This is a genomic window from Prevotella melaninogenica, from assembly GCF_013267595.1.
Taxonomy (GTDB): Bacteria; Bacteroidota; Bacteroidia; order Bacteroidales; family Bacteroidaceae; genus Prevotella; species Prevotella melaninogenica_D.
In genome coordinates, this window is record NZ_CP054011.1 from 57,672 (window position 1) to 115,342 (window position 57,671).

A 57,671-nucleotide genomic window follows, 5' to 3' on the forward strand; every position below is an offset into this window, starting at 1 on the left:
GGTCTTTCAATGGGGATAGGCTACAAGATAAAATGCAAATTGATACTATATCTATCTGCCGCCTACAAGAAGTTTATGCTCTTATTGACCGATGTTTGTAAACTATTTTTAATCAGACCAAAATCAATATATGCTCTTTTGTGCTCTAAAAGACGGCTAATTGACTTGCAAAAGATGCTCTTTTGAGGGCTAACTAACGCCCTTTTGAAGTCCAATTAAGCACCTTTCACTTTTCTACTTTATAACCTATTGATTTCCTTATGGTTACAAACCTGCTCCGTGTATATGCTTTTGCCGTTATTTACAGATGTATCATTTGAAATTATGTAATAATTTTTCAAATCCTTGTCTACGGATTTTCGAAGTCTTAAAATGAAAAGGTTTTCAGTGTCAGAGGATGATAAAAGAATAGATAGTTGACAGTCTTAGCTATATTTTTGTTTAATAAGTAACTTCGGTTCTTCCGTTAAAGCAATACGAAAAGCATCCGCGCATTTAACGGAAGAACCTAACAAAAGCCGCTATTGAGATAAAACATAATTTTTTCATATTTCCAGATTCTGCTTTAGTTTTCATTCCACCACATAATGAAGATTATACCTGCACAAACTGAGCCAATGAAAAATATAGAAGAAATGACATGCCAAACGGCATTATTCTTATGACTTTCAAATTTATGGAAATAGCCTATATATTCCTCATTTTTTTCGCTCAAGAAGTGGGTAAACAGTAAGGAAAGACAACAAGTGGTTATAAGAAATATATGGAAATGGGAATTCTGAATAGGAAGTATTCTAAATTTCTTGAAAACTGATAGAATAAGCATTTCATAAGGAACAAACATAAAAGCTAATGATCCTTCTGCACGCGCAATACCTACTCCTATATTTATATCATAAAAAACGACTTCCATTGTTTTATACACATTTCTTATATAGTGCTCTAACGTTGGATTATTTTTCTGAATATAGCCAAATGGATTCCAAAAATATAGCCGTTTGCACACACGGTTGATAAAAGGTCCAAGTATTCGTATCGGAATACGATAACTCCATCTTTCTGCACAATATAGAGAATATAATAGTCTTATTACAAATAGTTTCATCTCTAATAAACGTAATCTTATAAACTAAAGTTTCCCACCCCAATAAATATAGATAGAAACATAACAGTTTGTCGAATTTTCTTTGTAAATTAGTAATCGCCAAACAACTGATTTTAAAGACAAAACAGCAAAACTGTTATGGAAGCAAAAATAGAGAAAAGAAGTGAGTTATCCAAACTTTTGAGTGTTAAAACTCGAATGAGTGATGATTTATTTCTTTCTTCTTTTTGGCAAGTTTGGCATCGGTCACCTATTATCTCGTCTTTCATTGGAGAAACAGGACGGTGTTTCGGCTTCGGATTTAATCCTTTCTCTTTGCCTCTTCCGCATTGTGGGCGAGAGCATCCACCGTATATACAAACATTTTTCCTATGTTCCTATGTTCTTTCTTGCTCGAAGAACCTGTCTCTCGGTTATTGTATCTTCCAATTGTTTATTCTGTATAATTTCATCAAAAAGTTCCATTAATTGTAAGTTTCAGGTTAAAAATGTCTAAACTCATTATACAACTCTTTGTTTTACACGTCTTTATAATATCTTTGCAATAGATATGCCGCATTCAGTGAAATGAGGTCAGTTTTTTGTGTCAGTTTACGTTGTCTTCATAAAAGTAGGAATATCACGTTTGGCATAGTTATAAACTGATTTCTTTTAATGTTTGTAGGATGAATCTATTACAAGTAGTATAATAACCAAAATAAAATAGTAAATATGAAAAAGAGTCTTTTTATTGTAGCTTTGGCGTTGGGTACACTTGCATTTAGCAGTTGTGCCAGCAAGAAAGATTTGGAGAATTGTCGTACAGAGAATAATCAGTTGACGGCAGATTATCAGAATGCTAAGGAAACGATTGCTGCCAATAATGCACGTATCAAGAGTTTGGAAGATCAGTTGGCTCAGGCAAGAGAGAGTGCTGCTGCATTGCAGGGTAGTCTTGATAACAGTTTGAGAAATGCCAATTCAAACAATATCAACATTTCTAAACTTGTTGATCAGATTAACGAGAGTAATCAGTATATCCGTCACTTGGTTGAGGTGAAGTCTAAGAGCGATTCTTTGAATATGGTGTTGACAAACAATCTTACCCGTTCTTTGAGCCGTGAGGAGTTGAAGGAGGTTGATGTACAGGTTCTGAAGGGCGTTGTTTATATCTCTTTGGCTGACAATATGCTTTATAAGAGCGGTTCTTATGAGGTGAATGATCGTGCTGAGCAGACATTGAGCAAGATTGCTAAGATTATTACTGATTATAAGGATTATGATGTGCTGATTGAGGGTAACACTGATAATGTGCCTATCAACACTACTACAGACAAGATGAAAAATATCCGTAATAACTGGGATCTCTCTTGTCTCCGTGCAGCTTCTGTTGCACAGTATCTGCAGGATCGCTTCGGTGTAAATCCTAAGCGTTTGACTGCTGGTGGTCGTGGTGAGTATAACCCACTCGCAACTAATGATACTGAGTTGGGTAAGCAGCGTAACCGCCGTACGCAGATTATCATTACTCCAAAGCTTGATCAGTTCATGGATCTCATTGGTGAGGCTCCAGAGGCTAAGGCTACAAAGTAATCTGATTATGAATAATGACGTTCTGTTCTTGATTCTCCAGCGATGTCCACGGAGGTATATGTGGATTTTGGCTGTATTTTCCGTATATATGATTTATTTCTGTGGAGAGTGTCCCGGAGAAGCATTGTGGTATTTACTGCATTGATAGAATAGAAAACGTTGATAAATATAAATCTGCATCTTGTCTATACCATATTGGCAAGGTGCAGATTTTTTCTTTATATATAATATAAGGTTTGTATATGGATGTTGCTTTTATGATTTTAGCTACATTGGTAGCAGTCGAACACATGTATAATGTGTCTTGAAACGATATTTACAAAATCGAGAACAACTGCGCGTGCATTCAATATGGAAGTGGAGGAATTAAGTCGCCCAGCTGTATCTACGTTATTTAAAAATCAAGGTGTCTATAATCTTTTATTGGCAGTGTTGATTTTAATAGCAGTTTGGGTTACGAATGATTTGTTTTGGACACGTTGTTTTTTGTCATATGTAGCATTGGTGGCTATTTATGGCGGTATTACAAGTAGTCCAACTATTATTTTAAAGCAGGGTGCGCCAGCTTTGGTGGCATTAATATATAGTTTTGTTCTATTGTAGGTATTTGTTGTTTTGGCTAAAATTGAAACTTCCCTTGTTTTCGATTTTGCGTTTAAGGGGTTATTTCTTGCTTTGTGGCTTTTTAAAGCGCTATTTTAGTTTTTATAGCTTCCAGGAGTGTGGTAGGGGTGTTTTGGGTGTTGTTTTGGTTGATTTGTGTCAAGGTTTTGGGTGATTTTTAAGTTTTTTGAAAAATATTCTTCAAAACATTTGGAGGTTACACAGAAAGTCTATACCTTTGCATTCGCTTTACAAAACAAGCCACCTGGCAAGTTACTTAAAGCAGTAAAGAAAGAGTTCTTTGAAAAGATTTACATAAACAGAGAAGTAGTACAAGAAGCGTCTGTTTGGTTTTATATCAAATGGATGGGTAAAAGAAATGAACCGATCAATTCGTTGTTCCTACTTTTGAGACATCGTCTCAAAACAATTAAGGAACAAAAGAAAAGGTGCTTTTTACTTGATACTTTTAGGATAAGCGTTCTGAAACAGAGATTACTCGGTGGAGTGCTTGGGGAATATTGGTATCCATTATCATTTATCACCCATCACTTATCACCAACACATATTTTACAATGGAGAGTTTGATCCTGGCTCAGGATGAACGCTAGCTACAGGCTTAACACATGCAAGTCGAGGGGAAACGGCATTGAGTGCTTGCACTCTTTGGACGTCGACCGGCGCACGGGTGAGTAACGCGTATTCAACCTTCCCATTACTGTGGGATAACCTGCCGAAAGGCAGACTAATACCGCATAGTCTTCGATGACGGCATCAGATTTGAAGTAAAGATTTATCGGTAATGGATGGGGATGCGTCTGATTAGCTTGTTGGCGGGGTAACGGCCCACCAAGGCAACGATCAGTAGGGGTTCTGAGAGGAAGGTCCCCCACATTGGAACTGAGACACGGTCCAAACTCCTACGGGAGGCAGCAGTGAGGAATATTGGTCAATGGACGTAAGTCTGAACCAGCCAAGTAGCGTGCAGGATGACGGCCCTATGGGTTGTAAACTGCTTTTGTATGGGGATAAAGTTAGGGACGTGTCCCTATTTGCAGGTACCATACGAATAAGGACCGGCTAATTCCGTGCCAGCAGCCGCGGTAATACGGAAGGTCCAGGCGTTATCCGGATTTATTGGGTTTAAAGGGAGCGTAGGCTGGATATTAAGTGTGTTGTGAAATGTAGACGCTCAACGTCTGACTTGCAGCGCATACTGGTTTCCTTGAGTACGCACAACGTTGGCGGAATTCGTCGTGTAGCGGTGAAATGCTTAGATATGACGAAGAACTCCGATTGCGAAGGCAGCTGACGGGAGCGCAACTGACGCTTAAGCTCGAAGGTGCGGGTATCAAACAGGATTAGATACCCTGGTAGTCCGCACAGTAAACGATGGATGCCCGCTGTTGGTACCTGGTATCAGCGGCTAAGCGAAAGCATTAAGCATCCCACCTGGGGAGTACGCCGGCAACGGTGAAACTCAAAGGAATTGACGGGGGCCCGCACAAGCGGAGGAACATGTGGTTTAATTCGATGATACGCGAGGAACCTTACCCGGGCTTGAATTGCAGAGGAAGGATTTAGAGATAATGACGCCCTTCGGGGTCTCTGTGAAGGTGCTGCATGGTTGTCGTCAGCTCGTGCCGTGAGGTGTCGGCTTAAGTGCCATAACGAGCGCAACCCCTCTCTTCAGTTGCCATCAGGTTATGCTGGGCACTCTGGAGACACTGCCACCGTAAGGTGTGAGGAAGGTGGGGATGACGTCAAATCAGCACGGCCCTTACGTCCGGGGCTACACACGTGTTACAATGGCCGGTACAGAGGGATGGTGTAATGCAAATTGCATCAAATCTTGAAAGCCGGTCCCAGTTCGGACTGGGGTCTGCAACCCGACCCCACGAAGCTGGATTCGCTAGTAATCGCGCATCAGCCATGGCGCGGTGAATACGTTCCCGGGCCTTGTACACACCGCCCGTCAAGCCATGAAAGCCGGGGGTGCCTGAAGTCCGTGACCGCAAGGATCGGCCTAGGGCAAAACTGGTGATTGGGGCTAAGTCGTAACAAGGTAGCCGTACCGGAAGGTGCGGCTGGAACACCTCCTTTCTGGAGAGTTCGCTTATTCGTTGATTTAGTTGATAAGTATTTAAGTATACAAGTCAACAAGTTAACGGTAATCAAGCAAATAAAAGAACCTTTGGTTCATTTTTCTTCTTGTACTCACTGACACTGTTTTAAGAATAAGAGAAAGGAAGTCTGGCATGAGAAGCCGCAGTGCTTTCTTCCAACTCAGTCCTATAGCTCAGTTGGTTAGAGCGCCACACTGATAATGTGGAGGTCGGCAGTTCAAGTCTGCCTGGGACTACACATTGGCGCTAAGCCATGTGTGACAGACTTAAAGTGCTTTGATACTTTCTCTATCCCTTGGGGGGATTAGCTCAGTTGGCTAGAGCACCTGCTTTGCACGCAGGGGGTCAACGGTTCGAATCCGTTATTCTCCACTTCGCTGTTCTATGCTTCTGAGGCATTGCCTCAGAACACACAGAACAACAGCACAAGATCTTTGACATATTGACACAAGCAAGACTGTAATGTAGAACTATTCTTTCTTTAAAAAGGAAGAATTAGTATTCTAATTATTGAAGAAACAACTTCAAATTCTTTAGAATCACACAACAGCTGAAAGTATGAGCTACATTCTCTGTAAGCAATTACATAGAAGGCGAAGAAAGTAAGAAAGGGCGCATGGCGGATGCCTTGGCTCACGGAGGCGATGAAGGACGTGATAAGCTGCGATAAGCCTTGGGTAGGTGCAAATAACCTTTGATCCAAGGATTTCCGAATGGGACAACCCAACAGGTTGAAGACCTGTTATCACTACAGACGTAGTGAGGCGAACGAAGGGAACTGAAACATCTTAGTACCTTTAGGAAGAGAAAATAAATAATGATTCCCCTAGTAGTGGCGAGCGAACGGGGAGGAGCCTAAACCTGCTTTGTGGCAACGCTTAGCAGGGGTTGTAGGACCACGCTGTCGTACTTAGATTGTGAGAAGAATGTTCTGGAAAGAACAATCATAGAGGGTGATAATCCCGTATTCGAAGCATGACGAGACGTAGTGGTATCCTGAGTAACGCGGAACACGTGAAATTCTGCGCGAATCCGCCGGGACCATCCGGTAAGGCTAAATACTCCCGTGAGACCGATAGTGAACGAGTACTGTGAAGGAAAGGTGAAAAGCACTCCGATGAGGAGAGTGAAATAGTTCCTGAAACCATGCGCCTACAAGCGGTCGGAGCCGCGTAAGCGGTGACGGCGTGCCTTTTGCATAATGAACCTACGAGTTACCATGTCTGGCAAGGATAAGCGTCATGAGACGCGCATCCGCAGTGAAAGCGAGCCTGAAAAGGGCGTCGAGTCAGATGGGGTAGACGCGAAACCAAGTGATCTACACTTGCCCAGGTTGAAGTCCGGGTAACACCGGATGGAGGACCGCACGGATAAGCGTTGAAAAGCTTCCCGATGAGGTGAGTGTAGGAGTGAAAGGCCAATCAAACTTGGAGATAGCTCGTACTCCCCGAAAGGCATTTAGGTGCCGCGTGCGACGATCTCCATAAGAGGTAGAGCGACCGATAGGTCAAGAGGGCTTCACCGCCTATCGAGACCTGACGAACTCCGAATGCTTATGGACTGCAGTCGTGCAGTAAGGGGGCGGGTGCTAAGGTCCGTCCCCGAGAGGAGAAGAATCCAGACCGCCGTCTAAGGTCCCGAAATTCTGTCTAAGTTAGTCTAACGAAGTCTGGTCCCCGTGACAGCTAGGATGTTGGCTTGGAAGCAGCCATTCATTCAAAGAGTGCGTAACAGCTCACTAGTCGAGGGTCCGGGCATGGATAATAATCGGGTATAAGTCAGATACCGAAGGCGCGGGATAGTAATGTATATTAAAAGTATCGGTAGGGGAGCATTCCATTGGCGTTGAATGGTGAGGGTAACCGATCCTGGAGTTTATGGAAAAGCAAATGTAGGTATAAGTAACGATAAAAAGGGTGAGATTCCCTTTCGCCGAAAGACCGAGGTTTCCCGGGCGATGCCAATCAGCCCGGGGTTAGTCGGGTCCTAAGTCTCAGCCGAACGGCGAAGGCGATGGCAGATGCGGTTAATATTCCGCAACTCGCATATACAGTGATGTGGAGACGGAGCAGTGACACTGCCGCGCCCTGACGGAATAGGGCGTTTAAGTGCGTAGGCTATGAGGGAGGCAGGCAAATCCACCTTCCGAGTTGAACCATGAAAGTACAGGTAATCCTTCGGGATAACTTGAGTGCAGGTAATCATACTTCCGAGAAAATCCGCTAAACTTAATGTATGTGCGACCCGTACCGCAAACGGACACACGTGGTCGGGTAGAATATACTAAGGCGTTGAGAGATTCATGGTTAAGGAACTAGGCAAATTGACCCCGTAACTTCGGGATAAGGGGTCCTCATAGCAATATGAGGCGCAGAGAATCGGTCCAGGCAACTGTTTAACAAAAACACAGGGCTGTGCAAACTCGAAAGATGAGGTATACAGCCTGACACCTGCCCGGTGCCGGAAGGTTAAGAGGAGATGTCACCAGCAATGGGAAGCATTGAATTGAAGCCCCGGTAAACGGCGGCCGTAACTATAACGGTCCTAAGGTAGCGAAATTCCTTGTCGGGTAAGTTCCGACCTGCACGAATGGTGTAATGATCTGGACGCTGTCTCAACCATGAGCTCAGTGAAATTGTAGTATCGGTGAAGATGCCGATTACCCGCGATGGGACGAAAAGACCCCGTGAACCTTTACTACAGCTTAGCATTGACCTTGGTCATCCGATGTGTAGGATAGGCCGGAGGCTTTGAATCGGGTGCGCCAGCATTCGTGGAGCCATCCTTGAAATACGGCCCTTTGGCTGTCTGAGGTCTAACGCGCCTGAGGTGCGGACACTGCTTGGTGGGTAGTTTGACTGGGGTGGTCGCCTCCAAAAGCGTAACGGAGGCTTCCAAAGGTGCCCTCGGGCCGATTGGTAACCGGCCTTATAGAGTGCAATGGCATAAGGGCGCTTGACTGGGAGGCAGACATGCCGAGCAGGCAGGAAACTGGGGCATAGTGATCCGGCGGACGTGTATGGAAACTCCGTCGCTCAAAGGATAAAAGGTACTCCGGGGATAACAGGCTGATCCCCCCCAAGAGCTCATATCGACGGGGTGGTTTGGCACCTCGATGTCGGCTCGTCACATCCTGGGGCTGGAGAAGGTCCCAAGGGTTGGGCTGTTCGCCCATTAAAGTGGCACGCGAGCTGGGTTCAGAACGTCGTGAGACAGTTCGGTCTCTATCTATCGTGGGCGTTGGAGTTTTGCGTGGTGCTGACACTAGTACGAGAGGACCGTGTTGGACAGACCTCCGGTTTACCAGTTGTGCCGCCAGGTGCACCGCTGGGTATCTGAGTCTGGATTGGATAAGCGCTGAAAGCATCTAAGTGCGAAGCCAGCCGCAAGATGAGAACTCCTCATAAGGGTCGTCATAGACGATGACGTTGATAGGGTGTAGGTGTAAAGACGGTGACGTCAAAGCCGAGCACTACTAATTGCCCGAAACTTTCTTCGGGTCTCCCGCCTCCAAATTTTGGAGTGCGGGGACCAGTGACTCAGACTTTGAGCTGTGTATTCTTCTAACGTAAGAAGAAAAGTTCTATATGTTTTGCTTGTGGAAATACGTCACCTTATACGGCTGACAAGTCAGTAGACGAGTTGATAAGTTAACGAGTTAACAAGTTATTAGTTCTCGTGACATTATTTAATAACGGATTTACTGATAAGAAGACAGAAAGAAGACAGGAATAAAGACGAATATCTAGTCAACTTTTCTACTGTGAATTGGTCATCCGAAAGAAATATCAGGTGGTTATTGCGGCGGGGTCCCACCTCTTCCCATTCCGAACAGAGAAGTTAAGCCCGTTTGCGCCGATGGTACTGCAATGCAATGCGGGAGAGTAGGTGGCCGCCTTCTTTTACGAGAGCCTTGAAGAGAAATCTTCAAGGCTCTTTTTTGTTGTTGGGTAATGGGTGTTGGTTGTTGATGAAGTGTTGGTAGGACAGAAGCTGCAATATTATATTGGGCTAATAAGGCTTATAGGGCTTATATAATGTGACAGTAGATATGTGACAGTTGATTTTTAGTGGGGATAGGCATATATTTTAGCAAGTCTAAAAAGAAAGAAACTTTAATTTACTGAGCCATAAAGTTTATTGGGTTCATGAGGCTAATTGGCATAATAGGGCTAATTAGAGGAATATATTCTTTAATAGTATTTTTTCTGAAGTCTTTTATTTTCTTATTTGGTTTCTTGTCTGTTAAGGAAAGAATTATTTACTGTTGCCTGCTTTCTCGTTGTAGAGGTCGTCAAGATAATCATAGAAGCAGTATTTTTGCCATTTTTTATTTAGTTGTTCATAAGTAGGGTTGTGCTTTGTGCGGAGTGTGGTACCATTTGGCGCAAATGTTTCTTCGAGGAGGTAGATTCCTTTTGTATAGTCTCTTATGAGTTTGGAGTATAAAACAAACTTATTGTTGGTGTATTGATATATCTTCCATTTATAACAGTTTTGGTTATCATCACTTTGTTGTGTGACAAGAAATTTTAAGTCTGAAACAATAATAGGATAGCTATTAATGCTATCAGACTTTGCTTTTATGTATTTACCTTGAGCAGTAGACCATAGATAGATAATTGCTTTAGATTCTTGCTGTGGATAGAAACAGATGTCACGTTGTCCGTCAAAGTTGTAATCCTTTTGTTCAATTGTGTATAATTGTGACTTTGTAAGCTGTACTGATTGGAGGAACTTATGATTGACATAGATGTTGGCAAAGTATTTTTCTTTTACCATTTTTATTTCCCAAGTAACTACTTTCTCTTTATTTTTTCTCCACCATTCCCGTTGCTCTTCAGCAGTAGCTCTCTGATAGTTTTTATTATTTGGAGTCATTACGTTCATATAGGAATCCCATCCAAGATGTTGTTTGGAAGGATTAACCCTAAACTCACTACTTCCAATATCTAATCCATTATCATTTGGAATGCGCCCAATACCAAAATTTGCTTTTTTTATAGCATTATTTTTATACGATTTCCACACTCCTTCATACTGATTATTATAATAACCATCCACTTCACTATTTACTTCATCCATATAGACAGAGTCTTTATATATGAAGAAGTCAGACTCTAACTGACCAGAGAATAACCCTGCACCATATTGTTTAGTATCTTCTTTAAATTCATACTTTGCAAGCATTTTATAGCGTTTGATAGGATAGAATTCGGCATCAAGCTGCTTAAATCTGCTGATATGAATATTACCCGTAAAGAAGCATACGTTATCTTTTACACGACTTTTGCCAATAACATGATAAAGTTCAGCTATCTTCTTATCCTTGTAAATGGTATCAAAGTGTATGTATAGTCGTTGCCCATTACCGATGCAGCCAATAGTATTGTTATTCAGCAACAAACGGCTGTAATCGTATCTCATACAATTGTCATCTTTTGCGTACGTTAATTGGAAAGATGTAACTAATAGTAGGATGAGTATTAGGTTTTTCTTCTGCATTGTTATATTTTTTTGTTTCTGCAAATATAATCTTTATTTCTTTATTGAAGTTACTTTCTCCTATATTTTTTTGTTTGTTGAGACAGGGTATAGTTCTATATGACAGAAGAAAAATACATTTATTAATCAATTTGTATGTTTTGCATGATGATAAGGTAATGGTTTTATGTCTATTTCTTCTCTAATAAGGAAAAAACTATTAACTTTGTCAATTACATCAACTTATCATGGTATATTTCATCAAGCGATTTATAGTTTGGCTAAGACGTGTGCGCTACTCCAGAGGATTCGGCGTACAGTCACCTTGGGCATATCGTTTTATTCGTTATGTGGTGAATGAACATTATCCTTATTATAAATATGACCACCTTGCTGAGCAGGTTTATGGGATTGATAAGACAACTCGTAAACTATGCAAGTTTTACTTCCGTTTAGCGAATTATCAGCAAGGTCACACATTTGTAGATTGTTTTCCAACCTCTTCTTGCTACAAGATTTATGTAGATGCAGGTTGCCAGAAAGCCAACTATCATAGGATAACAGAAGCGACATCAGAAGAGGAACTGATACGTTTATTCTCAAACATTGGTGAGTATAGTATGCTGCGTGTACCTCTTGTTGCAAACTATCGTACCGTTGTTGATAAGGCATTGGACCATTTACCTTCATCAAGTGTGTTGATTATAGAGAATATCAAGCGTGACAAAGAAACTCAGAAATACTGGTCAGAGCTTATATCAGATTCGCGCACAGGTGTTAGCTTTGATTTATATTATTGTGGGGTATTGTTTCTGAATAATGATATGGTAAAGCAATCATATATAGTAAATTTTTGAAAATACAAGGTTAAACTTTAGAAATGTAATACTATTATGAAGATATATACGAAGACAGGTGACAAGGGTATGACCTCCTTATGTGATGGTAGTCGCTTATCGAAAGATGATATGCGTATAGAAGCATATGGAACATTAGACGAATTAAATGCGAATATAGGTTTACTTATCTCGTTACTGCAAGCAGATACCTTAAAAGAAGGATATACTTTTGTCAGCTTAATTGATTTTTTGGTGGAAATTCAAGAAGAACTCTTTGTAATTGGTGGGCAACTCGCCTGTGCAGAGATAAAGGAAGACGACCGTTTTTGCACACAAAAACTTATTAAGGAGATAGAAATAGATATCGATAAACTCTCATCCCAACTCCCTGTACAGCATCATTTTGTTCTACCAGGAGGAACTCTACCAGCTGCTCAAAGTCATGTTTGTCGTACAATCTGTCGCCGTGCAGAGCGTCGAATAGTAACACTATCCCATATCGCAATAGTTTCACCTGAAATCTTTAAGTTTGTCAACAGATTATCAGATTATTTCTTCATTTTGTCACGTTATTTGAATAATGATAGTAGTTTAAGTGAAAAAACATGGAAAAATACTTGCAGATAAGAAAATAAATGTTACTTTTGCACGCACTAAGAATCATGTAAAAAAATAAGAATATGTATTGGACACTTGAATTGGCCTCTAAGCTGGAAGATGCTCCATGGCCTGCAACAAAAGATGAGCTGATTGACTATGCAATGCGATCAGGTGCACCACTTGAGGTTCTTGAGAATCTTCAAGAAATTGAAGACGAAGGAGATGTCTATGATAGTATCGAGGATATTTGGCCTGACTATCCTTCAAAGGACGATTTCTTGTGGAATGAAGACGAATATTAAAGAATAGAAAAGAGGTTGTAACGTAGTGTTACAACCTCTTTTTTATTGTTGTTAGTGGGAAGCAAAAGCCCAAGTAATAACTCATACTAATATGTATATGAGTCTTTTATTGGATATATAGTATCTGTTATTGGTTTAACATTCCATGTATACAGACTCAGATAGAGATAGAACTATCGCTTATGCTATTTGAAATTTTATGACAAAATATTTGTCTTTGTTGTTTGTTTTTGGTTGAAAAACTATGGTTTTCTTAGTTCTTGCAACTATTTTATAGTCAGTTAGTTATAATCTTGGTTTGTAAGATATGCTTAATTGGATTTCAAAAGGGCGTTAGTTAGGTCTCAAAAGGGCATCTTTTGCAAGCTAATTGGGCGTCTTTTCAAAGCTAAAAGAGCATCATTAAAAATCTGACACGTGAAGTTTATTTACAATCATCACTTATGTACACATTCTTTCTTTTGGCAAGGAAGATGTAGAAGGGTAGAGGTGTGGCAGACCTTTCTTATCAGAGGTTTTCCTTTCTATATCCATATGCTCTTTAATATTTATACGTATAGAAAGCAATAATTCAACCAGGCATACGTTATAGAAACGTGTTTAAACGTTTAATACTCATATTTTCACTCACTTGTCTGATAGGGAACTCTGTCAAGGCACAGTACGATCCGTCTTATAGTCACTATTGGGCGATGGAGCCATCGTTCAATCCTGCTACGGTTGGAAAGGACAATAAACTGAATGTTGTGGGTGCATATGCTCTTGACTTTACAGGTTATGAACACAATCCAAACACTTTCTATGTCGGAGCAGACATGCCTATCTATTTCATGAAGCAATATCATGGTGTGGGCATTTCTATTTTGAATGATAAGTTAGGAGCCTTTGTTCATCAGCGTGTAGCGGGACAATACGCTTTTCGTAAGGACCTTTGGGGTGGAATGCTATCTGCAGGTGTTCAGGTGGGTATGCTTTTTGAAAAATTAGATGGCTCTAAGTTAGACCCAGAAGAGTCAAGCGATCCAGCTTTAGCACAAGGAGAAGTCAATGGTCAAGGACTCGATTTGGGAGTTGGAGTTTATTATACGCATAAGAACTGGTATGTTGGTGCATCTGTTCAGCATCTCAATGCGCCCTTAGTAGATTTGGGAGAGACCAATGAATTACAGATAAATCGAACATATTATTTAACGGGTGGATACAATATTAAATTACGAAATCCGTTTCTTACTATACCGACTTCTGTCTTGGCACGGTATGATGGCGTAAACTATCGGGCTGATTTCACCGCTCGATTAGTCTACACACACGAGAAGAAAGTACTTTACGGAGGAGTCTCTTATAGTCCAACAAACTCAGTGACAGCCATGATTGGTGGAACATTCCACGGAATTAACTTGGGTTATAGCTATGAGATGTACACGGGTACAGCAGCTTTCAAGAATGGTAGTCATGGGCTGTTTGTCAGCTATCAAACCGATATAAACCTGCAGAAGAAAGGTAGGAACAAACATAAAAGCGTAAGATTTCTATAGAAAGATATAATGAAAATGAAGAAAAGTATAGTTGCCATTTGTCTTGGTGCACTCGTCTTGGGAACATTGACAGGCTGTTTTGCTGGTAAGTCAACCGCTTCGTCAGGTCGTGGCGGTGAGGTTACTGGCGTTGGTGGAGGTCGTGCCTTCCGCGAACCAGCACCTTACGGCATGACACTTGTCAAGCGTGGCTGGTTAAGAATGGGTTTGGAAAAGCAGGACTCCCTATGGGGTAAGAAGACACCTGTAAAGGACATCTCTGTTGATGGATTCTGGATGGATGAAACAGAGGTGACCAATTCCGAGTACAAGCAGTTTGTAGAGTGGGTTCGTGATTCAATTATCCGTACCCGTTTGGCAGATCCTGCATATGGTGGTGATGAAAGCTATATGATTACAGAAGACAAGAATGGCGATCCCGTCACACCCCACTTGGACTGGAACAAGCGACTTCCTCGTAAGCCTAATGAGGATGAGCAGCGTGCTTTCGAGAGCCTTTATGTAACTAATCCAGTAACAGGTGAGAAGAGCATTGATGGCAGACAGTTGAACTATCGTTATGAGATTTATGATTATACATCAGCTGCCCTTCGTCGTAACCGTTTGAATCCACAGGAGCGTAATTTAAATACGGATATCACAGTCGACCCTAATGAGGTTGTGATGATATCAAAGGATACAGCTTATGTCGATGAAAACGGCGTTATTCATAGCGAGACCATCAATCGTCCGTTGACAGGTCCTTGGGACTTCCTCAATACCTATATCGTTAATATCTATCCAGATACAACTTGTTGGGTGAATGACTTCCGTAATTCTGATAATGAGATTTATCTCCGTAATTACTTCAGTAATCCAACTTATAACAACTACCCTGTAGTAGGTGTAACATGGGAGCAGGCTAATGCTTTCTGTGCTTGGCGTACGGAGTATCTGCTTAAGGGCTTAGGAAAAGAGGCGCGCTATGTACAGCGTTATCGCCTTCCTACAGAAGCAGAGTGGGAGTTTGCGGCTCGTGGAAAGAATCAAGATGAGTTCCCTTGGGATAATCAAAACGTTAAGAATGGTAACGGTTGTTTCTATGCCAACTTTAAACCAGACCGTGGAAACTACACCAAAGACGGTAACTTGATTACAAGTAAGGTGGGAATCTATGGTGCAAACTCTAATGGTTTGTATGATATGGCAGGTAATGTTGCCGAGTGGACAAGTACCATTTATACAGAGGCTGGTGTTGATGCGATGAATGACCTCAATCCACAGTTAGACTATAAAGCAGCCAAAGAAGACCCATATCGCTTGAAGAAGAAGAGTGTTCGTGGTGGTAGCTGGAAGGATCCAGAGAGCTATATTCGCAGTGCTTGGCGTACTTGGGAGTATCAGAACCAACCACGTAGCTACATCGGTTTCCGTTGTGTTCGTAGTCTTGCAAGTTCTTCAAGTGAGGCAGCTAAAGAGAATAAGAAAAGCAGTAAGAAAAAGAGAAGATAAATGACACAGTACAGTAAATACAATCTCATATACCATCTGCAGAAGTGGATGGATAGTGTTCCTGGACAAACGTTCCTAAACTATGGTTATAGTTGGGGTGCGTCAGTGGTTATTCTTGGAGCTTTGTTTAAGTTGACCCACTTGCCGGGAGCTAATATTATGCTTTACTTCGGTATGGGCACTGAGGTTATCGTATTCTTCCTCTCGGCGTTTGACCGTCCATTTGATAAGACGGATGATGGTCGTGAACTCCCAACACATGTTACTGAGGAACTTCTTGATGACAACGAAAATACTGTAGAACGCCCTGCAGCTGCGCCACAGGCACAATATGCTGCTGCAGAGAATATTGCACAGAGTGTTCAAGAGGCAATGCCTTCAGCTAATGATATCGCTGCAGTTGTTGTTGGTCAGCAGAGTAAGGCTATCGCAGATGCACAACAGCAGACACCAGAGATGGTAGAGGCACAGACAAACTATGTTGCTGCATTGCAGAATCTGACAGAGATGTTGGGTAAAGTGAACGACCAGAGTCAGCGTTTGACACGTGATAGCGAAGAGATGGAGAACCTTAATCGTACCCTCACAGGTATCGCTAAGGTTTATGAGATGCAACTTAAGAGTGCCAGCCAGCAGATTGGTACAATCGACCAGATTAATGATCAGACCCGTAAGATGGCACAGCAGATAGAGCAACTCAATAGTATCTATGCTCGAATGATTGAGGCAATGACTGTTAATATGCGTGTGGCAGCACCTGGTGTTGCCCCTCAGCAGTCTACACCTAAAAGCTTGTAATGATGAAATATGGTAGGGAAGGCGTCTGTTTTTAGCTGTCTTCCCACTACAAATAATAGAATTAATGGCTATTAAGAAGAGAAAGATTTCCCCACGCCAGAAGATGATTAACCTTATGTACGTCGTCCTCATGGCAATGTTGGCATTGAATATCTCTACCGAGGTACTCAATGGCTTCTCTGTTGTTGAAGAGAGCCTGAACCGTACGACGGGGAATTCATCCAAGGAAAATGATGCTATCTTTGGCGAACTCGACCAGATGATGCGCAAGAATCCACAGAAGGTTAAGCAGTGGTTTATGATGGCATCTACGGTCAGAGAGATGAGTGATTCCCTCTATAACTATGCACAAGCGCTGAAAGTAGCCATCGTTCGTGAGGCTGACGGTGAGAAAGGTGACCCCTTAAACATCGAAGGAAAGGATAATATTGAGGCTGCCAGTTACATTATGTTGAACCCTGCCAATGGACAAGGGCATAAGCTTTATGAGGCTATCAATAGCTATCGAGCACGTATATTGCAGTTTGTAACAGACCCACGACAGAAGAAGATTATTGCAAGTAACCTCTCTACGGAGGTACCTCACCACTCAATGGGTAAGAACTGGGAAGAGTATATGTTCGAAAATATGCCTGTTGCGGCAGCGGTAACGCTTCTCTCTAAGTTACAAAGCGATGTTCGCTATGCAGAAGGTGAGGTGTTACACACCTTGGTGGCTAATGTCGGTTTGAAAGACATACGCGTTAACAAGCTTCAGGCATTCGTTGTGCCAAGTCAGACACGCCTTTATCCAGGTGAGACAATGACTGCACAGATGTTTATGGGGGCTGTAGACTCTACACAACAGCCACAGGTCTTTGTTAATGGACAGCTTATCAAGGGCAACCAGATAACTGTGAAAGCAGGTGCACCTGGTAAACATACCTTGAGTGGATACATCCTTATCAAGGACTTAACAGGTAATGTGTTGCGTAGAAACTTCTCACAAGACTATTGGGTGACGGGTGGTCCGCAGCCAAAAGAGTATATTAATCCTCAAGGAATGCAGAAGGTTCCACCTTTCGATGGAATGGCTACTATTGCAGCAGACCTAATGAACGTACTCTATGCAGGCTTTGATAACCCAATCACCATTAGTATTCCTAATACTTCTCAGCATGATGTGCAAGCTACTATGTCAGGAGGCTCACTCGTAGCAAGGGGTGGTGGCCATTTTATCGCACGTCCTTCGGCAGTTGGTCAGCCTGTAACGATCTCTGTATCTGCTAAGGGTCGCAAGATTGGAGAATACCAGTTCCGTGTGAGAAAATTGCCGGATCCATCGCCATATATCGCTATGGGTGCTGATAGATTTAAGAGTGGAGCCCTCTCAAAGGCAGCACTTATGTCTGCACCAGGCATTCAGGCTGCTATTGATGATGGCTTACTCGATATTCCTTTCAGTGTAACCAGCTTCCGTGTTGTCTTCTTTGATAATATGGGTAACGCTGTACCGCTTGCAAGTAACGGTGCTTCCTTCTCTCCACAGCAGAAAGAACAGTTCCGACAGTTGAGCCGTAACAAGCGATTCTATATCACAAACGTTGTCGTTCATGGACCTGATGGTACTACTCGAACGCTTAATGGAAGAAATATGGAGGTAATTGTGAGGTGATAGTTGACGAGTAGACGAGCTTATGGGTTGACAAGTTGATAGATAGTCTTGATACTATATCTACTTATAAAACACTATATCACAGCATCTCTTTTAGAAAAGAACAAACAAAATAATAATGAAAAAGATATTTCTCATAGTCTGCACAGCCTGCTTGGCACTCTCTGTAAGTGCGCAGCCTGCTGCACGTCGTAATCAACAACAGCGTCAGTCGCCTGCTAATACGATTACAACACGTGCGCAGATATCCTTCCCTACAACTGCTCCTATGGAGGAAGATGTTGTTTGGCGACGTGATATCTATCGTGAACTCAAACTTACCGAGGATGCTAATGCTGGATTATATTATCCTACTGAACCTGTAGGTTCGCAGATGAATCTCTTTACCTACATCTTCAAGTTGATGATGAATGGTCCTAATCGTGGTGGTATTGCAGCCTATAACTATCGTATGGACGGCAATGAGATATTTACGGATTCTGCTCGAGTTAAGCCTTTGCAGTTCCTTGATAACTATCATATCTTCTACGAACGCACCGATCATGGTATTCGCCTTGACAATAGTGATATCCCTTCGGGTGAGGTGAAAGGCTACTATCTAAAGGAGAGTGCCTATTATGATCAAGGAACAGCAACCTTTCATCGTAAGGTCGTAGCGCTTTGTCCGATTATGTATCGTGAAGATGATTTCGGAGATGGCGAAGTGAAATACCCGCTCTTCTGGGTGCGTTATGATGACTTAGCCCCATACCTTGCTAAGCAAACCATCATGACCAGTAATCTGAATAATGCTGCAACGATGAGTGTAGACGATTATTTCACGATGAATCTCTATAAGGGAAAGATTTACAAGACAACCAATATGCTGGGTAAGACGCTCGCACAATACTGTCCAAATGATTCTGCAATGGCTGCAGAACAGAAGAAGATAGAGCGTGAGTTGGTTGCTTTCGAGAAGACAATCTATGGTGATCCTGCTCGTCGAGATAGCCTTGATAGTATCTCTGCGGCTAAGGAAGCTGAGAAAGCCCCAAGAAAGGTTGGACGTTCTCGTCGCACAAGTCCATCGACAAGTGGTGTTAGTCGCTCTCGTCGTTCATCTTCAAGTGGAAGTGCAGGAGTCTCTCCAGCACGTGTATCGGTCCGCCGCGAGCGTCATTAATATTATTTTTGCTCTTCAGAGATTCGGTGTAGTAGTGTAAAGCTATTTATATAATAAGACATACAGAGCAACTCTAAGTTTGTAACAAGAAATTTGGAGTTGCTCTGTTTTATTTTTCTTAATGTTCTAAATGTAACAAATAAACCTTATCACTTAAATGACTGAAACCCCTTTTTGTCCTAATTTTTCACATGTTGATTTCCTAAAGACCATCAAATGGCTTGCAATTAACGCCCAATTGGCTTGCAAGAGATGCCCTTTAGAGGTCTTGTTAATATTGGTGTCCGATAAAACTTTTTTTGCGTTCATATCTTTTTAATTCAGAATAATAAAAAAAACGGGCTGATTGTTTTGCACATTCAGCCCTTCTTATTTCCTTTGTAGTTGTCAAAATAAAACAATGAAATAAGATGAACAAAAGTACACATTTTATCGGACAGCCACTATATGTTCAACTGTTAAACTATTTTAATCGTGATAAAATTCTCTCTCTGAGCCAAGCTCAGGGAGGTGAACACTATATAAAGAAGTTTGATGCATGGCATCATCTTGTCGTCATGCTTTATGCAGTAATGATGCGTTTAGACTCTCTGCGTGAGATAAAGGCCTCTCTCTTTGCTAATGTTAATCGCTTTAATCATCTTGGTTTAAAGCATTTTCCTTGTCGAAGTACCTTGTCAGATGCAAACAAACGCCGAGATTCCGAGATATTCGGTTCGATCTATATGAACTTATATGAGAAATATCGCCATGAACTTTACTCGGACAGCCGAAATTGTGGACAGCCCAAATGGCTGAAGAATCTAAAGATAATAGATTCTACGACAATCAGTCTGTTTTCTAACCTGGTCTTTAAAGGAGTAGGACGTAATCCCAAAACTGGTAAGAAGAAGGGTGGAATAAAAGTACATACAGAGATATTTGCCAATGAGAATGTTCCAAGCGATATCAAGTTCACATCTGCAGCTAGTCATGATCAATTTGCACTTATCCCAGAACGATACGCCAATGAGGAACTGATTGCTTTTGACAGAGCCTATATAAACTATGAAAAGTTCTCTGAACTGACTCAAAGAGGCGTTATATATGTAACTAAGATGAAAAATAATCTTAGCTTTGAAAGGATTGCTGATACGGATTACCAGATGACTACAGATTATGGAGTTGTACGCGTAGAAACCATTCTCTTCCATAAGCATACAAAGGAAAAAGATATTTACCATAAAGCAAGAAAAATCACATATCAGGATAAGACCAAGAAAGGGAAAATCAGATTCATATCACTGCTGACCAATGATTTTCAGATGTCGGCAGAAGATATTATAGCTATCTATAAGAGACGATGGCAAATAGAAACCTTATTTAAACAAATAAAACAGAATTTCCCGCTAAGATACTTCTATGGAGAGAGTGCGAATGCTATAAAAATACAAATATGGATTACGCTTATAGCCAATCTGCTTATAACCCTAGTGAAGAACAAAATAAAGAGACCTTGGAGCTTCTCAGGCTTGGCAACAATGATAAGAATTTTACTTATGAGTTATGTCGCAATACAAAGTTTCTTTGAGCAGCCACATAGAGACTGGGATAGATTGATTACCCAAGTAAAAGCCCCACCAGAAGAGTTGTCATTATTCTAGGGGGCTTGGAATTTGAAATTAGAACTAATCATGCCTATTTCAGCAGGATTGAGAGAGGATATTGCAGTATATGGAGGTTTTATCGGACAGCAATATCTTGTTAACGCCCTTTTGAAGCCTTATAAAGCACCTTTTAAAATCCCTCCTTGCAACTGCTTGATAGCAAATAACTTACATATGTGCTAAAATAACTCGCTTTTAAGTCAATTCTTTTCCTTTTCTTTGATTATTTTGTCAATATATTTCCTTATCCTTTGAGGCTAAATCTCACATGGAGGGACGGAGGTAACAGATGTTTTGTTTAAAGAGTTGTAGTCCAATAGAGGCACTTCTGTGTATTGTTTTAAGCTCAGTGTCTTCTGCTTTCCATGTAACTTATTGTTTAATAGGCTTACTTTATCACTCCATCTTTTGGAAGAAACTAAATTTTCTTAAAGTTGGTTCTATAGATTCTACGATGCAATCAGCCTTTAATGAGGGATAGATAAAACTTCATTAAAGGAATTTTATAGAATCAAACTTAATTAATTTTAAACGGACAATAATATCCTTACAGATTCAGTTAATGTATAAAGGTACTCGGAAAGTTGACTATTTCGAGTCTCTCTCAGATGTGTAAGCATACCTACTTTGCATGATGAGGAGTGAATTTAGTTTTTTATCATTAATACTTATGGTCATGAAGAAAATTATTTCATTGGGTTTCTTAGCCCTATCATTTCTTATTTCTGTTCCTTCCCATGCTGATGAACCATTAAAGTTTGGTGTAAAGGCAGGACTGAATGTGAGTGATTTCTACTTTGATAGTGATGTTTTTAATAAATCTAATCAGATAGGTTGGTTCTTTGGTCCTACTGTGAAGTTTACCTTACCAGTAGTAGGTTTAGGTATGGATGCTTCTGTTCTCTATGACTATCGTGCAGCCAAACTTGATTATGCTACTATGACGCAGACCGTAAAACAACAGCAGATAGCGATTCCTGTGAATGCTCGCTATTCTATTGGATTAGGTAGTGTGGCAAGTGTTTTCTTCTTTGGCGGTCCTCAGATTGCATTTAATATTGGTGAAAAAGAGTATCAGTGGAACATGAAGAGTACCTATGCATTGAAAAATAGTAACTTCAGTGTCAACCTTGGTTTTGGCGTAACGGCTTTTAAACATCTGCAGGTAAGTGCTAACTATAATATAGCTTGTGGTAAAACTGGGTATGCAACCTGGAAGACTGCTACTGATGCAGCGAAGTCTGTCTTTAATAAGAAGGGTAGTCGTAATAACTCATGGCAAGTGGGTATAGCCTATTTCTTCTAAGAACAGAAGTTTAGTAATATATTAAAAAGTCCCATTTCATCGAGAATGAAATGGGACTTTTATGTGATAGAAGATTATATTGAGATTGTTTCTGTGATAGTATAGTGTTATTGATGACTTCTATCATTGTGTATTTGCATCTTTCTTTGTAACTTTGTATTCAAACCAATGTCTGGCTTATAGTATTGTTTGTGTTGGTTGATAGGTAATAAAGAATTTGTAATGACTTACGCTAATATTATTCTCCCCCTTCCTCTTGAAGGCTATTTTACGTATGGTGTACCCGATGCATTGGCATCTCGGGTGACAGCTGGTGTACGAGTGTCTGTGCCTTTGGGAAAGAGTAAGATCTATGTGGGTATTGTTGCGGAATATCCTGTAAATATACCGAATCCATCGGAGAATGATGCTGTAGGCGGAAAGAAGATTACCTATAAGAATATCATAGATGTACTGGATAACACTCCTGTACTCTTACCACAGCAGCTAAAGCTGTGGCATTGGATATCCGATTACTATATGTCGCCAATTGGGGATGTCTATAAGGCTGCATTGCCATCGGGACTGAAAGAGGAATACGGTTATCGACCACGAACAGAACTTTATATCCGATTAGCTGACAACTTACGCCATGAAAGGACGCTCTCACTTATGATTGACTCTATGAAGCGTGCAGCGAAACAAGTAGAAGTCCTTATGGCTTATTTGCAATTGGCAGGTGTCGATGAAATGGCAGAAATTACACCAGAGACAGTACTGCGAGAGGTGACCAGAGAGGAGTTGATGAACGTTACTCATGCTTCTGTTGGTATTATTCGTGCTTTACAGGATAGGAAAATATTGATTACCTATGAGAAGGAGGTCGGTAGATTGAACAGTGGAAAGCCATCACATCCAGAGAATATCAAACCTCTAAATGAGGCACAGACGGAGGCTTACAATCAGATTCTCTTGCAAATGATGTCTCATCGTGTGACACTACTACATGGAGTGACCTCTTCTGGAAAGACGGAAATATACATCCATCTCATTCAGAAAGCCCTTAATGAGCATAAACAGGTGTTATACCTCTTGCCTGAGATTGCCCTAACCGTACAGATAACAGAACGTCTGAAGGCCGTTTTTGGCGATCGATTGGGAATTTATCATAGTAAGTATAGCGATGCGGAGCGTGTGGAAATATGGCATAAGCAGTTGTCTGGTTCGCCTTACGATGTGATTTTAGGTGCAAGAAGTGCTATTTTTCTCCCATTTCATCGATTAGGTCTTGTCATTATAGATGAAGAACATGAGCAGAGTTTTAAGCAACAAGACCCTGCTCCTCGTTATCATGCTCGCTCAGCAGCGATAGTGTTGGCACAGATGTATCCTAATGCAAAGACTCTATTGGGAACAGCTACGCCCTCAATGGAGAGCTATTACAATGCCAAACAAGGTAAGTATGGACTTGTTGAGCTGATGCGTCGTTATAAAGATATTCAACTTCCCGAAATAGAGATTGTTGATATAAAGGATCTTTATCGTCGAAAGATGATGACAGGTCCCTTCTCTCCGCGTCTTCTCTCTGCTGTCCGTGAGGCTTTAGAACGTGGCGAACAATCTATTCTATTTCAGAATCGACGTGGCTTTGCGCCTATGGTGGAGTGTAGGCAGTGCGGATGGGTTCCAAAGTGTCCAGACTGTGACGTATCATTGACGCACCATAAGAATATGAACTACCTCTCTTGCCACTACTGTGGTTATACGATGAAGGTGCCAGATGTTTGCCCTTGTTGTGAAAGTGAGGATATCCGTGGTCGTGGATATGGAACGGAGAAGATTGAAGATGAAATCCGTTATATCTTTCCAGAGGCTCGTATTGCGCGAATGGATCTTGATACAACTCGCACGCGTAATGCTTATGAGCGTTTGATTAATGACTTTTCTACAGGGAAGAATAATCTTCTGATAGGTACGCAGATGATTTCAAAGGGTCTCGATTTTGATAAGGTTTCGGTCGTGGGAATCCTCAATGCAGACTCGATGTTGAATTATCCGGACTTTCGTGCATACGAGCAAGCGTTTATGATGATGAGTCAAGTGAGTGGACGAGCAGGAAGAAAAGGAAGGCAGGGCTTGGTAATTCTGCAGACAAAGAGTCCAGAGTTGCCTGTTATTCAGCAGGTGGTGCGTAATGATTATCAGTCGTTTTATTCCGACTTACTTACCGAGAGGCTGGAATTTCATTATCCTCCATTCTATCGACTTGTCTATGTCTATTTGAAGCATAGGGATGAAAACACGGTAAATTCAGCAGGTTTGGAATTAGGAAGTCGGCTCCGTGAAATCTTCAGTGACCGTGTGTTAGGTCCTGACAAACCTGCTGTAGCTCGAGTGAAGACCTTAAACATTAGAAAGATTATGCTTAAGTTGGAGAATGGTATTGACTATTCTCGTGTTCGTCAGTATCTTCGTGGAGCTTTAGAAGCCATGTTGAAGGATAAGAGATATGGTGCTCTTCAAGTGTATTATGATGTTGATCCACTTTAGTATATAGTTTCTTGTCACTTTTCTAAAGTCTTATTCTCTAATTGGGCGGAACTTGATGTTAAGGTAGGGAATTAGCGGAAATTCCCTAATTAGGTGTGATGTTTATCTGTCTTCTGCATATAACTTATTACCATATTATAGATTTTTGTAAACTATTTTCGTACAGTTCAAAACTAATATATGGTCTTTTGGCTTCTAAAAGACGCCTAATTGACTTGCAATAGGTGCCCTTTTGAGGTCTAACTAATGCCCTTTTGAAGTCCAATTAAGCACCTTTTGTATTACGATTTTATAACTAATTGATTTTCTGTTGGTTGCAAACCTACTTTTTATATGTGTTTTTGCTGTTATTTATTGATGTCTTATTTGAAATTATGTAATTATTTTTCAAACCCTTGTCTGTGGATTACTGTAGTAACGGAAGAACCTGTTTTTCATATAAGATAAGGTATGAGAAGCATCTTTTATCTCATGTATAAATCGGTTTAAGATAGATGTTAGTCAAAGTAGGGGTAAAGTTCTTTAAAGCCTTCAACGATGTCATTGATGAGGTTGGGATTGCTACGTAATTCCTTTTTGTTTAATAACAGGTAGGCACTCTTCCCTATATTGAACATGTGTTCATACTCATTAGGACCAAATAATGTAAGTGTATATCTTCTATATACACGGAACCGACTGGTGTTATCTTCTGATTCCCCAATTCTATTGGCACCGATGAAGCCAAAGGAGGCTTGTGAATCTTTCTTTGCCACTTCGTTCATAATAGCCATGCAAGTGTAGATACATTCTCTTGCTTCATTAAGTCCGGTCATTACATTATACTTCTTATCACTATCTCTGTGTGCTTTCAAGTGAAATTTGACAGCATAGAAATGATGTTTGTAGACCTCAATCCAAACCCAATAAGTCTGATTAGATTTGGGAGATTTGAAGGAATATAATTCTTTGAATAGCATAAAGCCTTGGGGACCATCCCAAGGCTCTGTTACTTTCTTTACAAATCTATATGGATAATGTTTGATGTCCATTTCATTTATATTATAATATGAGATAAGGATAGGCATCTATCTTTTCCCGCTTAGCCTCTTCGTCGGGAACACGTATGAATCCTTCTCCACTGTAGAGAATCTTTTTCTCTTCATCGGAGAGGTATTTAGCTATGCGTTGTTTATATTCCTTTGTCTTCTGTGCTTGATAAACTCTTCGTTTCGCTCTCAGCACTTGTACTTTATCTGTTGTTCCCATAAACTTATTCCTTTCTGTTGCAAATATATGAATATTAGTTGAAAGCGGCAAGTAATTGTGAGGAAATTATAAAAATGTAGAGGCAGTCAGAATCACTCTGACTGCCTCTTAATGGTATTAGTTGTGGAAAACGGTAGATTTATTTGTGGCTTAGAAATCAATATCAAGTCCTACACCGAGTACCTTATTGGTACGAGTGAAGATATCGGTGTTTTTGGTTGCGAGAGTCTTAGGCTGCATAGTTACAGTACCATTTGGCTGTGTCACCTGCTCCTGACCTGCTTCGACAGCACCGTCGTATTCCTTCTTGAAGTTTGAATAGTTGGTAAAGAAGTAAGCAATATTGAGATGAGCGTTCTTTGCAACCTTAATCTTTGCACCGAAACCGAAGCTGTAACTGCTTGTTACGAAGCTAAGATCGGTCAGGTATTTACCATCACCAAGACCGTAGAGCGTACGCTGGCCACCTGCGCTGACTGTCACTGAAGGGTTGATATCCCACTCAACACCAGCAAGGAACTCTTGTGTGTTATGCTTAAGGAAACGCTGCTTATCATTGTCCATGCGTGCATCCTTATCGAAATAGTGGTTATATCCTGCCATAACACGGAGGTTCTTCAGTACTTCATACTGTGTACCGAGTGCAAGAATACCAGGAATATCGTTTGGTGTGTTCACGCCATTCTCATACTTTTTGGTGTCATCACGCTTTGTGTTGTTCTCAATATTGAACTTTGTGGTAAACTCATAGCGTGCTGCGAAGTTCCATTTGCCTGTGCGATAGTCAATACCGAGGATTGGAGTGATACCCCATCCGCGCTGAGAAACCTCTAAATAGCGGTCTTTTACCTTTTCCTTGCTACTTTCTAACTTGTCTGCACCTGCGCGAACGAGCTTTGCACCAGCTGTTGCCTTCTGTGCTCCAACCGCGTATTGGTCTGCTGCAGCCTGTAACTGAGCCTTTGTTGTAGGATCGGTAGCTTTATCAGCTTGTGCACGAAGGGCATCTGCTTGAGTCTGTGCAGCAACAGCCTGTGTTTGCAATGCACTTGCCTTTTCGTTCAAAGCGTTAACCTTTGATTGGAAATAGTCGTAGAGATTCTGGTTGTTTCCACCCACATTTGCTGAAATGTTGGTGATACTACCTTGGTATTTGTTGTAGATATAATTGAAACGAGCACCACCAAATACAGAGAGATTCTCGTTAATCTTATAAGCAACACCGAGTTGGAGACCGAAGTTATACTGCTGACCGCTCATATAGCTTTGAAGGCTATAGCTGGTTGCAGGTGTTTCCTGCTGTCCAAGTAGTGCCGCAAAGGTAGGCAACTGCTGGTTGATAAGTGCAGGGAGGAGCGATACTGGACGTTCAAATGTAGGAAGACCGTCGTTGAATGCAGCCTTACCGCCGCCACCGGTTAAACCAAATCCAGCTTGAAAACTCCATTTATCTTTATTATATGCCACCTGGAAAGATGGGAGGATAGGCACAGAAGCCTTACCTTGATAGAACTTACTGCCATCAGTTGTATTGCCACCATTCAGCTTGAAAGGATACTCATAAGGAGTATTAGCTAATGCAGGCACACTGAAAGTAGATGTTATCTCACGTGTCTGATATACGTTCTGGAAGTTAAGAGAGAGATGAAAACCTTGGTCAAGGAAAGCTACACCAGCAGGGTTAAAGTAAACACCGTCAATACCAATAGCACCTACACGTGCAAAGTTACGGTTAAATGCGATGCTCTGATTGGTGTTTGTAAGCAATCCTCCGGCTTGTGTTGTTGTTGCCATTGCGAGTAATGCAGCTGCAAGGACAGTCTTCTGATACTTCATTGTTGATTCGTAAGTGTATATAAAACTTATATATTTTGGTTGCAAAGTTATGAATATTGTTCTAAACTTCCAAATTTTCGTTTGTTTTTTCTCATTTTTAGTTAAAATGTGCAGCATTAATTAGGTAGTTAAAGGGCTGAAATAAGGTTATGTCGTTATATGAATAGAATGGGAATAGAAGAAAGACTTATCTATATGCAGGGTATTACTATGCCGTATTAGATGGTCTTGCAGAGAATGATAAGCTAAAAGATAAAAACGATTTGATACTCTGCCTATCTGTTTCCTACAAATAACTTGATTCCTACATTACAGGTGTTTGTAAACTATTTTTATGCGACTCAAAACCAATACATGCTCTTTTGGCTTCTTAAAGATGCCTAATTGACTTGCAAAAGATGCCCTTTTGGAGTCTAACTAACGCCCTTTTGAAGTCCAATTAAGCACCTTTTGAAATGCAGTTTCGCAAATTCCTGATAGCGAATAACTTACAAACGTGTTGTTAATGCTCGTTTTTAGCCTTATTTCCTGTCTTTTTATGACTTGTTTTGTAAAGAAAATTCTAAAGTCTTAAACACTAAAGTATCAAAGAAAACAGGCTAATAACCTCCGCTTTCTCTATGTATCGATGGTGCCTTCGTTCCTTCTATTACTTTTTAAATCTTCCTCCGTGTTTTCCTTTTTTCTGTGTGGCATCATGTCAAAGTTCTAAGCTTAAGAGGTAAGCCTTATCATTTCAAATGATTGAAGCTCCTAAAAAGAAACCCCACTATGTTACTATTGTTGTAACTTAGTGAGGTCTCTTGGCGTTTATGTATCTTCCTTTTGGAAAGGAAGGGGAGAGGAGTCAGCCTTGTGGTTGTCCTTAAGCTTCTATGCTTTCAACTGTGGGTACTGAATACGAGTATGATACATCGCTTTCAGACGTTCGATAAGTACAGCCTTAGCAGCGGTGATGTCACGGAATGTGATAGGACAATCCGTGAAGTTTCCATCAGCAACTTGACCATCAATGAGTCGGTTTACTAATCCACTGATACTCTCTTCGGTGTATTCCTGTAGAGAACGTGAAGCAGCCTCGACGGTATCACTCATCATAAGAATAGCCTGTTCGCGTGTGAAAGGATTTGGTCCAGGGTAACGGAATAAGTCTTCGTTGACCTTCTCATCTGGATGTTCATTCTTGTAGTGTATGTAGAAATACTTAGCAAGTCCAGCACCATGATGGGTGGTAATAAACTCCTTAATCTCACGTGGGAGGTTGTATTTTTCTGCAAGTTTCAGACCTTCCGTCACATGGCTGATGATGATACGTGCGCTCTCAAGGTCGTTTAGCTTGTCATGTGGGTTGATGCCTGCCTGATTCTCGGTAAAGAATGCAGGGTTGAGCATCTTGCCAATGTCATGATAGAGCGCACCAGTACGTACCAACTGGCTCTTTGCACCGATTCTACTGGCTATTTCTGTGGCAAGATTACCAACCGTGATAGAGTGCTGGAAGGTACCAGGAGCAACCTCACTGAGTCGGCGTAGCAGTTCATTGTTTGTGTTTGACAACTCAAACATTGTTACGGTGGATACGAAGCCGAAAGTCTTCTCGATGACCAACATCAGTGGATAGGTAAAGAGAAGGAAGAAGCCATTGACAGCAAAGTGGTAATACATGGTGCGATCAAGCTTCGAGAAATCGTCTGCCTGTATGAGTTGGAGTGATAAGTACACTGCTGCTGAAGCAATTGTGACAAGGAGTGCGGTAAGGAAGATTTGACTTCTCTTTGATAATTCGCGCAAAGAATAAATCGCCACGAGGCCAGCAACAAACTGTACGATAATGAATTCGTATTGATATTTGACAGCCACCGCACAGATAAGTACCATTGTCATGTGTCCTATGAAGGATGTTCGTGAGTCCATAAACACACGGAAGAATATCGGAGCCATACTGAATGGAAGGATATACACACTCAGAATGTTATGCTCCATCATTAAGGATGTGAGGATAGGATAGATGACTATCATCACATAAAGTAGTGAGATGGAACGTGGTTTATTAAAATAATCTTTTCTGAAAAGTGCCAAGTAGAGTGTGAAAAGGCAAATGAAGATTAGGACGTAGATGGTTTGTCCGATGAAGGTAGATGTTATCTCGTCTTCAGTAGCCTTGCGCTTCTCCATTGCTTGTTCAAAGGAATTAAGCACACGATAGGTCTTTGCATCGACAATGTCACCACGGTCGATGATGCGTTGTCCCTCCAGTACCATACCTGAAGCCTGCGGAATAAGACTTAGCATGTCGTTCATCTCCGTCTCACTACGGTCTTTGTCATAGACAAGGTTTGCCTCTATGTAGTCGTTAAGATTACATTGCTGAAGTACGGAACGCTTCGGACCTAACAAAGGGTCCATGAAAAGCTGCTCATAGGCACCGAGAGTAGAGTAGGTCTTATTAATAGGTACACTCACTGCTTGCTTACCAGTTACGACACGGATATAATGGTTACTGTCCTTGGCAAGTGTAGAGTACTGTTGTGGATCAATGACTCCAGCCTCATAGATTTCGTGTAGCCGGTGGGCAATCGCATCGATATAGTCTTTTGACAAGCCTGGTATACCATCCTTGTATGCCTGCTTAAACTGTTCAATCTTCTTCTGTTCAACCGTTTGGTTAATGTTGTAATAAGGTTGGAAATGCTTTGTGATAGAGTCTTTCTCAACCTTCAACGCAGCATCAGTCTTAAAGATAGGGAAGTCGAACTTAGCAATCAACTGTCCGTACATCCATGGTTTTCCTTCGTCATAATGGAAAAGTTTACCTTGTGTACGGGGTAAAAATAGCACTATCAAAACGACGGCAACGATGATCAAGGCTACTCTTGAGACCATATTCCGCCAATAGGGGTTGCTTATGTTTTTGAATCTTATCATCTTATATATTGTTTCGTAAATGTTATAACAAGCTGTTCTAACTTGTTGCGTAATCCTCTAACAACTTGCGAAAATACTAAAAATATAGCGGATAGTCAAAAAAAAGCATTAATTTTGCAGGAAAATATAATATTTAAGACAATGGCAGAAAGAAATGTGAGAGTGCGTTTTGCTCCAAGTCCAACAGGTGCTTTGCATATTGGTGGTGTGCGTACTGCTTTGTATAACTACCTTTTCGCTCGTCAACATGGCGGCAAACTTATCTTCCGTATTGAAGACACGGACTCTAATCGTTTTGTTCCAGGGGCAGAGGAATATATCCTCGACTCTTTTGATTGGTTAGGTATTAAGTTTGATGAGGGTGTTAGCTTTGGTGGCGAACATGGTCCTTATCGTCAGAGTGAACGTCGTGATATTTATAAAAAGTACGTCAATCAGCTTTTAGAAGCTGGTAAGGCATACATTGCTTTCGATACGCCAGAGGAGTTGGATGCGAAGCGTAAGGAAATTGAAAACTTCCAGTACGACGCGCATACTCGTCTACAGATGCGTAACTCTTTGACAATGTCAAAGGAGGAAGTTGAAAGTCTGATAGAAGATGGCCAACAATATGTTGTCCGTTTCAAGATAGAACCAGGTGAAGAGATTCATATCAAAGATATGATTCGTGGTGATGTATGCATCAAGAGCGACATCCTCGATGATAAGGTATTGTTTAAGAGTGCTGACGAATTACCAACTTATCACCTTGCAAATATTGTTGATGATCACTTGATGGAAATCTCTCACGTTATTCGTGGTGAGGAATGGTTGCCAAGTGCACCGCTGCACGTATTACTTTATCGTGCTTTTGGTTGGGAAGAAAGTATGCCCCGCTTTGCTCATTTGCCGTTGTTACTGAAGCCAGAGGGTAAGGGTAAGCTCAGTAAGCGTGATGGTGATCGTCTCGGTTTCCCAGTTTTCCCATTGGAGTGGCACGACCCAAAGACAGGTGAGGTAAGCTCTGGTTATCGTGAGAGTGGCTATTTCCCAGAGGCTGTAGTCAACTTCTTGGCACTTTTGGGTTGGAATCCAGGTACAGAGCAAGAGCTATTTTCTCTTGAAGAACTTGTGGAAGCGTTCGACATCACTAAATGTTCAAAGAGTGGAGCTAAGTTTGATTATAAGAAGGGTATTTGGTTCAACCACGAATACATCCTTCGCAAGTCAGATGATGAGATAGCACAACTCTTTGCACCGATTGTTGCTAACAATGGTGTTGAGGCTACTATGGAGCAGGTGACACAAGTTGTACACATGATGAAAGACCGTGTGGACTTTGTAAAGGAACTTTGGGATTTGTGCTCTTTCTTCTTCATTGCACCTACAAGTTACGACGAAAAGACTGTTAAGAAGCGTTGGAAAGACTACTCTGCACAGCAGATGAGCGAGCTTGCCGATGTCTTGGAAGGAATTGACGATTTCAGTATTGAAGGTCAGGAACCTGTTGTCATGAAGTGGGTAGAGGATAAAGGCTATAAACTTGGTGATATCATGAATGCATTCCGACTCTCCCTCGTTGGTATTGGTAAAGGTCCTGGAATGTTCGATATATCTGCCTTCCTTGGCAAGGAGGAAACTTTGAAGCGTATGCGCAAGGCTATTGAGGTGTTAGGATAAGCATCTTGAAAGGCTAATTTAACTGAGCCGAATATGTATAATGTAATAATGTATGCCATCCAGGTTGGCATCTCTTTGGGCGGCCTTTTCAATGAGAAGCTGCGTAAGATGTGGAGAGGCGAGCAGGAGGCTGTGAGAATCTTGCGTGAAAAGGTGGAGCCAGACGCTAAATACGTTTGGTTTCATGCGGCTTCATTGGGCGAATTTGAACAAGGTCGTCCTTTGATAGAGCAGGTACGAAAAGACTATCCGCAATACAAGATTCTGCTTACTTTCTTTTCTCCTTCTGGTTATGAGGTGAGAAAGAATTATGAGGGTGCAGACATCATCACCTATCTTCCAATTGACACGGTAGGTAATGCACGTAGATTTCTACGTGCTGTTCGTCCTGTTATGGCGTTCTTCATCAAGTATGAGTTTTGGTATAATTACCTGCATATCCTACAGCATCGTGGTGTACCTGTTTATAGTGTGTCAAGCATTTTTCGTCCTGATCAAATCTTCTTTAAGTGGTATGGTCGTGGCTACGGACGTGTCTTGAAATGCTTTAGCCGTTTCTTTGTACAGAACGAAGAGAGCAAGAGCCTTTTAAGTAAGATAGGTATCACAGACGCAATGGTTGTGGGCGATACTCGTTTTGATCGTGTGTTACAAATCAAGGAAGCAAGTAAACGACTTCCGTTGGTTGAGAAATTCGTCAATATAGATGCGTCTGATAGAAAGAAAGTCTTTGTAGCAGGCTCTTCATGGCAGCCTGATGAGGAAATCTTCATTAAGTACTTTAATGAACATAAGGACTGGAAACTCATCATTGCACCGCACGTTATAGGGGAAGAGCATCTAAAAACAATTCTCTCGTTGATTAAGGATAAGAAGGTGGTACGCTACACGCAGGCAAATGAAGAGAATGTTGCTGATGCAGATGTCCTCATTATTGATTGCTTTGGTTTGCTGTCATCTATCTATCATTATGGTGATGTAGCCTATGTAGGAGGTGGCTTCGGAGTTGGTATTCACAATGTTCTCGAAGCAGCAGTATGGGATATGCCAGTACTTTTTGGTCCAAACAATAAGCATTTCGCAGAGGCACAAGGACTCTTGCGTGAAGGTGGAGGTTATGAAGTCTTCGACCTGGAGAGTTTCAGTTTATTGATGAATCACTTTGCTGAAGACGAAGAGTTCCGTGCGACATGTGGTAGTATGGCAGGTGCCTATGTTGCAAGTTTGGCAGGTGCGACAAATAAAGTTCTAAGCAACGTAAAGTTATGAAATATCAGATAACATGTGATAACTGTGGTACTCAGTTTATCGTTGAGGCAGAAGAAGGACAGACAATCGAGTGTAATTGCCCTCATTGCCATGGATTAATGGAGATAACATTACCTTTGGTAAGTGCTGGTCAGCAGTATGAACAACCTACAGGCTTTACCCCACAGACACAGCAGGTACAAGGAGAAACGCACAAGAAAGGCAGCAATGCAATCCTTTGGGGCGTTGTTATTGGTCTACTTCTATTGACTGGTGGTGTAGGTGCTTATTTCACTTTCGGCTCTTCTTCGCCAGAAACACCTGTGACTGATAGCATCCCTAACGATACGATTCCATATGAATCTCCTATTGAAGTAGAGCAGACTCCATCTGTTGACACTGTGGCAACAGCCCCAGCAGCGCCTGAACAGAAGGAAGAAGAGCAAGTTGAAGAACAGCCAGAAGAAGGCACAGATACCATTGCTGTGCCAGGACACGATGAGTAACTTCAACGATATACATAACGAATAAAACAGAAATATATACATGGGAAAGATTATTTTAACAGGTGACCGCCCTACAGGTAAACTTCACTTGGGTCACTACGTGGGTTCTCTCCGCCGTCGTGTGGAACTTCAGAACCTCGGAGACTACGATAAGATGTTTGTCTTTATGGCAGACGTACAGGCGTTGACAGATAATGCTGACAATCCAGAGAAGATTCGACAGAATATTATTGAGGTAGCTTTAGATTATCTCTCTGCTGGCTTGAGCCCAGAGAAATGTACACTCTATATACAGAGTCAGATTCCTGAAATAGCCGAACTGACCACTTTCTTGATGAATCTTGTCAGCGTAAGCCGTGTTCAGCGTAACCCAACGGTGAAGACTGAGATTAAGATGCGCAACTTTGAAGCTAATATCCCAATGGGCTTCTTTGCTTATCCTGTTTCTCAGGCTGCTGATATTGCAGCTTTTAAGGCCACTACTGTTCCTGCAGGTGAGGATCAAGAGCCTATGTTGGAGTTGACACGTGAACTCGTACGTCGCTTCAATCAGATTTATGCACCAGTACTCGTTGAGCCTGCTATTATGTTGCCAGAGAATGCAACGGCACGTCGTCTGCCTGGTACAGATGGTAAGGAGAAGATGAGTAAGAGTCTTGGTAACTGTATCTATCTCTCTGACGACGCTGATACCGTATGGAAGAAGGTGAAGACAATGTACACTGACCCAACTCACCTGAATGTGTCTGACCCAGGTCATGTTGAGGGTAATGCTGTGTTTACTTACCTTGATGCTTTCTCAACAAATGAGGACTTCGCTGAGTTCTGGCCAGAGTTCCAGAACCTTGATGAGCTGAAAGCGGCTTATACAGCTGGTGGTATCGGTGATATGAAGTGTAAGAAGTTGCTCAATAGTGTCTTGAACAAGATGTTGGATCCAATCCGTGCGCGCCGTCATGAGTACGAACAGGATATTCCAGAGATTTATAATATCCTCAAGAAGGGTTCATTGGAAGCACGCGAGACCGCTGCCCAGACTATGGATGAGGTACGTGCAGCTATGCAGATTAACTATTTCGAGGATACCGATTTGATTCAGAGTCAGGCTGAGCGATTCAGACAGAAGTAAGTCTTTAGCTCTGCTTTAAAGTCATATAGCAGTCTTATTCCATCTTTCTATAGAAGGAATAAGACTGTTTTTTGTGTCTATTAGTCTTGCAGTTAGTACTTTTGATTAAGTTTTCTTTCCTGTTCTAACGTACGTGCGAACGCCCCGCACGTATGGTGCGGACGCTTAACACCATTGGTGCGGAGGCTTAGCACGCTATAATAAGTCCTAATTCTTCGAACGATTTATTGGTCCGAAAGAACCATATTACTAAAGGTTAATCATTTTCTTAAGTCTAAGTTATTATTTATATTGAGTGGAGGAGGGTAGATGAAGAATCCCTTTTCATCTGATAGTCAGAGGAGTTTACACTTGTCTTGATTAAAATTAACGATTATTTAGAAAATATTTCTTAGCATAATTTGTGTCAAATAAAAAAATTCCCTACATTTGCCTATATCAACCTAAACAATATATAACATCGGCAAATGGCGTTCTGCGGAAAGGGGAATAATACCTCCTCTCGTAATAAGCCATTAATATCGTGAACATAAATAGAATATCATATTAATAATTTTATATCCTTTCGTACTACTGTAGACATGACGCTCTTTGTCAACAGTTAGCGGAGGAACTAAACAATCTTTACTATTAAAAGTTAGATGCGCATGATTTTACACATCAAGCCAATCGGTTTTACGTTATGCATGGGTGTATCTTTCTTGATGCCTACGCATGGATTTGCAGTGTCAAAACTGCCTGTTCAAAGCGTACAGCAATCAGGGAAATGCACGGGTATTATTCTTGACGAACAAGGAGAGCCTATCATTGGTGCCACTGTTCAAGTGAAAGGTACAAGTAATGGAGCTGCTACTGATTTAGACGGTCGCTTCTCTTTATCAAACGTTCCTCCTGGTAGTATTATTGTTATTAGCTACATCGGTATGGACACTAAGGAGGTGAAATGGGATGGTCAGGAAATTAAAGTGACGTTGAAGGAGGAACAGCATGCTCTCAACGAACTTATCGTGACAGGTTATGGGGGTCAACAGAAGCGTGCTACGTTGACAACAGCTATCTCTAAGATGGATAATAAGGTGTTAGATGCAGCAGCTTTCTCCAATGTCGGTAGTGCATTGCAGGGTAGTGTGACTGGTCTTCAGGTTGTCAATAGCTCTGGTCAGCCAGGTACGGCGCCTTCTATCACCTTGCGTGGCGGTGCTTCTATTACAGGAAGTGCTCCTGCATTGATTATCGTTGACGGAGTAGAGCGTACTTTGTCAGAGATTAACCCATCTGATATCGAGTCTATTGAAGTCTTGAAGGATGCGGCATCAACTGCAATTTATGGTGCGAGGGCAAATGGTGGTGTAATCCTTGTTACAACAAAGCGTGCTCAAGCAGGAACTTCCAGCATCAATTATCGTTTGAAGGTGGGTGCCAACTTCAAGCGTGATGACTATAAGTTTATGAATGCCCGTAACTATCTTTACTATAACCGAATGGGCTTCAAGCGTTATGCTGATGCTATGGAAGGACACGGAAGGGCTGCTAATGTCGATGCACAGAATGGTTATTCTGGTCGTGGATATACTGATTACACTCCACGTACCGATGTTATGTATTACGATGCAACCAATCCTGAGCACCAAAGACTGCTAACTGAAGAAGGGTGGGAGGTTATGGACGACCCTTACTATGGTGCAACAAATGGTGCAAAGCTTATCTTTAAGGATTATGGAGGTCTTTTAGAAGATGCTATCTACCATAATCAAACCCTTACACAAGACCATTATCTGAGCTTCAGCGGTGGTAATAACATGGGTTCTTTTGTAGCTTCATTAGGTTACTATAATGAGAATGGTGTTGTACGTAATACTTCTTTCCGTCGTTTCACTGGTAGCGTGAAGGGTGATTATCAAATCAAGCCTTGGCTGAAGGTGCGTGCTGGTGCACAATACACCTGGTTTACGAAGCCAGATAGTTATTTTGGCTCATGGAGTTCTTTGTTCTATCGTACCCGTTCACAGCGTCCTACATGGAATCCTTACCTTGCTGATGGTTCTCCAGCACCAGGTTGGAGTAGCTCAGATGGTAACTATATGTATTGGAATGATAAACTCACGATGGAGAATGGTTCACGTTCAGAAACCTTTAACATAGGTTTTGACTTGACATTAATACCTAAGCATCTGAAGATGTCAGCCAATGGATCTATTTATCATGTGCTGAATCAGAATGAAAGCTTCAATAAAGCTTATTATACACAGAGCAATCCTAATAGCATCAATACGACACGTCGTGCATATGCTTATATGATGAAGGATACACAGATACAGCTTAATACGATATTGAATTACTTCGATACGTTTGCTGAGCATCATAATGTCGACTTCATGTTGGGTGCGGAGTATTATGATTATAACTACTTTTGGATGAATGCTTCTACAAAGAATTCACCTACAGATGATATCCCTACACTCAATGCTGGTGCTGATAAGGATAGCAATCCAAAGTCAGAGAAGTCTGGTAATCGTATTGAGTCTCTCTTCGGACGCTTCAATTATGATTACAAACAGAAGTATTTGCTTAGCTTTACCTTCCGCTATGATGGTAACTCTAAGCTGAAAGATAACCGTTGGGGCTTCTTTCCTGGTATCTCTTTGGGCTGGAACATGATGGAAGAAGACTTCTGGAAGGAGTCTAAGTTGTCGAACTTTGTTAGCAATATCAAGCCTCGTATCAGTTATGGTAGCAATGGTAATGTGAGTGGTATTGGTGATTTCTATATCTATGGAATCTATGACCAACTTACAAACTATCATGGTAATACTGCTTTCTACGACCGTTCGCTTGTGAATACAGCCTTAAAGTGGGAGCAGAGTCATACGTTTGAGGCTGGTCTTGACCTCGGTTTCTTTAAGAATCGTCTATCATTGATTCTCGATTACTACGTTCGTAATACGAGTAATCTGCTTCAGAGCGTGAGTCTTCCTTCCTACTTAGGTTTCTCTTCTATCCAAACAAACTTGGGTAAGTTGCGTAATCAAGGATTTGAAATGGAGGTGCGTGCTACTCCTATTCACCTGAAGAACAGCTTCCGCTGGGACCTCTCTTTCAACCTCTCAACTGTAAAGAATACGATTATTCAGCTTCCTAAGAGCGACCGTCCATTTAATCAACTTCAAGGAGTAGAGGTTGCTGCGGGCAAAGTTGGCGCTGATGGCAAGACTCCTACTAAATGGATTGGTGGTTATCGTGAGGGTGGAACACTCGGAGAACTCTATGGTTACAGCCAAGATCATATCTTTAGAGATTGGGATGATGTAAAGGCAAATGCTAACAAACGTATTGATAACATTGCGAAATTGTATGGTCCTGGACTTGCTGATGAGGTAAACCCACAGACAGGAGTGCTTTATAAGAACTCAACAGGCTGGAAGGCTATTGAGCCTGGTGATGTTTGTTGGGAGGATATCAATGAAGATGGTATCATCAACTCACTCGACCGTAAGGTGTTGGGTAACTCAAGACCAACGGTAACAGGAGGTTGGACAAGTACGTTAAGCTATAAGAACCTCTCATTATTTGCTCGTTTCGATTACGCTTTGGGTCATACAATCTACAATGATCTCAAGGCTCGCTCTATGGGACAATATCAAGGCCAGTTCAATCTTATAGAGAATGTACAAGATATGTGGACTGAAACCAATCCAGGTGCCAGCTATCCAGCATTCAGTTATGCCGACCAGTTGAATAAGCAGAACATCTGGCGTGAAGGCTCTAAGTTCTTTGAGAAGGCTGGTTACATGGCTTTGCGTGAGATAACATTGAGTTATACCTTACCAAGAACATGGATTAAGGCAATGAAGATGGCGAATGCCAATGTTTATGTGACAGGCCAGAACCTCTTCTATCTTACCCCTTATGACGGTGCTTCTCCTGAAGCCATCTTGGAGGGATATGACTACGGTCGTTATCCAACTCCTCGCACACTTATCTTTGGATTAAACGTTACATTTTAATTAAGCAATGTTACTTACAATGAAAAAGTTACTATCCTATATAACAGCTGCAGCTCTCAGCCTTTCGCTGACAGGCTGTATGGACATTGAGCCTGTTAGTACTATTACCGATGCAAACTACTGGAAGAATCCTGATCAGGTTCAGGCTTTTAACCAAGGACTGAGTTCTTGGATGCGAAGCTATGCTGATAAGTATATCGTCTGGGGTGAGATGCGAAGTAATATCTATAGTGGAACCTCTTTTAGTGGTGAGGCTCCACAAGGCTACGAACGCTTGTGGAATAACACCCTTGAGAAGAGTAGTGCTGTGGTAGGCAACTACGGAGGGCTTTATACTGGTATCAATCAGATTAATCTGATGATAGATAAGGTGAATGAAGCTGGCTATCTTACCGAAGCAGAGAAAACCAACTATCTTGGTGGTGCTTATGGCATGCGAGCTTTCTTGTATTTCCAGTTGCTTCGTACCTATGGTGACGTGATTGTTTACTTACAACATACGGAGGGAAAGACCATTGACTTGAGTAAGGTTGCTCGTAAGCAGGACGCAGCAGCTAATGTGATGAAGCAGATAAAGGCTGATATTACAGCTTCTGAGACAGCTTATAATAACAATTATAAGTTTACTAATGGTCGTACTTATTGGTCGCTTGCTGCAACCAAGATGCTCAAAGGTGAGGTATATCTGTGGAGTGGCAAACAGATGGGGGGCGGTTCTGCCGACTATCAGACAGCTCTCACTGCTTATCAAGAGGTTCAGAATAATGCCGATGTAAGTTTGCTTGACAACTTTGAGGATGTCTTCGCTTATGATAATAAGGAGAACAAAGAGATTATCTATGCGCTTCACAATCGTGAGAATGAAGCGTCTTTATGGGGAGGTCTCTATACTTCACTTGTGATGAACAAGCAGAACGTTGGTGCTTATCGTCTACATAATGACGCTGGTCAGGCTATACAATTTAGCGAATCAAAGTATCTGAACTTACGCTTAGGAAGTGGCGTAATGCGCTTCCCACTTGACAAGCGTTTGTGGACGAAACTCTATTCAAATGATGATGACAAGCGTAAGAAGGCTTCTTTGGCAGATGTTTATCAGGCTTCTGATGGTTCATACGTGGGTAATATCTGTAATAAGTTCCACGGAACATTGCTTGCTGGTAGCTCAGCTACATCATGGTATGATGACCAACCTATCTATCGCTATGCAGAGTGTCTGCTTGGTATTGCTGAGGCTAAGGTCTTCTTAGGTCAGGACCCATCAACAGAAATCAATCAAGTTCGTCGTCGTGCATACGGTGCAACCTATTTCAATACTCATACAGAGGTGCAATATCCAAATGATGTAAGTACTGGAGGAAGTACCGCACTGACCACGTTCTATACCGATAACCCATTTGTTGGTGGTGATGAGGACCCAATAGAAGCAATCCTTAAAGAGCGTATGCGTGAGTTCTTGTTCGAGGGAAAGCGTTGGCATGATATCCGTTTAGTTGATAAGGCTACAAAGTATTCAACAGCAAGTGTCGACCGCTTGTTGTGGCCTATTGATGAAACAACCAAGTCAACGAATGCAGAATTGAAACAGACTCCTGGTTACGGAGATTAATACGAAAAGAGATTAATTTTTAATTTTATAGGGGAAAGATAGGGAATAAAATCTCGTCTTTCCCCTTTCTTTTGCATATAATTAGCACAACGCTCTATCTTCGATTTGTACAATGTGATATTTATCTCTCATACAAGTTATGTGTTTGTGCCTTACTATCCGTTATAATGACTCTTATATGTCATCTTTAAGAGACGTGCTGACGCTTAGCACATGTGGTGCTCATGCTTAACACCAATAGTGCTGAGTACTAAATAATCTGCACACTTGCCCATTCTTCTAATAGTAGACTTGCTTGTTATTAGTTGATTTACTAACTTTTAGGTATTGTTCTATGTTCTATTAATTTTTACTTTTGTATCGATAGTTGAATACATGTTTTTTACTTAGGACTCTATTCGTTGTAACACGGAGTCTTTAAACTACAAGTTAGATGAAGAATAACATAAAAATATTTATCTGCAAAGGGGCGTATAATACTTATTCGTTATATAGAAAGGCGATTTGTCTAACACTTTTCTCAAGTTTTCTCATGCTTAGAGGAAACGCACAAGAGATGAATAAGCGTGATACAACTGTTGAGATGAAAGAAGTTATGGTGACAGCACGTAGCGAGATTAGGAAGCTGAAGGAGTCGGCTATGCCAATATCTGTTATAGGACAGCGTCAGTTACAAGGTACGGCGACAAATATTAATGACGTACTTGCGCGTACAGTTGGAGTTACCGTGCGAAATACAGGAGGTTTAGGTAGTGCTTCTCGAATCTCACTTCGTGGCTTAGAAGGTAAGCGTATGGGAATGTATGTGGATGAAGTTCCGATGTCACAGTTGAGTAACTTTGTTGCCTTAAATGATATTCCTACGAATATGATAGAGCGCATTGAGGTTTATAAAGGTATTGTCCCTTATAAGTTTGGTGGCTCAGCCTTAGGAGGAGCAGTCAATGTAGTAACAAAGGAATACCCACCAGTATATTTTGACTTCTCATATGAACTGGGTTCATTTAACACACATCAAGTATCAACGGTGTTTAAACGTACCAATCATAAAACTGGTCTACAATTTGGTATTGGTGGAGCCTTCTCGTTTTCAAAGAACAATTACAAGATGACCTTGGCAAATTTGGACAATAGAATTGTGGAAAGAGACCATGATAAGTTCAATAAAGTCATGGCTGGAATGTCTGTTAAGGCTACGAAATGGTGGTTTGATGAAATGAAGTGGGAACTTATTTTCCTCAAGACACGTCAGGAAATACAAGGAATCGACCTCGATGTGCGTGAGGCTTATAACCATTCTGTTAGTGGATTGACGGCATTGACACTAAAGCGTAAGAATTTCTTTTTAGATGGTCTCGATTTTGACTTTGATATAGGATATATCATTGGTAGGTATGGTTTGAATGATAAGGCATCAAATCGTTATGATTGGGACGGAAACAAGTTGCCTGCAGTCTCTCCATACGGAGGAGAGCAGAATAACTTCCCTTCAGATGGAAGAAACCGGTCGAACGAGTTGACGTCGAAGCTTAATTTGGGATATACCATAGATAAGCATCATGGCATTAATCTGAATGTTTACTTTGATAGGAATTCACTTCATCCCAACGACTCTTTAATGGATAAAGCCTTGGGATTTCAATCAAATTTCCCAAGTAATATGAAAACCTTAACAACGGGTTTGTCATACGATCTGGCCCTCTTTGATGGTCGTTTCCAGAATGCTTTTACGTTAAAGAACTTTATTTTCTCATCTCATTCTCGTAGTATAGATGTTTATTCGGTACGTGCGCCAGAGCCTGTAAAAGTGTCTAAATCTTATTTTGGATTTAGTGACGCCTTACGTTATAAGTTTACAGACGACTTGATGCTAAAGGCCTCTTTTAATTCAGAGGTGCGAATACCTACAAGTGAGGAGTTGATAGGTAATGGATATTCTATCCTTGCATCCCCAGCTTTGAAGCCTGAGCGTACATCTGGTGTCAATCTTGGTATGCTTTATCGTCACTTAAAACAAGATGGTGGACTTGTTGAGATAGAGTTGAATGGCTTTTATAATCAGTTGAAAGACATGATTAGGTTCACGCCTGATATGATTCCTACGATGGCTCGCTATCGTAACTTTGGTAGTGTACGTACGAGAGGTGTTGAACTTGATGTTAAGGGAGATGTCTGTCCAGTACTTTATCTTTATGCGAATGGTACTTATCAAGACCTTCGTGACGTCAGAAAGCTAACTCCTGGTACTACTGTCGAGAATCCCACCTATATGAAACGTATCCCAAACGTACCTTATCTATTAGCAAACTTTGGTGCAGAGTTCCATAAAGAAAACCTCTTTGGAGGAAAGGAACAGAACACACGTTTCCTCTTTGATGCTTCATACGTGCATACATATTACTATGATTTTGAAGTAAGTCGGTATCAAGATAAGAAGATTCCTTCTGCTTTGACGATGGATGCAGCAATAGAACATAGTTTCAAGAATGACCAATGGGTTTTAACGTTTAAGGTAAAGAATCTTATGGATCGCCATGTTGTATCAGAGTTTAATCGTCCTCTGCCAGGAAGATATATAGGAGTAAAAGTTAGATATCTTCTGAAGTAAGAAGCAATAAGACTTTATTTTGCAATATGAAGGAATAAAGTATGATTCATAAAGAAAGGGCATCTTGTGTGTGTATAGTGATAATATTAATATTAAATAAAGAGAACAATGAAAAAGCTTAAATCAATTCTTTCAGCCATTGTTGTGATGGCAATGTTTACCGCTTGTGGAAGAAACAATGGTGACGACCCAACAATTTGTCCTAATCCTAATCCTGGTAATAAGGACTTCCATGGAGTTGTCTTCGCAACGGGAATTACCAATCCAGAGGGTAATAGTGGTAATGTATATTTACAAGCGTTACCAAGTTTATTGCCTGGTACTTATGATAATAACAATAGTATTCCTTGCGGTTTTGGTTCTACGCCAATTGTAACAGAGTCGGGCAATGTCTACACATTCCCTGATTATATGGGTAACACGAAGGCGGAGATAAATCGCTATAGAATTATGAACGATGGTACATGGAAGAAAGAAGGTGCATTGTCTATTCCTGCTGGTGCTGCAGCATGTAACATCGTAGAGGCAAGTAGTGAGAAGGCATACCTAAGTTTACAAGGTATTGGTGTTGTGATGGTATTCAACCCAACAACTATGACAAAGATTGCTGATATTGACCTTAATAATCTGAAACAGACAGATACGAGGGTTGCACCTGCTGCAATGATTATCCGTGATGGTAAACTCTTTGTTGGACTGAACCAAATGAATGCTCAATATATGCCAACACGTAATAACATTGAACTGGCTATGATTGATGTGAAGACTGATAAGGTTGAAAAGCATATCGTTAACACTACCTTGGGACTGTGCTTTGCCACACGCCCGATAGACCCGGGTTCCATTTTCATGGATGAGAACAAAGACATATATATCAACTGTATCGGTTCATTCGGTTTCATCCCAGGGCTCAATGGTGGTATTGTACGTATAAAGAACGGTTCGACAGACATTGATCCCGACTACTATATCCGGCTTGACAAAACAGAAGTTGTAGGTCTGACGACTAAGTATGCCAACTTCCTGTCAACGATATTCTACGCCGACAACGGGAAGGCTTACGCATATGCTAACTCATTCGGTCTTGATCCTAACGGACTGAAGAATCCTTATGTCAGCCTTACCAATATTCCAGTTGTTATCGACCTAAAGCAGAAGACGGTGGCTGTCATAAAGGGAATGGAAATTTCCAACCCGCAAGGAATAGCCATCGGCAGGCATAAAAACCTGATTGTCTTTGGAAGTGCCAATAAGAAAGCGAATGGATTTTACACATATAACCCTGACACGAAAGAAGTGGTTGGTCCAGTCGTACAGGTGAAAGGAAATCCAAGCTTCTTCCATAGCTTTGAGAAGTAATTTAGCTTTGTAAACATATAACTTGTTAACCCGTCAACTAACTTAGCTTTGTACAATAGAAAAGAGGGTGTGTCAAAATTGATACATCCTCTTTTTATTTTGCTTTGTAAACAGATTACGGGACAGTAGATATTTAGTGTGGATACACATTTAGTTTGTGGAGCTGCTTGGGTATTTGTCGAAATTCAATTTGCTGTCACTGCTGTCATTTGTTGTATGTGCTTAACTTGTTAGTTTACAGAGGAATAAATAAAGTGTTAAAAGTGACAGGAAATTGAAACAAAAATATTCTTGTAAGATATGTGTATGTACGATGAAGTTAAGAATAGCACTATAATAAAATCTTTCCAGTCTGTTAAACCTCAATCGGTCATTAGACCACAATATGTATAATTCTTATTACTTTGGTATGAGATCCTAAACATAGATAACTTGTTAATTCGTCAACTAACTTAGCTTTGTACAATAAAAAAGAGGATGTGTACATTTTGCCACACCCTCTTTATATTTTGCTTTGTAATCAGATAACTTGTCAACTTGTCAACTTGTTAACTCGTTAACTTTCTTACAAATTCGCGTTGTCGTTCTTCCATTCAGCAACAGCTGGGATGATGTCGAGACCGATAATCTCATCACGCATCTTGCAGAGGTGCTCATAAGAAGCCTGAAGAGAAGCCATCTCCTCTGGAGTACCTGTTGGCTCAGTGTAGTGAACACCAGTAGCATCGATAGTTGTAGGCATAGCCATCATAACGTTCTTGAAGCCGAGCTTCTCGTCGTTAACGTAGCAACCTGCAGGCAAGGTGAACTTCTCACCACCCATAGCAGCCTCAATCATCTTAACAGCATTGTAAGCTGGGCTCTGGAATGAGCTACGGCCACGGAGCTTGATAATGTTTGAACCGCCCTGTACTGTGTGGTGCTTAATCTCTTCCCAACGCTCTGCAGAAAGACCCATCTCTGCCAATGGCTTCCCATCGATCTTAACCTTAGAAGCGAATACAGCCATCTGCTCACCGTGACCACCGTATGTGTGTGCACCAGTAACCTTATCCTGCTGTACGCCAAACTCGTGAGCCAATGCCTGCTGCAGACGAGTAGAGTCGAGAGCAGCGAGTGATGTGAGCTGATTTGGTTTCAAACCAGAGTGAATAAGAGCTGTCAATGCAGTAACGTCAGCTGGGTTGAAGATAACAACAACGTGCTTAACATCTGGGCAATACTTCTTGATATTCTCACCGAAGTCAGCAGCAATCTTGCAGTTACCCTTCAACAAGTCCTCACGTGTCATACCTTCCTTACGAGGAGCACCACCAGAAGAGATGATGTACTTAGCACCAGTGAATGCCTCAGCAGGGTCAACGGTGTAAGAGAGGTTAGCACCTGGGAAAGCACACTGCTCCATCTCGTCAAATACACCATGAACGCCTGGCTCATAGATATCGTACAGACAGATGTTAGGAGTAAGACCGAGTGTGAGAACGGTCTGAACCATGTTTGAACCAATCATACCGCCTGCACCGACGATAACGAGTTTCTCGTTTGTTAAATAATTCATAATAGATATTTCTTTAAAAGTTAAATTCCCTTTTCCTATAGATATGGCAAAGATACGAAAAAAATGACTATGTAAGAAAGATATTTTTGAATAAATGTGTTATTAATTATAAAAAGTAGAGGCTTTGCAAAGTCGGTCTATCAAATCAATTAATTCTTGTCAACTTGACTTGGAAGTTCTAATTTAATTGTTTAACTTAGCAGCGAAATCGTGGGAACTTTTACAAAAGAGTAGAAGCTCTTTAGATGTCGATTGTGATGTGAATGATTTTACTATTATTGAACCTTAAAAACAACGATATGATACATACAATTAATGAGCGTGTTGATAGATTACGCTCCTGGATGAAAGAGAATGGGTTTACTGCTTTTGTTTTTCCAAGTAGTGATCCCCATAACAGTGAATATGTAGCTGACCATTGGAAGAGCCGTGAGTGGATATCAGGCTTTAGTGGGTCGGCAGGAACGGCAGTTGTCACTTTAGAACATGCTGCGCTATGGACGGATTCACGTTATTTTATTGCAGCTGAGAAGGAGTTGAACGGTACAGGCTTTCAGCTAATGAAACTTCGTGTGGAGGGAACTCCGTCTGTGTCAGAATGGCTTGCAAGTGAACTGTCTACTTATGAAAAGGCTGTGGTTGGACTGGACGGGAATGTAAACTCTTTTGCAGAGGTTGCTGCGATGGAACAAGAGGTGGCGACAAAAGGGAACATTACTGTGCGAACAGATGCTGACCCTATGGCTGAACTTTGGACGGACAGACCTGTAATTCCGGATAATATGGTAAGTCTTCATCCGTTAGAATATTCTGGAGAATCAACATCGAGTAAGGTGAGTAGGGTTCGTAAGCATCTTTTAGATTGTAGTGCTGATGGATTATTGGTAACAGCTCTCGATGAGATTGCATGGGTGTTGAACTTGCGAGGGAGTGATGTGCACTGTAACCCTGTTTTTGTATCTTATCTATTGATTTCCCCCGAAAATATTACTTTATATATAAATAATGTAAAACTTCCCGATGATGTTAAAGCCTATTTGATGTCAGAACATATAGATGTACAGGCTTATGAATCGGTTGTAGAGGGACTTCGTTTATATGCGGGTAAATCGCTGTTAGTAGATATGTCCTCTACAAACTATTCGTTGGCAACGGCAGTGCCTTTTGAGAAGGTGTGCTCGGGTGTTTCTTCAATTGCCAGTATGAAGGCTGTAAAGAACAAAGTGGAGCAGGATGGCTTCCGTGCTGCGATGTTGCGGGATGGTGTGGCTGTAGTAAAATTCCTTGCATGGCTAAAGTCTGCTGTTGAGGCTGGTGGACAGACGGAAATCTCACTTGATGAGCGTTTAACGGCTCTACGTGCTGAACAGCCAAAGTTTAAGGGTATCTCTTTTGATACGATAGTAGGCTATGAGGCGCATGGAGCTATTGTACATTATGAAGCTACACCAGAAACAGATATCCCTGTTGAACCGCATGGATTAGTACTCATAGATAGTGGAGCACAGTACTTAGATGGTACGACGGATATCACGCGAACCATTGCCTTGGGCGAAATAACTGAGGAACAGCGACGAGTTTATACGCTGGTGTTAAAAGGACATATTCAACTCGATATGTGCCGTTTCCCTGCAGGTGTGTGTGGTTCACAGCTTGATGCAATAGCACGTGTGCCGATGTGGCGTGAAGGTTATAACTATATGCACGGAACAGGGCATGGAGTAGGGAGTTATCTGAATGTGCATGAAGGTCCTCACCAAATACGTATGGAATGGAGACCTGCTCCGTTGCAGGCAGGGATGACCGTTACTAACGAGCCTGGTATTTATTTGGAAGGAAAGTTTGGAGTGCGTATAGAAAATACATTATTGATTGTTCCTGCTGAATCTACAGCCTTTGGTGATTTTCTTAAGTTTGAAACACTTACGCTTGCACCGATTGACACGGCTCCAATTGTGCTTGAAATGCTGAGTACAGAGGAACGTGAGTGGCTTAATAACTACCATCATCGTGTTTATGAAAGTTTGTCTCCATATTTAGAAGGTAACGAGAAAGAATGGTTGAGAAAGGCAACTCTGCCAATCTAATGTTGGTGTAGTATTGTAAAGAGCAGCTTATTCTGTTGATATTAAAATGGTTTTTCCATTACCTTAATTCCGCAGTATTTTTTCTTGTGAGAAAATTTTATATGTTGAGACGTCTTTTTGGGGCTCTATATGTTGATATGAGGTGCTTCGGTGTTTCTTGGCTCTTTTCTAAGCATAAAATCCCCCACCCAAACCAATAGGGAAGTATGAAAAACCACAAACAATACTTCCATAACAGAATGCTTTGCCGCTACTTCCACGTTTACCCAATACAGATTCGGTAAATTTTTCAAAGCCCAACTTTGAGAAAACGTCCATAATGTGATAAATTCCACCGAAAGAAGTGATATTCATGTTTTTAATTGCTACCTTTGCCATGTCAGATTTTTGCTTACTTGTTATGTTTGCAGCACCAAGATAGGTGAAATTTCTGACATATCCAAGTGTTTTGAGAACTTTGTTTCTCAGGCACTTGGAGTTCTCACAAGAGTTTATGCTGCGGAATTAAGGCATTAAATGAATAGATTGTAAATAGAATAAAGACTTATACACTTGAAGGTATGACTATATCCAATTAGATGGTCTTACAATGGGAAATAAACTACAAGATAAAATGCAGAAAATGAAAATAGATGCTATTTCTATTTGTTTTTTACAAACAGGTTATTTCCTTGTTAATCAGTGTTTGTAAACTATTTTCACTCCACTCTAAAACAATACATGCTCTTTTGGCTTCTAAAAGATGCCTAATTGGCTTGCAAAAGGTGCTCTTTACGACTCTTAGTAACGCCCTTTTGAAGTCCAATTAGGCATCTTTTCTTGATTCACTTTGTAACTGTTTGGTTTTCTTTGAGTTGTACTCCTACTTTTTATACGCGCTTTTACTATTATTTATAGAGGTTTTACTTGAGAAGGTGTAATGATTTTTCAAAACCGTATGCGGTGGGTCTTCGAAGTATTAACCCCAATAGGTCATTAAACCACAACATGTATAGTTCTTCTTATTATGGTATTGTTTCCTAAGATCTTTTATTTTAATAGAGTAACTTCGGCTCTTCCATAAAAGCTATACGGAAGCATCCACACATTTAACAGAAGAACCAAAAATATACTCAAAGCCCCTAAACAGCGTACTCTTTAGCCCCTAATAATCTTGCTTTTGTGTCCTCTTTAATCTATAAGAAAGTAGGAAAAATCCGCAAATGTTTGGAAGTTAGGAGAATAAAGTGTAACTTTGCAGGTGCAAAAGTGGTGTCATGCCCTTTTACATATGTTTAATTAATAAATAATTTAAAACAAAAAGCATGATTATTGTACCAGTAAAGGACGGTGAGAACATCGAGCGCGCGCTCAAGAAGTTCAAGAGAAAGTTTGAGAAGACAGGTGTTGTTAAGGAGCTCCGTGCTCGTCAGCAGTTTGACAAGCCATCTGTTAAGAAGCGCCTGAAGATGGAACGTGCCGTTTACGTACAGCAGCTTCGCGACGCAGAAGAGTAAAATCTTCTTTAAAAATTTGGCGGTTTGGATTAATTTTCGTAAATTCGTTGCCATATAAATGATTTGACAATGTGCCGATGGTAGAAAAGTTCTTAGATTACATTAAGTTTGAAAGGAATTATTCCCCGATGACAGTAATCAACTATCGTAAGGACTTAACGGAGTTCGAACGATTCTACAAGGAACTTGAACCTCAGCTCTCTTGGGAGTCTATAGACTCTGATATTGTCAGAAATTGGATGGAGTACATGATGGATAGAGGTAATTCTGCTTCGTCTGTCAATAGAAGACTCAGTGCGCTGAGGTCTTTCTATCAATTTGCACTTCGTCGTAAACTTATTGAAAAAGACCCTGTTCATGGCCTTCAAGGTCCTAAAAAACAAAAGCCTCTTCCTCAATTCTTAAAGGAGTCGGAAATGGAAAGGCTGCTGGATTCTAAGATGTGGACAGATAGTTATAAGGATGTACTTGAACGTACCATAATTATAACATTCTATGTAACGGGTATTCGTTTGTCAGAATTGATTGGTCTTGATGATAAAGATATTGACAATGTCACTTGTGAAGTTAAGGTAACAGGTAAGAGAAATAAGCAACGAATTGTTCCCTTTGGTAAGGAACTTGCTGATGTGTTTGCTCAGTACCAAGAAGTACGCAACACGACAGTAAAAGGTGATTCCATAGCCTTCTTTCAAACAGAAAAGGGCAAAAGGATGACGACTGCACAGGTAAGAACTTTGGTTAAGAAGAATCTTTCAAAGGTATCAACGTTGAAAAAACGTTCGCCACACGTTCTTCGCCATACGTTTGCCACGGCAATGCTCAATCATGAAGCAGGACTGGAAAGTGTAAAGAAACTGCTCGGTCATGAGAGTCTGTCAACGACAGAGATTTATACTCATACAACTTTCGAGCAGTTGAAGAAAGTCTATAAAAATGCCCATCCAAGGGCTTAACCTTTTAAAAATGGAGGTACCTATGGAAATTAAGATTCAGTCGATTCATTTCGACACAACCGAGAAGTTACAAGCCTTTATTACCAAGAAGGCTGAAAAATTAGAAAAGTCTTACGAAGACATTCAGAAAGTAGAGGTGCAATTGAAGGTTGAGAAGCCTGCTACAGCATTAAATAAAACCACAAGTTTATCAGTAGTAGTTCCTGGTAATACCTTATTTGTGGAGAAAACCTGTGATACTTTTGAAGAAGGTATTGATCAGTGCTTAGATGCGATGAAGGTTCAGCTCACCAAGTTTAAGGAAAAACAAAGAAAGCATTAAAAAATCTCTGAAATGTTTTGGAGATTAAAATAAAAAGTCTTACCTTTGCAGCCGTTTTACGACAAGTAGCCTTCGGCTGCAAAGTAATGCCTCTTTAGCTCAGTTGGCCAGAGCACGTGATTTGTAATCTCGGGGTCGTTGGTTCGAATCCGACAAGAGGCTCTCCTTGAAAGGGGGATACATTTGCTGACGGGTAGTTTCCAGAGTGGCCAAATGGGGCAGACTGTAAATCTGCTGCTTCTTGCTTCGGTGGTTCGAATCCATCACTACCCACTTCAGAAAATGTAATTTGCGGAAATAGCTCAGTTGATAGAGCACTAGCCTTCCAAGCTGGGGGTCGCGGGTTTGAGCCCCGTTTTCCGCTCTATGGTTTTGCTGTAATAGCTCAGTGGTAGAGCACTTCCTTGGTAAGGAAGAGGTCCTGAGTTCAACTCTCAGTTACAGCTCTGCTATTATTGTTGTTAATTTAGTGTAACTAAAAGCACAGATTATTCATTTAATATTAAATAAGAAAAAGCTATGGCTAAAGAAGAATTCGTGCGCACCAAACCGCATGTAAACATTGGTACTATCGGTCACGTTGACCACGGTAAGACCACTCTTACTGCAGCAATCTCAAAGGTTCTTCACGAGAAGGGCTTCGGTTCTGAAGATGTTAAGTCTTTCGATCAGATTGATAATGCTCCTGAGGAGAAAGAGCGTGGTATTACCATTAACTCTGCACATATTGAGTACGAAACAGCTAACCGTCACTACGCACACGTAGACTGTCCAGGTCACGCCGACTATGTAAAGAACATGGTAACTGGTGCTGCTCAGATGGATGGTGCTATCTTGGTTGTAGCTGCTACTGATGGTCCTATGCCTCAGACTCGTGAGCACGTTTTGCTCGCTCGTCAGGTAAACGTACCACGCTTGGTTGTCTTCTTGAACAAGTGTGATATGGTTGACGATGCTGAGATGCTTGACCTCGTTGAGATGGAGGTTCGTGAGATCCTCGAGCAGTACGGTTATGAGGAGGATACTCCTATCATTCGTGGTTCTGCACTCGGTGCTTTGAACGGTGTTGAGAAGTGGGTAGACTCTGTAATGGAGCTCATGGATACTGTTGATACTTGGATTGAAGAGCCAGAGCGTGAGATTGACAAGCCATTCTTGATGCCTGTTGAGGACGTATTCTCTATCACAGGTCGTGGTACTGTAGCTACTGGTCGTATCGAGACTGGTATCTGTAAGGTAGGTGATGAGGTTCAGTTGCTCGGTCTCGGTGAGGACAAGAAGTCTGTTATCACTGGTGTTGAGATGTTCCGTAAGAACCTTCCAACAGGTCAGGCTGGTGACAACGTAGGTCTTCTCCTCCGTGGTATCGATAAGGCTGAGGTTAAGCGTGGTATGGTTGTTGTGCACCCAGGTGCTATCACTCCTCACGATCACTTCAAGGCATCTATCTATGTATTGAAGAAGGAAGAGGGTGGTCGTCATACTCCATTCGGTAACAAGTATCGTCCACAGTTCTACCTCCGTACAATGGACTGTACAGGTGAGATTCACCTCCCAGAAGGCGTTGAGATGGTTATGCCAGGTGACAACGTTGAGATTGAGGTAGTATTGATCTACAAGGTTGCTCTGAACGAGGGTCTTCGTTTCGCTATCCGCGAGGGTGGTCGTACAGTAGGTTCTGGTCAGATCACAGAGATTCTTGAGGACGTTAAGTAATCGATAATTTAAGATTACAAAATATTAGTTCCCGACTCTTTTGGGAATCGGGAACTAACCTACGGGTTTAGCTCAGTTGGTAGAGCACTGGTCTCCAAAACCAGGTGTCGAGGGTTCGAGCCCTTCAACCCGTGCAAAAAGAAAATATTTTATGTTTAATAAGATAGTTAATTATTGCAAGGCTTGCTACGACGAACTTGCGCATAAAACTACATGGCCATCACGCGCTCAACTTACACATAGTGCAATGGTAGTTATTTCTGCTTCCGTTATCATTGCATTAGTTGTGTTTGCAATGGACTCTGTGTTCCAACGCGTTATGGAGTTTGTATATCCAAGATAATTCATTAGGAAATGGCAGATACAGAAAAGAAATGGTATGTTCTTCGTGCTGTCAGCGGAAAAGAGGCAAAGGTAAAAGAATATATCGATGCTCAATTACGTCTGAACGAAAAACTTGCTGAGCGTGTTTTTGAGGTTTTATTACCTATGGAAAAACACGCAACTGTGCGTAAAGATGGAAAGCGTGTTGTCAAGGAGAAATTAAGTCTCCCTGGTTATGTGCTTGTTCAGGCTAATATGACACCTGACGTAGCTTCTACGTTGCGTTTTATGCCTAATGTTTTAGGATTCCTCGGAGGTATGTCTGAACCATCACCTGTACGCCAAGCAGATATTAATCGTCTGTTGGGTAATGTGGAAGATACTGAACTTGAAGAGGTTCAGAATGTATCATATATGGTTGGTGAAACTGTTCAGGTTACTGATGGTCCTTTTAGTGGTTTCCATGGTATCATCGAAGAGGTGAATGCCGAGAAGCATAAGCTGAAAGTGATGGTGATGATTTTTGGTCGTCAGAATCCATTGGAACTAAGTTTTATGCAAGTCGCAAAAGAAGAATAGTGTTGTTACGGATACTATTCTACTATAGTTTAATTTTTAATATTAACAAAAGAAATGGCTAAAGAAGTAGCTGGATTAATCAAATTACAGATTAAAGGTGGCGCTGCAAATCCTTCCCCTCCAGTAGGCCCAGCATTGGGTTCTAAGGGTATTAATATCATGGGATTTTGTAAGGAGTTCAACGCCCGTACCCAGGACAAGGCTGGTAAAGTTCTTCCAGTCGTAATTACCTACTACAACGATAAGTCTTTCAGCTTCATCATCAAGACTCCTCCTGCAGCTGTACAGCTCATGGAAGCTGCTAAGGTGAAAGGTGGATCTGGAGAGCCAAACCGCAAGAAGGTTGCATCCGTAACTTGGGAGCAGGTAAGAGCTATCGCAGAAGACAAAATGCCAGACCTCAACTGTTTCACAGTAGAGAGTGCGATGAAGCTTATTGCTGGTACTGCTCGTAGTATGGGTATCACTGTAAAAGGGGACTTCCCTGGTAAATAATTTTAAACTTCAAAAGTAAAAATGAGTAAACTGACAAAAAATCAGAAATCAGTAGCTGAGAAGGTTGAAGCAGGGAAGGCATATTCATTGGCAGAAGCAGCACAGTTGGTAAAAGAAATTACCACTACTAAGTTTGACGCTTCTGTAGATGTTGATGTACGTCTCGGTGTTGACCCACGTAAAGCTAACCAGATGGTTCGTGGCGTTGTGTCACTTCCACATGGTACTGGTAAGGTTACACGTGTGCTTTGTCTCTGTACACCTGATCAGGAGGCTGCCGCTAAGGAAGCTGGTGCTGATTATGTTGGTCTTGACGAATACGTTGAAAAGATCAAGGGCGGATGGACTGATATTGATGTTATTATCACTATGCCATCATGCATGGGTAAGTTAGGTCCTTTGGGTCGTGTACTCGGTCCTCGTGGCTTGATGCCAAACCCAAAGAGCGGTACTGTGACTATGGATGTTGCTAAGGCAGTAAAGGACGTTAAGCAGGGTAAGATTGACTTTAAGGTTGATAAGGCTGGTATTATCCATACTTCAATCGGTAAGGTTAGTATGACTGCTGAGCAGATTTGTGGTAACGCGAAGGAGTTTATCTCTACTGTTATCAAGCTGAAGCCTGCTGCTGCTAAAGGTACATATATCAAGAGTATCTTTATTTCTAGCACAATGAGTAAGGGTGTCAAGATTGATCCTAAATCAGCTGAATAACTCTAAAAGTTTTGTACAATGAAGAAAGAAGTAAAAGATACAATTATCGCTGAACTCGGTGAGAAGTTAAAGAACTATCCTCATTTCTATGTGGTTGATGTAACTGGATTGAATGCTGAGGCTACAAGTTCTCTTCGCCGTAAGTGTTTCAAGAGCGAAATCAATATGGTTGTTGTGAAGAATAACCTTCTTCACAAAGCTTTTGAAGCTTCAGATGTAGATTTTGAACCACTGTATGGTTCTTTGAAAGGTAATACAGCAGTTATGTTTTCTCAGACTGCTAATGTACCAGCAAAGTTGTTGAAGGAGTATAAGAAGGAAGGTATTCCTGCTCTTAAGGCAGCTTACGCAGAGGAATCTCTGTTTATTGGTGCTGACAAACTCGAAGAACTTGCAGCTCTCAAGAGCAAGAACGAACTTATTGCAGACGTTGTGGCATTGCTCCAGTCTCCAGCAAAGAACGTTGTTTCTGCTCTCCAGTCAGGTGCTGGCACCATCCATGGTGTGCTTAAGACTTTAGGCGAGCGTCCTGAGTAAAAAATCTAATAAAGTCAATAAGGTATATTATTTTTAGAACAAAAAATTAAAAATTTAGAATAAAATGGCAGACGTAAAAGCTATTGCAGAAGAGTTAGTAAATCTTACTGTTAAGGAAGTAAATGAGTTGGCAACTGTCCTCAAGGACGAGTATGGTATTGAGCCTGCAGCTGCAGCTGTTGCTGTAGCTGGTCCTGCTGCAGCTGCTGCAGGTGGCGCAGCTGAGGAGAAGTCAGATTTTGACGTAGTTCTCGTTGACGCTGGTGCTAACAAGCTGAAGGTTGTTAAGGCTGTTAAGGAGGCTTGTGGTCTCGGTTTGAAGGAAGCTAAGGACCTCGTAGACGGTGCACCTTCTACTTTGAAGGAGGGTATGGCTAAGGCTGAGGCTGAGAACCTGAAGGCTGCTATTGAGGCTGAGGGTGCTAAGGTTGAGTTGAAGTAATTCTACTTCTTCCTTACATTAATAAAAATACGGTTAGGATTTACCAAGTAGGTGAGTCCTAACCTTTTTGTGTCTTTTGACATATATAGGGATTTTCCCTTTTTAGTCCGCTGCTGGACTTTAAACATTCGAATATTTAATTTCAGTTATGGCATTAGAAAATAAACCCAGAGTAAATTTCGCCAGCGTTAAGAATCCGTATCCATATCCGGATTTCCTCGATGTGCAGTTGAAGTCTTTCCGTGACTTCCTACAGCTGGATACTCCGCCTGAGGAACGCAAGAATGACGGTTTGTATAAGGTGTTCGCAGAGAACTTCCCTATCACCGATACGCGTAATAATTTCGTCCTTGAGTTCCTGGATTACTATGTTGACCCACCAAGATATTCTATTGATGAATGTTTGGAGCGTGGTTTGACATACAGTGTACCTTTGAAGGCTAAGATGAAGCTGTATTGTACTGACCCAGATCATGAGGATTTCGGTACATTTATTCAAGATGTATTCTTGGGAACAATTCCTTACATGACCAGCAATGGTACTTTTGTTATTAATGGTGCTGAACGTGTTGTTGTTTCTCAGTTACATCGTTCTCCGGGTGTATTCTTTGGTCAGGGTGTTCATGCTAATGGTACTGTACTTTATAGTGCACGTATCATCCCATTCAAGGGTTCATGGATAGAGTTTGCTACTGACATTAACAATGTCATGTATGCTTATATTGATCGTAAGAAGAAGTTGCCTGTAACCACAATGCTTCGTGCTATTGGTTATGAGACGGACCGTGATATTCTTCAGATTTTTGATCTTTGCGAAGAGGTAAAGGTGAATAAGAAGAATATGAAGGCAGCTATCGGTCGTAAGATTGCTGGTAATGTCATGAAGTCTTGGACTGAAGACTTCGTTGATGAGGATACAGGTGAGGTTGTATCTATAGAACGTAATGAGGTTGTTGTTGAGCGTGAGACTATCATCACAGAAGAAAATGTTGATCAGATTCTCGATAGCTCAGTTTCTTCAATCTTGCTACATAAGGATGAGGATGCTGCAAGTAAGTACTCTATCATCTTCAACACACTTGCCAAAGATCCAAGCCACTCAGAGATTGAGGCAGTAAATTATATTTATCGTCAGTTGCGTAATGCAGATGCTGCTGATGATGCAAGTGCACGTGAGGTGTTCCAAAACCTATTCTTCTCAGACAAGCGTTATGACTTGGGTGAGGTTGGCCGTTACCGAATCAATAAAAAGTTGAATTTGGAAACGGATATGGATGTACGTGTACTGACAAAGGACGATATCATTGAGATTATTAAGTATCTTATCAGCCTTATCAATTCAAATGCTACGGTTGATGATATTGACCACTTGTCAAATCGTCGTGTTCGTACTGTAGGAGAGCAGTTGGCTAACCAGTTCTCTATCGGTCTTGCACGTATGAATCGTACTATCCGTGAGCGCATGAACGTTCGTGACAGCGAAGTGTTCCAGCCAACGGATTTGATTAATGCAAAGACTATATCAAGCGTCATTAACTCATTCTTTGGAACTAATCCATTGA

The 57,671-nt window shown here is 41.3% G+C and carries 42 protein-coding genes, 7 tRNA genes, 3 rRNA genes and 1 pseudogene (1 of these 53 only partly in view); 44 read left to right on the plus strand and 9 right to left on the minus strand.

The annotated features are described in order from the left end of the window. Positions 1 to 565 precede the first annotated feature (565 nt). Entirely contained in the window at positions 566 to 913 is a 348-nt protein-coding gene (locus FIU21_RS05400; protein WP_036885696.1) for a hypothetical protein, read from the minus strand. Positions 914 to 1,243: 330 nt separating this feature from the next. Here FIU21_RS05400 and FIU21_RS05405 point away from each other — a divergent pair. From FIU21_RS05405 to rrf, 8 genes and pseudogenes are all read left to right on the plus strand, one after another. Further along, a pseudogene (locus FIU21_RS05405) lies at positions 1,244 to 1,478 on the plus strand (IS4 family transposase); the annotation flags it as partial. Positions 1,479 to 1,816: 338 nt separating this feature from the next. Beyond that, the gene (locus FIU21_RS05410) at positions 1,817 to 2,677 is read left to right on the plus strand and encodes an OmpA family protein (RefSeq protein ID WP_004358608.1); all 861 of its coding nucleotides are present in this window, start codon (positions 1,817 to 1,819) and stop codon (positions 2,675 to 2,677) included. Positions 2,678 to 3,028: 351 nt separating this feature from the next. Next, a complete protein-coding gene (locus FIU21_RS05415) occupies positions 3,029 to 3,280 on the plus strand; it encodes a DUF1304 family protein (protein WP_231291296.1) in 252 nt (83 codons plus the stop codon). 572 nt (positions 3,281 to 3,852) lie between these two features. After that, positions 3,853 to 5,383: ribosomal RNA gene (locus FIU21_RS05420) — 16S ribosomal RNA — on the plus strand. A 185-nt stretch (positions 5,384 to 5,568) separates the two neighbouring features. Then, positions 5,569 to 5,642 (plus strand) — tRNA-Ile (locus FIU21_RS05425). A gap of 62 nt (positions 5,643 to 5,704) precedes the next feature. Beyond that, positions 5,705 to 5,778: transfer RNA gene (locus FIU21_RS05430), tRNA-Ala, on the plus strand. Positions 5,779 to 6,002: 224 nt separating this feature from the next. Continuing rightward, positions 6,003 to 8,904: ribosomal RNA gene (locus tag FIU21_RS05435) — 23S ribosomal RNA — on the plus strand. A gap of 290 nt (positions 8,905 to 9,194) precedes the next feature. After that, a 5S ribosomal RNA gene (gene rrf, locus FIU21_RS05440) occupies positions 9,195 to 9,307 on the plus strand. Together the 16S, 23S and 5S rRNA genes with 2 tRNA genes alongside form the textbook arrangement of a ribosomal RNA operon. Positions 9,308 to 9,663: 356 nt before the next feature. Here rrf and FIU21_RS05445 read toward each other — a convergent pair. Next, positions 9,664 to 10,833, minus strand: a complete 1,170-nt coding sequence (locus tag FIU21_RS05445) for a hypothetical protein (protein ID WP_172891321.1) — start codon at positions 10,831 to 10,833, stop codon at positions 9,664 to 9,666. A gap of 305 nt (positions 10,834 to 11,138) precedes the next feature. Here FIU21_RS05445 and FIU21_RS05450 point away from each other — a divergent pair, with 305 nt between their 5' ends. The 8 genes from FIU21_RS05450 to porN all read left to right on the plus strand — a co-directional run bounded on the left by FIU21_RS05450 (position 11,139) and on the right by porN (position 19,271). Further along, a complete protein-coding gene (locus FIU21_RS05450) occupies positions 11,139 to 11,747 on the plus strand; it encodes a hypothetical protein (RefSeq protein WP_004361473.1) in 609 nt (202 codons plus the stop codon). Positions 11,748 to 11,783: 36 nt separating this feature from the next. Next, the gene (locus FIU21_RS05455; RefSeq protein WP_004361471.1) at positions 11,784 to 12,356 is read left to right on the plus strand and encodes a cob(I)yrinic acid a,c-diamide adenosyltransferase; all 573 of its coding nucleotides are present in this window, start codon (positions 11,784 to 11,786) and stop codon (positions 12,354 to 12,356) included. Between the two features lie 53 nt (positions 12,357 to 12,409). Next, positions 12,410 to 12,631: a DUF2795 domain-containing protein gene (locus tag FIU21_RS05460; protein WP_004337463.1), complete on the plus strand. Its 222-nt coding sequence runs from the start codon at positions 12,410 to 12,412 to the stop codon at positions 12,629 to 12,631. Between the two features lie 596 nt (positions 12,632 to 13,227). Continuing rightward, positions 13,228 to 14,166: a PorP/SprF family type IX secretion system membrane protein gene (locus FIU21_RS05465; protein WP_004361469.1), complete on the plus strand. Its 939-nt coding sequence runs from the start codon at positions 13,228 to 13,230 to the stop codon at positions 14,164 to 14,166. Between the two features lie 9 nt (positions 14,167 to 14,175). Further along, complete coding sequence (gene porK / locus FIU21_RS05470; protein WP_036886898.1) at positions 14,176 to 15,657, plus strand: T9SS ring complex lipoprotein PorK/GldK; 1,482 nt, start codon at positions 14,176 to 14,178, stop codon at positions 15,655 to 15,657. Continuing rightward, complete coding sequence (porL, locus tag FIU21_RS05475) at positions 15,658 to 16,455, plus strand: type IX secretion system motor protein PorL/GldL (protein WP_004361466.1); 798 nt, start codon at positions 15,658 to 15,660, stop codon at positions 16,453 to 16,455. A gap of 64 nt (positions 16,456 to 16,519) precedes the next feature. Then, positions 16,520 to 18,109: a type IX secretion system motor protein PorM/GldM gene (porM, locus tag FIU21_RS05480; protein ID WP_004361465.1), complete on the plus strand. Its 1,590-nt coding sequence runs from the start codon at positions 16,520 to 16,522 to the stop codon at positions 18,107 to 18,109. Positions 18,110 to 18,227: 118 nt separating this feature from the next. Next, positions 18,228 to 19,271 (plus strand): type IX secretion system ring subunit PorN/GldN, encoded by a 1,044-nt coding sequence (gene porN / locus FIU21_RS05485; protein WP_004361464.1) that lies wholly within the window; start codon positions 18,228 to 18,230, stop codon positions 19,269 to 19,271. Between the two features lie 153 nt (positions 19,272 to 19,424). Here porN and FIU21_RS05490 read toward each other — a convergent pair whose 3' ends face one another. Further along, a complete protein-coding gene (locus FIU21_RS05490) occupies positions 19,425 to 19,580 on the minus strand; it encodes a hypothetical protein (protein ID WP_172891322.1) in 156 nt (51 codons plus the stop codon). A 101-nt stretch (positions 19,581 to 19,681) separates the two neighbouring features. Here FIU21_RS05490 and FIU21_RS05495 point away from each other — a divergent pair, with 101 nt between their 5' ends. From FIU21_RS05495 to priA, 3 genes are all read left to right on the plus strand, one after another. After that, complete coding sequence (locus FIU21_RS05495; protein WP_172891309.1) at positions 19,682 to 20,914, plus strand: IS4 family transposase; 1,233 nt, start codon at positions 19,682 to 19,684, stop codon at positions 20,912 to 20,914. Between the two features lie 679 nt (positions 20,915 to 21,593). Continuing rightward, on the plus strand, positions 21,594 to 22,223 hold the full coding sequence (locus FIU21_RS05500; protein ID WP_004361463.1) for a porin family protein: 630 nt from the start codon (positions 21,594 to 21,596) through the stop codon (positions 22,221 to 22,223). A gap of 222 nt (positions 22,224 to 22,445) precedes the next feature. Beyond that, on the plus strand, positions 22,446 to 24,752 hold the full coding sequence (gene priA, locus FIU21_RS05505; protein ID WP_004361462.1) for a replication restart helicase PriA: 2,307 nt from the start codon (positions 22,446 to 22,448) through the stop codon (positions 24,750 to 24,752). 497 nt (positions 24,753 to 25,249) lie between these two features. On the opposite strand, the gene FIU21_RS05510 is transcribed toward priA, so the two are convergent. The 4 genes from FIU21_RS05510 to FIU21_RS05525 form a co-directional block, all read right to left on the minus strand. Further along, positions 25,250 to 25,783, minus strand: a complete 534-nt coding sequence (locus FIU21_RS05510; RefSeq protein WP_036886905.1) for a hypothetical protein — start codon at positions 25,781 to 25,783, stop codon at positions 25,250 to 25,252. 10 nt (positions 25,784 to 25,793) lie between these two features. After that, positions 25,794 to 26,000, minus strand: a complete 207-nt coding sequence (locus FIU21_RS05515; protein WP_004361460.1) for a hypothetical protein — start codon at positions 25,998 to 26,000, stop codon at positions 25,794 to 25,796. Positions 26,001 to 26,150: 150 nt separating this feature from the next. Then, positions 26,151 to 27,836 (minus strand): membrane protein, encoded by a 1,686-nt coding sequence (locus FIU21_RS05520; RefSeq protein WP_036886896.1) that lies wholly within the window; start codon positions 27,834 to 27,836, stop codon positions 26,151 to 26,153. A gap of 873 nt (positions 27,837 to 28,709) precedes the next feature. After that, positions 28,710 to 30,761: an HD family phosphohydrolase gene (locus tag FIU21_RS05525; RefSeq protein ID WP_004361458.1), complete on the minus strand. Its 2,052-nt coding sequence runs from the start codon at positions 30,759 to 30,761 to the stop codon at positions 28,710 to 28,712. Positions 30,762 to 30,902: 141 nt separating this feature from the next. Between FIU21_RS05525 and gltX the strand changes: the two genes are divergently transcribed. From gltX to FIU21_RS05565, 8 genes are all read left to right on the plus strand, one after another. Beyond that, positions 30,903 to 32,420 carry a glutamate--tRNA ligase gene (gene gltX, locus FIU21_RS05530; RefSeq protein WP_004361457.1) on the plus strand — a complete coding sequence of 506 codons (1,518 nt, stop codon included), beginning with the start codon at positions 30,903 to 30,905 and terminating at the stop codon, positions 32,418 to 32,420. 33 nt (positions 32,421 to 32,453) lie between these two features. After that, a complete protein-coding gene (locus tag FIU21_RS05535; protein ID WP_004361456.1) occupies positions 32,454 to 33,689 on the plus strand; it encodes a 3-deoxy-D-manno-octulosonic acid transferase in 1,236 nt (411 codons plus the stop codon). Then, positions 33,686 to 34,174, plus strand: a complete 489-nt coding sequence (locus FIU21_RS05540) for a hypothetical protein (RefSeq protein ID WP_004361455.1) — start codon at positions 33,686 to 33,688, stop codon at positions 34,172 to 34,174. Before FIU21_RS05535 ends, FIU21_RS05540 begins: the two co-directional genes overlap by 4 nt. 40 nt (positions 34,175 to 34,214) lie before the next feature. Further along, positions 34,215 to 35,303 (plus strand): tryptophan--tRNA ligase, encoded by a 1,089-nt coding sequence (gene trpS / locus FIU21_RS05545; RefSeq protein WP_004361454.1) that lies wholly within the window; start codon positions 34,215 to 34,217, stop codon positions 35,301 to 35,303. A 647-nt stretch (positions 35,304 to 35,950) separates the two neighbouring features. Beyond that, a complete protein-coding gene (locus FIU21_RS05550; protein ID WP_036886902.1) occupies positions 35,951 to 39,307 on the plus strand; it encodes a SusC/RagA family TonB-linked outer membrane protein in 3,357 nt (1,118 codons plus the stop codon). Between the two features lie 19 nt (positions 39,308 to 39,326). Then, positions 39,327 to 40,916 carry a SusD family outer membrane lipoprotein NanU gene (gene nanU, locus FIU21_RS05555; RefSeq protein WP_004361452.1) on the plus strand — a complete coding sequence of 530 codons (1,590 nt, stop codon included), beginning with the start codon at positions 39,327 to 39,329 and terminating at the stop codon, positions 40,914 to 40,916. A 433-nt stretch (positions 40,917 to 41,349) separates the two neighbouring features. Further along, a complete protein-coding gene (locus FIU21_RS05560; RefSeq protein ID WP_004361451.1) occupies positions 41,350 to 43,524 on the plus strand; it encodes a TonB-dependent receptor plug domain-containing protein in 2,175 nt (724 codons plus the stop codon). Between the two features lie 108 nt (positions 43,525 to 43,632). Next, positions 43,633 to 44,883 carry a DUF4374 domain-containing protein gene (locus FIU21_RS05565; RefSeq protein ID WP_172891323.1) on the plus strand — a complete coding sequence of 417 codons (1,251 nt, stop codon included), beginning with the start codon at positions 43,633 to 43,635 and terminating at the stop codon, positions 44,881 to 44,883. Between the two features lie 565 nt (positions 44,884 to 45,448). On the opposite strand, the gene FIU21_RS05570 is transcribed toward FIU21_RS05565, so the two are convergent. Continuing rightward, positions 45,449 to 46,441 (minus strand): malate dehydrogenase, encoded by a 993-nt coding sequence (locus tag FIU21_RS05570; protein WP_004361449.1) that lies wholly within the window; start codon positions 46,439 to 46,441, stop codon positions 45,449 to 45,451. A 299-nt stretch (positions 46,442 to 46,740) separates the two neighbouring features. On the opposite strand from FIU21_RS05570, the gene FIU21_RS05575 reads away from it, so the two are divergent. Continuing rightward, complete coding sequence (locus FIU21_RS05575; RefSeq protein WP_004361448.1) at positions 46,741 to 48,528, plus strand: aminopeptidase P family protein; 1,788 nt, start codon at positions 46,741 to 46,743, stop codon at positions 48,526 to 48,528. Between the two features lie 168 nt (positions 48,529 to 48,696). On the opposite strand, the gene FIU21_RS05580 is transcribed toward FIU21_RS05575, so the two are convergent. Then, complete coding sequence (locus tag FIU21_RS05580; RefSeq protein WP_004361447.1) at positions 48,697 to 48,906, minus strand: hypothetical protein; 210 nt, start codon at positions 48,904 to 48,906, stop codon at positions 48,697 to 48,699. Between the two features lie 926 nt (positions 48,907 to 49,832). Here FIU21_RS05580 and rpsU point away from each other — a divergent pair. The 16 genes from rpsU to rpoB form a co-directional block, all read left to right on the plus strand. Beyond that, complete coding sequence (gene rpsU / locus FIU21_RS05585) at positions 49,833 to 50,024, plus strand: 30S ribosomal protein S21 (RefSeq protein ID WP_004361446.1); 192 nt, start codon at positions 49,833 to 49,835, stop codon at positions 50,022 to 50,024. A 71-nt stretch (positions 50,025 to 50,095) separates the two neighbouring features. Further along, on the plus strand, positions 50,096 to 50,980 hold the full coding sequence (locus tag FIU21_RS05590; protein WP_004361445.1) for a tyrosine recombinase XerC: 885 nt from the start codon (positions 50,096 to 50,098) through the stop codon (positions 50,978 to 50,980). A gap of 22 nt (positions 50,981 to 51,002) precedes the next feature. Beyond that, entirely contained in the window at positions 51,003 to 51,302 is a 300-nt protein-coding gene (gene hpf / locus FIU21_RS05595) for a ribosome hibernation-promoting factor, HPF/YfiA family (protein ID WP_013264738.1), read from the plus strand. Between the two features lie 88 nt (positions 51,303 to 51,390). Then, positions 51,391 to 51,464, plus strand: a tRNA-Thr gene (locus FIU21_RS05600). 29 nt (positions 51,465 to 51,493) lie between these two features. After that, positions 51,494 to 51,575, plus strand: a tRNA-Tyr gene (locus FIU21_RS05605). A gap of 18 nt (positions 51,576 to 51,593) precedes the next feature. Next, a tRNA-Gly gene (locus tag FIU21_RS05610) sits at positions 51,594 to 51,666 on the plus strand. 10 nt (positions 51,667 to 51,676) lie between these two features. Beyond that, positions 51,677 to 51,748 (plus strand) — tRNA-Thr (locus tag FIU21_RS05615). 73 nt (positions 51,749 to 51,821) lie between these two features. Further along, complete coding sequence (gene tuf, locus FIU21_RS05620; protein ID WP_004361443.1) at positions 51,822 to 53,018, plus strand: elongation factor Tu; 1,197 nt, start codon at positions 51,822 to 51,824, stop codon at positions 53,016 to 53,018. Positions 53,019 to 53,079: 61 nt separating this feature from the next. Further along, positions 53,080 to 53,152 (plus strand) — tRNA-Trp (locus tag FIU21_RS05625). Positions 53,153 to 53,169: 17 nt separating this feature from the next. Then, on the plus strand, positions 53,170 to 53,361 hold the full coding sequence (secE, locus tag FIU21_RS05630; protein ID WP_004361442.1) for a preprotein translocase subunit SecE: 192 nt from the start codon (positions 53,170 to 53,172) through the stop codon (positions 53,359 to 53,361). A gap of 11 nt (positions 53,362 to 53,372) precedes the next feature. After that, positions 53,373 to 53,921: a transcription termination/antitermination protein NusG gene (nusG, locus tag FIU21_RS05635; protein ID WP_004361441.1), complete on the plus strand. Its 549-nt coding sequence runs from the start codon at positions 53,373 to 53,375 to the stop codon at positions 53,919 to 53,921. A gap of 54 nt (positions 53,922 to 53,975) precedes the next feature. After that, positions 53,976 to 54,416: a 50S ribosomal protein L11 gene (rplK, locus tag FIU21_RS05640; RefSeq protein WP_004361440.1), complete on the plus strand. Its 441-nt coding sequence runs from the start codon at positions 53,976 to 53,978 to the stop codon at positions 54,414 to 54,416. Positions 54,417 to 54,437: 21 nt separating this feature from the next. Next, entirely contained in the window at positions 54,438 to 55,130 is a 693-nt protein-coding gene (gene rplA / locus FIU21_RS05645) for a 50S ribosomal protein L1 (RefSeq protein ID WP_004361439.1), read from the plus strand. An 18-nt stretch (positions 55,131 to 55,148) separates the two neighbouring features. Continuing rightward, complete coding sequence (rplJ, locus tag FIU21_RS05650; RefSeq protein ID WP_004361438.1) at positions 55,149 to 55,667, plus strand: 50S ribosomal protein L10; 519 nt, start codon at positions 55,149 to 55,151, stop codon at positions 55,665 to 55,667. Between the two features lie 64 nt (positions 55,668 to 55,731). After that, positions 55,732 to 56,109 carry a 50S ribosomal protein L7/L12 gene (rplL, locus tag FIU21_RS05655; RefSeq protein ID WP_004361437.1) on the plus strand — a complete coding sequence of 126 codons (378 nt, stop codon included), beginning with the start codon at positions 55,732 to 55,734 and terminating at the stop codon, positions 56,107 to 56,109. Between the two features lie 148 nt (positions 56,110 to 56,257). Next, a protein-coding gene (gene rpoB / locus FIU21_RS05660; RefSeq protein WP_004361436.1) for a DNA-directed RNA polymerase subunit beta crosses the window boundary here: on the plus strand, positions 56,258 to 57,671 show its 5' portion. 2,396 nt of this gene lie beyond the right edge of the window; 1,414 of the gene's 3,810 nt are visible here — the first part of the coding sequence; its start codon is at positions 56,258 to 56,260; its stop codon lies off the right edge, out of view.

What these genes read in the sequence shown, in the direction of transcription:
- FIU21_RS05400 (WP_036885696.1), bottom strand. Translation starts at nt 913, where the DNA reads ATGGAAGTCGTTTTTTATGATATAAATATAGGAGTAGGTATTGCGCGT.
- FIU21_RS05410 (WP_004358608.1), top strand. Translation starts at nt 1,817, where the DNA reads ATGAAAAAGAGTCTTTTTATTGTAGCTTTGGCGTTGGGTACACTTGCA.
- FIU21_RS05415 (WP_231291296.1), top strand. Translation starts at nt 3,029, where the DNA reads ATGGAAGTGGAGGAATTAAGTCGCCCAGCTGTATCTACGTTATTTAAA.
- FIU21_RS05445 (WP_172891321.1), bottom strand. Translation starts at nt 10,833, where the DNA reads ATGAGATACGATTACAGCCGTTTGTTGCTGAATAACAATACTATTGGC.
- FIU21_RS05450 (WP_004361473.1), top strand. Translation starts at nt 11,139, where the DNA reads ATGGTATATTTCATCAAGCGATTTATAGTTTGGCTAAGACGTGTGCGC.
- FIU21_RS05455 (WP_004361471.1), top strand. Translation starts at nt 11,784, where the DNA reads ATGAAGATATATACGAAGACAGGTGACAAGGGTATGACCTCCTTATGT.
- FIU21_RS05460 (WP_004337463.1), top strand. Translation starts at nt 12,410, where the DNA reads ATGTATTGGACACTTGAATTGGCCTCTAAGCTGGAAGATGCTCCATGG.
- porK (WP_036886898.1), top strand. Translation starts at nt 14,176, where the DNA reads ATGAAAATGAAGAAAAGTATAGTTGCCATTTGTCTTGGTGCACTCGTC.
- porL (WP_004361466.1), top strand. Translation starts at nt 15,658, where the DNA reads ATGACACAGTACAGTAAATACAATCTCATATACCATCTGCAGAAGTGG.
- porM (WP_004361465.1), top strand. Translation starts at nt 16,520, where the DNA reads ATGGCTATTAAGAAGAGAAAGATTTCCCCACGCCAGAAGATGATTAAC.
- porN (WP_004361464.1), top strand. Translation starts at nt 18,228, where the DNA reads ATGAAAAAGATATTTCTCATAGTCTGCACAGCCTGCTTGGCACTCTCT.
- FIU21_RS05490 (WP_172891322.1), bottom strand. Translation starts at nt 19,580, where the DNA reads ATGAACGCAAAAAAAGTTTTATCGGACACCAATATTAACAAGACCTCT.
- FIU21_RS05495 (WP_172891309.1), top strand. Translation starts at nt 19,682, where the DNA reads ATGAACAAAAGTACACATTTTATCGGACAGCCACTATATGTTCAACTG.
- FIU21_RS05500 (WP_004361463.1), top strand. Translation starts at nt 21,594, where the DNA reads ATGAAGAAAATTATTTCATTGGGTTTCTTAGCCCTATCATTTCTTATT.
- priA (WP_004361462.1), top strand. Translation starts at nt 22,446, where the DNA reads ATGACTTACGCTAATATTATTCTCCCCCTTCCTCTTGAAGGCTATTTT.
- FIU21_RS05510 (WP_036886905.1), bottom strand. Translation starts at nt 25,783, where the DNA reads ATGGACATCAAACATTATCCATATAGATTTGTAAAGAAAGTAACAGAG.
- FIU21_RS05515 (WP_004361460.1), bottom strand. Translation starts at nt 26,000, where the DNA reads ATGGGAACAACAGATAAAGTACAAGTGCTGAGAGCGAAACGAAGAGTT.
- FIU21_RS05520 (WP_036886896.1), bottom strand. Translation starts at nt 27,836, where the DNA reads ATGAAGTATCAGAAGACTGTCCTTGCAGCTGCATTACTCGCAATGGCA.
- FIU21_RS05525 (WP_004361458.1), bottom strand. Translation starts at nt 30,761, where the DNA reads ATGATAAGATTCAAAAACATAAGCAACCCCTATTGGCGGAATATGGTC.
- gltX (WP_004361457.1), top strand. Translation starts at nt 30,903, where the DNA reads ATGGCAGAAAGAAATGTGAGAGTGCGTTTTGCTCCAAGTCCAACAGGT.
- FIU21_RS05535 (WP_004361456.1), top strand. Translation starts at nt 32,454, where the DNA reads ATGTATAATGTAATAATGTATGCCATCCAGGTTGGCATCTCTTTGGGC.
- FIU21_RS05540 (WP_004361455.1), top strand. Translation starts at nt 33,686, where the DNA reads ATGAAATATCAGATAACATGTGATAACTGTGGTACTCAGTTTATCGTT.
- trpS (WP_004361454.1), top strand. Translation starts at nt 34,215, where the DNA reads ATGGGAAAGATTATTTTAACAGGTGACCGCCCTACAGGTAAACTTCAC.
- FIU21_RS05550 (WP_036886902.1), top strand. Translation starts at nt 35,951, where the DNA reads ATGATTTTACACATCAAGCCAATCGGTTTTACGTTATGCATGGGTGTA.
- nanU (WP_004361452.1), top strand. Translation starts at nt 39,327, where the DNA reads ATGAAAAAGTTACTATCCTATATAACAGCTGCAGCTCTCAGCCTTTCG.
- FIU21_RS05560 (WP_004361451.1), top strand. Translation starts at nt 41,350, where the DNA reads ATGAAGAATAACATAAAAATATTTATCTGCAAAGGGGCGTATAATACT.
- FIU21_RS05565 (WP_172891323.1), top strand. Translation starts at nt 43,633, where the DNA reads ATGAAAAAGCTTAAATCAATTCTTTCAGCCATTGTTGTGATGGCAATG.
- FIU21_RS05570 (WP_004361449.1), bottom strand. Translation starts at nt 46,441, where the DNA reads ATGAATTATTTAACAAACGAGAAACTCGTTATCGTCGGTGCAGGCGGT.
- FIU21_RS05575 (WP_004361448.1), top strand. Translation starts at nt 46,741, where the DNA reads ATGATACATACAATTAATGAGCGTGTTGATAGATTACGCTCCTGGATG.
- FIU21_RS05580 (WP_004361447.1), bottom strand. Translation starts at nt 48,906, where the DNA reads ATGGCAAAGGTAGCAATTAAAAACATGAATATCACTTCTTTCGGTGGA.
- rpsU (WP_004361446.1), top strand. Translation starts at nt 49,833, where the DNA reads ATGATTATTGTACCAGTAAAGGACGGTGAGAACATCGAGCGCGCGCTC.
- hpf (WP_013264738.1), top strand. Translation starts at nt 51,003, where the DNA reads ATGGAAATTAAGATTCAGTCGATTCATTTCGACACAACCGAGAAGTTA.
- tuf (WP_004361443.1), top strand. Translation starts at nt 51,822, where the DNA reads ATGGCTAAAGAAGAATTCGTGCGCACCAAACCGCATGTAAACATTGGT.
- secE (WP_004361442.1), top strand. Translation starts at nt 53,170, where the DNA reads ATGTTTAATAAGATAGTTAATTATTGCAAGGCTTGCTACGACGAACTT.
- nusG (WP_004361441.1), top strand. Translation starts at nt 53,373, where the DNA reads ATGGCAGATACAGAAAAGAAATGGTATGTTCTTCGTGCTGTCAGCGGA.
- rplK (WP_004361440.1), top strand. Translation starts at nt 53,976, where the DNA reads ATGGCTAAAGAAGTAGCTGGATTAATCAAATTACAGATTAAAGGTGGC.
- rplA (WP_004361439.1), top strand. Translation starts at nt 54,438, where the DNA reads ATGAGTAAACTGACAAAAAATCAGAAATCAGTAGCTGAGAAGGTTGAA.
- rplJ (WP_004361438.1), top strand. Translation starts at nt 55,149, where the DNA reads ATGAAGAAAGAAGTAAAAGATACAATTATCGCTGAACTCGGTGAGAAG.
- rplL (WP_004361437.1), top strand. Translation starts at nt 55,732, where the DNA reads ATGGCAGACGTAAAAGCTATTGCAGAAGAGTTAGTAAATCTTACTGTT.